Source organism: Stenotrophomonas sp. ZAC14A_NAIMI4_1 (assembly GCF_003086915.1).
Lineage (GTDB): Bacteria > Pseudomonadota > Gammaproteobacteria > Xanthomonadales > Xanthomonadaceae > Stenotrophomonas.
In genome coordinates this window covers 172,436-227,404 of record NZ_CP026002.1, presented here as the reverse complement: position 1 = coordinate 227,404, position 54,969 = coordinate 172,436, and the positions used below count along the sequence as shown (strand labels likewise).

60 protein-coding genes and 1 riboswitch (1 of these 61 running past the window's edge) are annotated in these 54,969 nt (G+C 67.4%); of the genes, 27 read left to right on the top strand and 33 right to left on the bottom strand.

The window, feature by feature from the left end:
- Window positions 1–66 carry the 3' end of a c-type cytochrome gene (locus C1926_RS00985; protein ID WP_108757974.1) on the top strand. It extends 348 nt beyond the left edge of the window, so 66 of the gene's 414 nt are visible here — the last part of the coding sequence; its start codon lies off the left edge, out of view; its stop codon occupies window positions 64–66.
- Between the two features lie 8 nt (window positions 67–74).
- Here the strand turns inward: C1926_RS00985 and C1926_RS00980 are convergent, their stop codons facing one another.
- Window positions 75–3,683 carry a transporter substrate-binding domain-containing protein gene (locus tag C1926_RS00980; protein WP_108757973.1) on the bottom strand — a complete coding sequence of 1,203 codons (3,609 nt, stop codon included), beginning with the start codon at window positions 3,681–3,683 and terminating at the stop codon, window positions 75–77.
- Window positions 3,684–3,759: 76 nt separating this feature from the next.
- On the opposite strand from C1926_RS00980, the gene C1926_RS00975 reads away from it, so the two are divergent.
- From C1926_RS00975 to pnuC, 5 genes are all read left to right on the top strand, one after another.
- A complete protein-coding gene (locus C1926_RS00975) occupies window positions 3,760–4,398 on the top strand; it encodes a response regulator (protein ID WP_108757972.1) in 639 nt (212 codons plus the stop codon).
- Window positions 4,399–4,587: 189 nt separating this feature from the next.
- A complete protein-coding gene (locus C1926_RS00970; protein WP_079224772.1) occupies window positions 4,588–4,959 on the top strand; it encodes a glycine zipper 2TM domain-containing protein in 372 nt (123 codons plus the stop codon).
- 140 nt (window positions 4,960–5,099) lie between these two features.
- Window positions 5,100–6,227: a phosphotransferase gene (locus tag C1926_RS00965; RefSeq protein ID WP_108760600.1), complete on the top strand. Its 1,128-nt coding sequence runs from the start codon at window positions 5,100–5,102 to the stop codon at window positions 6,225–6,227.
- A gap of 146 nt (window positions 6,228–6,373) precedes the next feature.
- Window positions 6,374–6,468: riboswitch (TPP riboswitch) on the top strand.
- Window positions 6,469–6,538: 70 nt separating this feature from the next.
- On the top strand, window positions 6,539–8,728 hold the full coding sequence (locus C1926_RS00960; RefSeq protein WP_108757971.1) for a TonB-dependent siderophore receptor: 2,190 nt from the start codon (window positions 6,539–6,541) through the stop codon (window positions 8,726–8,728).
- An 8-nt stretch (window positions 8,729–8,736) separates the two neighbouring features.
- The gene (gene pnuC / locus C1926_RS00955; protein ID WP_108760599.1) at window positions 8,737–9,300 is read left to right on the top strand and encodes a nicotinamide riboside transporter PnuC; all 564 of its coding nucleotides are present in this window, start codon (window positions 8,737–8,739) and stop codon (window positions 9,298–9,300) included.
- A gap of 60 nt (window positions 9,301–9,360) precedes the next feature.
- Here the strand turns inward: pnuC and C1926_RS00950 are convergent, their stop codons facing one another.
- From C1926_RS00950 to C1926_RS00940, 3 genes are all read right to left on the bottom strand, one after another.
- A complete protein-coding gene (locus C1926_RS00950; RefSeq protein WP_108757970.1) occupies window positions 9,361–9,783 on the bottom strand; it encodes a hypothetical protein in 423 nt (140 codons plus the stop codon).
- A gap of 73 nt (window positions 9,784–9,856) precedes the next feature.
- Window positions 9,857–10,831, bottom strand: a complete 975-nt coding sequence (locus C1926_RS00945) for a Dyp-type peroxidase (protein ID WP_108757969.1) — start codon at window positions 10,829–10,831, stop codon at window positions 9,857–9,859.
- A 141-nt stretch (window positions 10,832–10,972) separates the two neighbouring features.
- Window positions 10,973–11,296 carry a hypothetical protein gene (locus C1926_RS00940; protein WP_108757968.1) on the bottom strand — a complete coding sequence of 108 codons (324 nt, stop codon included), beginning with the start codon at window positions 11,294–11,296 and terminating at the stop codon, window positions 10,973–10,975.
- 161 nt (window positions 11,297–11,457) lie between these two features.
- On the opposite strand from C1926_RS00940, the gene C1926_RS00935 reads away from it, so the two are divergent.
- From C1926_RS00935 to C1926_RS00920, 4 genes are all read left to right on the top strand, one after another.
- The gene (locus C1926_RS00935) at window positions 11,458–12,189 is read left to right on the top strand and encodes a hypothetical protein (RefSeq protein WP_108757967.1); all 732 of its coding nucleotides are present in this window, start codon (window positions 11,458–11,460) and stop codon (window positions 12,187–12,189) included.
- Between the two features lie 12 nt (window positions 12,190–12,201).
- A complete protein-coding gene (locus tag C1926_RS00930) occupies window positions 12,202–12,705 on the top strand; it encodes a sigma-70 family RNA polymerase sigma factor (protein ID WP_254057355.1) in 504 nt (167 codons plus the stop codon).
- On the top strand, window positions 12,702–13,304 hold the full coding sequence (locus tag C1926_RS00925; protein ID WP_108757966.1) for a hypothetical protein: 603 nt from the start codon (window positions 12,702–12,704) through the stop codon (window positions 13,302–13,304). Before C1926_RS00930 ends, C1926_RS00925 begins: the two co-directional genes overlap by 4 nt.
- Window positions 13,305–13,438: 134 nt before the next feature.
- A complete protein-coding gene (locus tag C1926_RS00920; protein ID WP_254057354.1) occupies window positions 13,439–14,356 on the top strand; it encodes a DUF6624 domain-containing protein in 918 nt (305 codons plus the stop codon).
- A gap of 209 nt (window positions 14,357–14,565) precedes the next feature.
- On the opposite strand, the gene C1926_RS00915 is transcribed toward C1926_RS00920, so the two are convergent.
- A complete protein-coding gene (locus tag C1926_RS00915) occupies window positions 14,566–15,141 on the bottom strand; it encodes an Ax21 family protein (protein ID WP_079224758.1) in 576 nt (191 codons plus the stop codon).
- A 261-nt stretch (window positions 15,142–15,402) separates the two neighbouring features.
- Between C1926_RS00915 and C1926_RS00910 the strand changes: the two genes are divergently transcribed.
- Complete coding sequence (locus C1926_RS00910; RefSeq protein WP_159095020.1) at window positions 15,403–15,831, top strand: hypothetical protein; 429 nt, start codon at window positions 15,403–15,405, stop codon at window positions 15,829–15,831.
- A gap of 10 nt (window positions 15,832–15,841) precedes the next feature.
- On the opposite strand, the gene C1926_RS00905 is transcribed toward C1926_RS00910, so the two are convergent.
- From C1926_RS00905 to C1926_RS00895, 3 genes are all read right to left on the bottom strand, one after another.
- Complete coding sequence (locus tag C1926_RS00905) at window positions 15,842–16,411, bottom strand: DUF4291 domain-containing protein (protein WP_108757963.1); 570 nt, start codon at window positions 16,409–16,411, stop codon at window positions 15,842–15,844.
- A gap of 57 nt (window positions 16,412–16,468) precedes the next feature.
- Window positions 16,469–17,665 carry an MFS transporter gene (locus C1926_RS00900; protein WP_108757962.1) on the bottom strand — a complete coding sequence of 399 codons (1,197 nt, stop codon included), beginning with the start codon at window positions 17,663–17,665 and terminating at the stop codon, window positions 16,469–16,471.
- Between the two features lie 255 nt (window positions 17,666–17,920).
- Entirely contained in the window at window positions 17,921–18,622 is a 702-nt protein-coding gene (locus C1926_RS00895; protein ID WP_159095018.1) for a pentapeptide repeat-containing protein, read from the bottom strand.
- Window positions 18,623–18,947: 325 nt separating this feature from the next.
- Here C1926_RS00895 and C1926_RS00890 point away from each other — a divergent pair, with 325 nt between their 5' ends.
- The 3 genes from C1926_RS00890 to C1926_RS00880 all read left to right on the top strand — a co-directional run bounded on the left by C1926_RS00890 (window position 18,948) and on the right by C1926_RS00880 (window position 20,700).
- Complete coding sequence (locus C1926_RS00890; RefSeq protein ID WP_108757960.1) at window positions 18,948–19,304, top strand: hypothetical protein; 357 nt, start codon at window positions 18,948–18,950, stop codon at window positions 19,302–19,304.
- A gap of 313 nt (window positions 19,305–19,617) precedes the next feature.
- Window positions 19,618–19,884 carry a hypothetical protein gene (locus C1926_RS00885; protein ID WP_079224744.1) on the top strand — a complete coding sequence of 89 codons (267 nt, stop codon included), beginning with the start codon at window positions 19,618–19,620 and terminating at the stop codon, window positions 19,882–19,884.
- Between the two features lie 120 nt (window positions 19,885–20,004).
- A complete protein-coding gene (locus C1926_RS00880) occupies window positions 20,005–20,700 on the top strand; it encodes a L,D-transpeptidase (RefSeq protein WP_108760597.1) in 696 nt (231 codons plus the stop codon).
- 79 nt (window positions 20,701–20,779) lie between these two features.
- Here C1926_RS00880 and C1926_RS00875 read toward each other — a convergent pair whose 3' ends face one another.
- The 3 genes from C1926_RS00875 to C1926_RS00865 form a co-directional block, all read right to left on the bottom strand.
- Complete coding sequence (locus tag C1926_RS00875) at window positions 20,780–21,559, bottom strand: SDR family oxidoreductase (RefSeq protein WP_108757959.1); 780 nt, start codon at window positions 21,557–21,559, stop codon at window positions 20,780–20,782.
- 103 nt (window positions 21,560–21,662) lie between these two features.
- A complete protein-coding gene (locus tag C1926_RS00870) occupies window positions 21,663–22,532 on the bottom strand; it encodes a methylenetetrahydrofolate reductase (protein WP_108757958.1) in 870 nt (289 codons plus the stop codon).
- Window positions 22,532–23,443, bottom strand: coding sequence for a LysR family transcriptional regulator (locus C1926_RS00865; protein ID WP_108757957.1), 912 nt, complete (start codon window positions 23,441–23,443; stop codon window positions 22,532–22,534). The genes C1926_RS00870 and C1926_RS00865 overlap by 1 nt, the downstream gene beginning before the upstream one ends.
- Window positions 23,444–23,518: 75 nt before the next feature.
- Here C1926_RS00865 and msuE point away from each other — a divergent pair, with 75 nt between their 5' ends.
- The 3 genes from msuE to C1926_RS00850 are packed head-to-tail and all read left to right on the top strand — an operon-like array spanning window position 23,519 to window position 26,180.
- The gene (gene msuE, locus C1926_RS00860) at window positions 23,519–24,109 is read left to right on the top strand and encodes an FMN reductase (protein WP_108757956.1); all 591 of its coding nucleotides are present in this window, start codon (window positions 23,519–23,521) and stop codon (window positions 24,107–24,109) included.
- Between the two features lie 18 nt (window positions 24,110–24,127).
- Entirely contained in the window at window positions 24,128–25,105 is a 978-nt protein-coding gene (locus tag C1926_RS00855; protein ID WP_108757955.1) for a DUF1852 domain-containing protein, read from the top strand.
- 43 nt (window positions 25,106–25,148) lie between these two features.
- Window positions 25,149–26,180, top strand: coding sequence for a methionine synthase (locus C1926_RS00850; RefSeq protein ID WP_079224733.1), 1,032 nt, complete (start codon window positions 25,149–25,151; stop codon window positions 26,178–26,180).
- Between the two features lie 59 nt (window positions 26,181–26,239).
- On the opposite strand, the gene C1926_RS00845 is transcribed toward C1926_RS00850, so the two are convergent.
- The 8 genes from C1926_RS00845 to C1926_RS00810 form a co-directional block, all read right to left on the bottom strand.
- The gene (locus C1926_RS00845) at window positions 26,240–26,917 is read right to left on the bottom strand and encodes a hypothetical protein (protein ID WP_159095017.1); all 678 of its coding nucleotides are present in this window, start codon (window positions 26,915–26,917) and stop codon (window positions 26,240–26,242) included.
- Window positions 26,889–27,218 (bottom strand): hypothetical protein, encoded by a 330-nt coding sequence (locus C1926_RS00840; RefSeq protein ID WP_108757953.1) that lies wholly within the window; start codon window positions 27,216–27,218, stop codon window positions 26,889–26,891. Before C1926_RS00840 ends, C1926_RS00845 begins: the two co-directional genes overlap by 29 nt.
- Window positions 27,219–27,388: 170 nt before the next feature.
- A complete protein-coding gene (locus tag C1926_RS00835; protein ID WP_108757952.1) occupies window positions 27,389–30,382 on the bottom strand; it encodes a TonB-dependent receptor in 2,994 nt (997 codons plus the stop codon).
- A 163-nt stretch (window positions 30,383–30,545) separates the two neighbouring features.
- The gene (locus C1926_RS00830) at window positions 30,546–30,995 is read right to left on the bottom strand and encodes an SMI1/KNR4 family protein (RefSeq protein ID WP_159095016.1); all 450 of its coding nucleotides are present in this window, start codon (window positions 30,993–30,995) and stop codon (window positions 30,546–30,548) included.
- Window positions 30,996–31,056: 61 nt separating this feature from the next.
- Window positions 31,057–33,639, bottom strand: a complete 2,583-nt coding sequence (locus C1926_RS00825; protein ID WP_108757950.1) for an excinuclease ABC subunit UvrA — start codon at window positions 33,637–33,639, stop codon at window positions 31,057–31,059.
- A 106-nt stretch (window positions 33,640–33,745) separates the two neighbouring features.
- A complete protein-coding gene (locus C1926_RS00820; protein WP_108757949.1) occupies window positions 33,746–34,114 on the bottom strand; it encodes a hypothetical protein in 369 nt (122 codons plus the stop codon).
- Window positions 34,115–34,117: 3 nt separating this feature from the next.
- The gene (locus C1926_RS00815) at window positions 34,118–34,600 is read right to left on the bottom strand and encodes a hypothetical protein (protein WP_254057353.1); all 483 of its coding nucleotides are present in this window, start codon (window positions 34,598–34,600) and stop codon (window positions 34,118–34,120) included.
- A gap of 123 nt (window positions 34,601–34,723) precedes the next feature.
- Window positions 34,724–35,641: a LysR substrate-binding domain-containing protein gene (locus tag C1926_RS00810; protein ID WP_108760596.1), complete on the bottom strand. Its 918-nt coding sequence runs from the start codon at window positions 35,639–35,641 to the stop codon at window positions 34,724–34,726.
- Window positions 35,642–35,886: 245 nt separating this feature from the next.
- Here C1926_RS00810 and C1926_RS00805 point away from each other — a divergent pair, with 245 nt between their 5' ends.
- Window positions 35,887–36,522: a glutathione S-transferase family protein gene (locus tag C1926_RS00805; RefSeq protein WP_108757947.1), complete on the top strand. Its 636-nt coding sequence runs from the start codon at window positions 35,887–35,889 to the stop codon at window positions 36,520–36,522.
- 10 nt (window positions 36,523–36,532) lie between these two features.
- Window positions 36,533–37,558, top strand: coding sequence for an LLM class oxidoreductase (locus tag C1926_RS00800; RefSeq protein ID WP_108757946.1), 1,026 nt, complete (start codon window positions 36,533–36,535; stop codon window positions 37,556–37,558).
- Window positions 37,559–37,599: 41 nt separating this feature from the next.
- On the opposite strand, the gene C1926_RS00795 is transcribed toward C1926_RS00800, so the two are convergent.
- Window positions 37,600–38,058 (bottom strand): hypothetical protein, encoded by a 459-nt coding sequence (locus tag C1926_RS00795; protein ID WP_159095015.1) that lies wholly within the window; start codon window positions 38,056–38,058, stop codon window positions 37,600–37,602.
- 128 nt (window positions 38,059–38,186) lie between these two features.
- Between C1926_RS00795 and C1926_RS21690 the strand changes: the two genes are divergently transcribed.
- Window positions 38,187–38,636 carry a hypothetical protein gene (locus C1926_RS21690; RefSeq protein WP_216822040.1) on the top strand — a complete coding sequence of 150 codons (450 nt, stop codon included), beginning with the start codon at window positions 38,187–38,189 and terminating at the stop codon, window positions 38,634–38,636.
- Between the two features lie 80 nt (window positions 38,637–38,716).
- On the opposite strand, the gene C1926_RS00785 is transcribed toward C1926_RS21690, so the two are convergent.
- Window positions 38,717–39,436 carry a GNAT family N-acetyltransferase gene (locus C1926_RS00785; protein WP_108757944.1) on the bottom strand — a complete coding sequence of 240 codons (720 nt, stop codon included), beginning with the start codon at window positions 39,434–39,436 and terminating at the stop codon, window positions 38,717–38,719.
- 39 nt (window positions 39,437–39,475) lie between these two features.
- Complete coding sequence (locus tag C1926_RS21395; RefSeq protein ID WP_159095014.1) at window positions 39,476–39,733, bottom strand: hypothetical protein; 258 nt, start codon at window positions 39,731–39,733, stop codon at window positions 39,476–39,478.
- Between the two features lie 22 nt (window positions 39,734–39,755).
- Here C1926_RS21395 and C1926_RS00780 point away from each other — a divergent pair, with 22 nt between their 5' ends.
- Genes C1926_RS00780 through C1926_RS00770 form a run of 3 tightly spaced genes read left to right on the top strand, consistent with a single transcriptional unit; the run spans window position 39,756 to window position 41,220 of the window.
- On the top strand, window positions 39,756–40,394 hold the full coding sequence (locus C1926_RS00780) for a hypothetical protein (protein ID WP_216822039.1): 639 nt from the start codon (window positions 39,756–39,758) through the stop codon (window positions 40,392–40,394).
- Window positions 40,395–40,414: 20 nt separating this feature from the next.
- A complete protein-coding gene (locus tag C1926_RS00775; RefSeq protein WP_108757942.1) occupies window positions 40,415–40,915 on the top strand; it encodes a hypothetical protein in 501 nt (166 codons plus the stop codon).
- A 26-nt stretch (window positions 40,916–40,941) separates the two neighbouring features.
- Complete coding sequence (locus C1926_RS00770; RefSeq protein WP_079224706.1) at window positions 40,942–41,220, top strand: hypothetical protein; 279 nt, start codon at window positions 40,942–40,944, stop codon at window positions 41,218–41,220.
- Window positions 41,221–41,263: 43 nt separating this feature from the next.
- Here the strand turns inward: C1926_RS00770 and C1926_RS00765 are convergent, their stop codons facing one another.
- From C1926_RS00765 to C1926_RS00740, 6 genes are all read right to left on the bottom strand, one after another.
- Window positions 41,264–41,938 carry an Ivy family c-type lysozyme inhibitor gene (locus C1926_RS00765; protein ID WP_108757941.1) on the bottom strand — a complete coding sequence of 225 codons (675 nt, stop codon included), beginning with the start codon at window positions 41,936–41,938 and terminating at the stop codon, window positions 41,264–41,266.
- A gap of 111 nt (window positions 41,939–42,049) precedes the next feature.
- The gene (locus C1926_RS00760; RefSeq protein ID WP_108757940.1) at window positions 42,050–43,075 is read right to left on the bottom strand and encodes an NAD(P)H-dependent glycerol-3-phosphate dehydrogenase; all 1,026 of its coding nucleotides are present in this window, start codon (window positions 43,073–43,075) and stop codon (window positions 42,050–42,052) included.
- Window positions 43,076–43,095: 20 nt separating this feature from the next.
- Window positions 43,096–43,614 carry a protein-export chaperone SecB gene (gene secB, locus C1926_RS00755; protein ID WP_108757939.1) on the bottom strand — a complete coding sequence of 173 codons (519 nt, stop codon included), beginning with the start codon at window positions 43,612–43,614 and terminating at the stop codon, window positions 43,096–43,098.
- 99 nt (window positions 43,615–43,713) lie between these two features.
- Window positions 43,714–44,151 (bottom strand): rhodanese-like domain-containing protein, encoded by a 438-nt coding sequence (locus tag C1926_RS00750; protein ID WP_108757938.1) that lies wholly within the window; start codon window positions 44,149–44,151, stop codon window positions 43,714–43,716.
- Between the two features lie 57 nt (window positions 44,152–44,208).
- Entirely contained in the window at window positions 44,209–44,640 is a 432-nt protein-coding gene (locus C1926_RS00745) for a hypothetical protein (RefSeq protein WP_079224697.1), read from the bottom strand.
- Window positions 44,641–44,672: 32 nt separating this feature from the next.
- A complete protein-coding gene (locus C1926_RS00740; protein ID WP_079224696.1) occupies window positions 44,673–45,140 on the bottom strand; it encodes a YiiD C-terminal domain-containing protein in 468 nt (155 codons plus the stop codon).
- A 34-nt stretch (window positions 45,141–45,174) separates the two neighbouring features.
- Between C1926_RS00740 and C1926_RS00735 the strand changes: the two genes are divergently transcribed.
- From C1926_RS00735 to C1926_RS00725, 3 genes are all read left to right on the top strand, one after another.
- Window positions 45,175–45,963 carry a uroporphyrinogen-III synthase gene (locus tag C1926_RS00735; RefSeq protein ID WP_108757937.1) on the top strand — a complete coding sequence of 263 codons (789 nt, stop codon included), beginning with the start codon at window positions 45,175–45,177 and terminating at the stop codon, window positions 45,961–45,963.
- Window positions 45,964–46,067: 104 nt separating this feature from the next.
- Window positions 46,068–47,045 carry a uroporphyrinogen-III C-methyltransferase gene (locus C1926_RS00730; protein ID WP_108757936.1) on the top strand — a complete coding sequence of 326 codons (978 nt, stop codon included), beginning with the start codon at window positions 46,068–46,070 and terminating at the stop codon, window positions 47,043–47,045.
- Between the two features lie 6 nt (window positions 47,046–47,051).
- Entirely contained in the window at window positions 47,052–48,347 is a 1,296-nt protein-coding gene (locus tag C1926_RS00725) for a heme biosynthesis HemY N-terminal domain-containing protein (protein WP_108757935.1), read from the top strand.
- Between the two features lie 286 nt (window positions 48,348–48,633).
- On the opposite strand, the gene C1926_RS00720 is transcribed toward C1926_RS00725, so the two are convergent.
- A complete protein-coding gene (locus C1926_RS00720) occupies window positions 48,634–49,929 on the bottom strand; it encodes an acetyl-CoA C-acetyltransferase (protein ID WP_108757934.1) in 1,296 nt (431 codons plus the stop codon).
- Window positions 49,930–50,022: 93 nt separating this feature from the next.
- On the opposite strand from C1926_RS00720, the gene C1926_RS00715 reads away from it, so the two are divergent.
- A complete protein-coding gene (locus C1926_RS00715) occupies window positions 50,023–50,910 on the top strand; it encodes a hypothetical protein (RefSeq protein WP_079224687.1) in 888 nt (295 codons plus the stop codon).
- Window positions 50,911–51,015: 105 nt separating this feature from the next.
- On the opposite strand, the gene C1926_RS00710 is transcribed toward C1926_RS00715, so the two are convergent.
- The 4 genes from C1926_RS00710 to C1926_RS00695 all read right to left on the bottom strand — a co-directional run bounded on the left by C1926_RS00710 (window position 51,016) and on the right by C1926_RS00695 (window position 54,845).
- Entirely contained in the window at window positions 51,016–51,648 is a 633-nt protein-coding gene (locus C1926_RS00710; protein ID WP_108757933.1) for a superoxide dismutase family protein, read from the bottom strand.
- Window positions 51,649–51,679: 31 nt separating this feature from the next.
- Window positions 51,680–52,249 carry a superoxide dismutase family protein gene (locus C1926_RS00705; protein WP_108757932.1) on the bottom strand — a complete coding sequence of 190 codons (570 nt, stop codon included), beginning with the start codon at window positions 52,247–52,249 and terminating at the stop codon, window positions 51,680–51,682.
- A 93-nt stretch (window positions 52,250–52,342) separates the two neighbouring features.
- Entirely contained in the window at window positions 52,343–53,791 is a 1,449-nt protein-coding gene (ntrC, locus tag C1926_RS00700) for a nitrogen regulation protein NR(I) (RefSeq protein WP_108757931.1), read from the bottom strand.
- Window positions 53,784–54,845, bottom strand: coding sequence for an ATP-binding protein (locus tag C1926_RS00695; RefSeq protein WP_108757930.1), 1,062 nt, complete (start codon window positions 54,843–54,845; stop codon window positions 53,784–53,786). Before C1926_RS00695 ends, ntrC begins: the two co-directional genes overlap by 8 nt.
- Window positions 54,846–54,969: the final 124 nt, after the last annotated feature.

Below are 54,969 nucleotides of genomic sequence, written 5' to 3'. Positions count from 1 at the left end.
GAACGCCGCGCGCTGGTGATTGCCTTCCTGCAGGAGCAGGCCGCGCAGCCACCGGCCCCGCGGTAACCGGCGGCTCAGGGGGCCAGGCGCTGCAGCTGCTGCTGCAGGTGCTGCACGAACGCACCGACCTGCTGCAGCGCCGGTGCCGCGTCGGCATCGCTGGCCTGCTGCAGCTGCTGTTCCAGCGCCGCCGCGCGCTCGGCCAGGCCACGTGCGCCCACTGCACCCAGCGCGCCGGCCATGCGGTGCAGCTGCTGGATCGCACCGGCACGGTCCGCTTCGCCCAGCGCGCGCTGCAGCTGTGCGATGTCGGCCGTACTGGCCTGCAGCAGGCTGTCGCGCAGCTGGGTGGCTACCTGCAGTGAGCCGAAGCGCTGCTGCAGGGCGGCCAGGTCAGGCAGTTCCGCTGCCTCCGGCACTTCTGCAGCGGGCGCCGGCGCGGCGTCCGCCACCTCCACCTGCAGTGCCACCGCCTGTGGCAGCCAGCGCAGCAGCGCCTGCCGCAGCGTGGCCAGCGACAGCGGCTTGGCCAGCACGTCGTCCATGCCGGACTCACGGCAGCGCCGTGCATCATCGCTGACCACACTGGCGGTCAATGCCAGGATCGGCAGGCGCGGCTGGCCGTTGCGGCTTTCGCGCTCGCGCAGCAGGCGGGCGAAGGCAAAGCCATCCAGCACCGGCATGCGGCAATCGGTGATGACCAGGTCGAAGGGCTCGGCCGACAGGCGGTCCAGCGCCTGCTGGCCGTCGTCCACCAGCGCATGCGGTACGCCCAGCTGCTGCAGGCGCCAGGCCATCATCGCCTGGTTGGTGGGGTGGTCCTCCACCACCAGCACGCGCGCCTCGCGCAGCGCCGGTGGCAGCAGCGCGGTCTGTTCCTGTTCGGACAGCAGCGCCTGCACGTCATCGGCACGCGCCTCCACCAGCGACAGCAGCACGTCCACCCGCGTGCCCTGGCCCAGCACGCTCTGCAGGGAAATGTCACCGCCCATCTTCTGCACCAGCCGGTGGCAGATGCTCAGGCCCAGGCCGGTACCGCCGTGTTCGCGCTGGATGTGCGCGCCGGCCTGGGCAAACGGCGCGAACAGGTGCGGGATCTGAACCTCGGCGATGCCGATGCCGGTGTCCGACACGCTCAGCCGCAGCGGCTGGCCGCCCTCTGCGGTGGTGGCCCCGAGGACATCCACCTGCAGGCGCACGCTGCCCTGCGCGGTGAACTTGATGGCGTTGCTGAGCAGGTTGAAGATGATCTGCCGCAGGCGCACGCCATCGACCTCGTGCGCCTGTGCGAGCCGCGGATCGATCTCCACCTGCAGGTCCAGGCCGCGCGCGGTGGCCTGCGCCGACAGCAGGCTGCACACGCTTTCCAGCAGCGGCCGCAGCGGCGTCGGTACCGGCGCCAGCGGCAGCGCATCGGCCTCCATGCGCGAGTAGTCGAGGATGTCATCGAGGATCTGCCGCAGCATCTGCGCCGAATCCTCGATCACCCCGATGATGCGCTTCTGTTCCTGGTCCAGCGGCGAGTGCGAGAGCACTTCCAGCATGCCCAGCACGCCGCTCATCGGCGTGCGGATCTCGTGGCTCATGGTGGCCAGGAAGCGCGACTTGGCTTCCACCGCCTGTTCCGCCTCGCGTGTGGCTGCGGCCAGCGCATCGGCCTGCGCACGTGCCTCGCTCACATCCACCCAGTAGCCGCTCCAGGTCACCGCGCCGGCATCGGCCGAATAGGGGTGGGCTTCGGTGCGCACCCAGCAGGGGGGCAGGCCAACGGGTTGCACGCGGAATTCCAGCGCGAGCGGGGCGAAGTTGCGCTTGGCGACCTCGATCGTCCGCATCAGGTGCTCGCGGTCCGCTTCATCGATACAGGCCAGCAATGCGCCGGCATCGGCCATCGCCGTATCGCCGGTGATGCCGAACAGGGGCTGCATGTCGCCCGCGATGAACGGAAAACTGAGCCGGCCCTGGGCGTCATGGCGGGCCTGGTAGACAACCGCCGGCAGGTTGTCACTCACCTCCGCCAGGCGCTGCTCGACGTCACGGCGGACGGCTACTTCGCGGCGCAGGCGCACATAGCCGATCGCATGCACCAGTGCGCCGGTCAGCAGCACCAGCAGGATGGGCAGGCTCCAGCCCATGCCACCATGCAGCGCGAAGCCGTGACGGGCATCGGCGGTGAGCAGCTGATCGCGCAGCGCCTGCTTCTCGCCCTCCCCCATCTGCAGCAGCAGGCGGTCGAAGACCGTGGCCAGGGCGGCATGGTCGCGATCCACCGCCAGCGCCATCTGGTCGTTGAAGCCGGCCGGCGCCGCAATCTGCAGGTGCCCGCTGAAGCGGCTGCGCAGCAGGTGATCGACCAGCGAAAGATTGCCGACATAGACGTCAGCATCGCCGGCCTCCAGGCGCTGCAGGGCCTGTTCGGCGCTGCGCGCAGCGATGATCCTGGCATCGGGGGCTTCCTGCAGCACCCGCGCCCGCAGCCTGTCCGGGTCGGACAACAGCACGCGCTTGCCGCGCAGATCCCCCAGGCCCAGCACCGGCGGCCCGTTGACGGCTGACACGATCACGTTGGGAACCGTGAGATAGGGCTGGCTGAAGATCCAGTCCGGCCCCAGGTAATGCGAGTCGTTGGGAATGCCCATCACTGCATTGAGCTCGCCGCGGCGGGCCTTCTCCCGGGCGTCGTACCAATCGTGGCTGTCCTCGATGTCCAGCGTGGCACCCGCCGCCTGAAGGCGCTGCAGGAACTGGCCTGCCAGCCCGCCCGGCTGCCGGTACCGGTCGGCGAACGACAGCGGCGGCGCATTGGGCGGGTAGGCGATCTTCACCCGCTGCTGGAGGACCTGCTTCTCGGCCTGGCTCAGGGCCAGCTGTGCCGGCGCGGACCATTGCGGCGTGGGCAGCCAGTGCCGTGCGAAGGCATCGCGCTGTGCCTGGCTGGTACCGGCCAGGGCCACATCCAGTGCGTCGGCCAAGGGCTGCTTCACCGCAGGGACGGCGAAGTGCAGCCGCTCCGGCGGCAGATCGCTGGGGCGCAGCAGCACCACGCCGTGCAGCGACGAGCGCGCAATCAGCGCGGTCGCGACGTAGGCATTGCCGATGAAGACATCGGCCTTGTCGTCTTTGACCATCTGGAGGGCCGCAGATGTATCGTCCGCGACGATCTGCCGCGCCCGCGGGTACCGGGCGCGGATCTGCGGCCCGGTGAGGAAATCGCGCTCGATCACCACGCGCAGATCGTCCAGGTCGGGATTGCTCGACGAACGCAGATCCCCCGCGCGGCCTACCAGCGCCAAGGGCGCTTCGGCGTAGGCGGCGGTCGAGACCAGGCAGTTCGCGCGGTCGGCGTTGAGGGCGACGTTCATCACCACGTCGATTTCGCCGCGACAGGCCGCGTCCAGCACGGCACTCCAGTCCGGGTACTGGCGCGCTTCAACCTTCACGCCTAGTTGACGTGCGAAAAGCGACAGATAATCTGGGCCCAGTCCTACCTGTTGACCGTCCTTGAGTGATTCGAACGGGGGCCAGCCACTGTCATACTGGCCGACGACGATGACCGGATGTGCGGCAAGGTAGGCGCGATCCTGCGGACTGAGCAGCAATGCCCCGGGTGCCGCCTGCGCCAGCGCGCACAGGCCCAGCAGCCCCAGCAGGAAGGCCCATCCACGTACTGCCCGGTTCCGCATCTGCGATGTTCTCCCAGAAACCCGCCGGGTACCGTGCAGCTCGCGGCCGGCACCGCCTGAAAGGCCATACTAGAGCATGACCTTGCGCATCATCATCGCAGACGACCACCCGGTAGTACGCATCGGCACCCGTGCCGTGATCGAATCCAGCGGCGTGGGCCGGGTCGTCGGCGAGGCGGAAAGCGTGCAGGCCCTGATGGCCGTGCTGGCCAGCCAGCCCTGCGACATGCTGGTGACCGACTACTCGATGCCCGGCAGCGCGCAGGCCGATGGCTTCGCGATGATCGGCATGATCCGCCGGCGCTACCCCGACCTGCCGGTGCTGATGCTCAGCGTGTCCAACAACCTGGCCATCCTGCGCATGGTGCTGGACAGCGGCGTGCTCGGCCTGGTCGACAAGGGCTCGTCGATGGACGAACTGCCGCAGGCCATCCAGACGGTGTATCGCGGCCAGCCCTACATCAGCCGCAGCCTGCGCGAGCGGGTGGAGGAAGCGGGCAGCTGGCGCATGCGCGAGGGCGATGGCAAGCCGCTGTCGCCACGTGAAGTGGAAGTGCTGCGCCTGCTGGGCACTGGAATGACGGTGAAGGAAATTTCCGTGCAGCTGCACAAGAGCGTCAGCACCATCAGCCGGCAGAAGGGCGATGCGATGCTCAAGCTGGGGCTGAAGGGCGACGCCGAGCTGTTCGACTACCTGCGTGACGGCAAAATCTGAATCCTTCCCCTCTGGCGATTGAACTTTCAGGCAGGCTTCATGCCGTTTGACGCTAGATGAATGCGCACGCCGCACGGTGTACACGCGCAATGTTCCGACAATGTTGGAAGCCCAGCGTGGACATCACGGCAGCCGGGGCGCCCCCGCCCTCCCTGCCCACCGTGGCATGCCCAGACAGGAGAACCGAACATGATCAGTACGTCCGCAATCAGCTTCCGTGGCCTGGCGATGGCGCTTGCCCTGCTGGCCGGCGTGGCCGTGGTCAGCGATGCCAGCGCGATGTCGAGGAAGGACAAGCGCACCGTGGTCGGTGCGGTGGTGGGCGGCGTGGCCGGCCATCTGATCTCCAACGGCGACCCGACCGCGACCGTCGGCGGCGCCGTGGCCGGTGGTGCGATCGGCAACCTGACCACCAAGGACCACCACGACCGCCGCTACGACCGTCGCTATGACAACCGTCGTTACGACCGCGGCTACAACCGTGGTTACAGCCGCGGCTACCACGACCGTGGCCATGACCGCCGCCATTACCATGACCGTGGCCGTCATCGCGGCTGGTAAGCGCAGCATTCCCTGGTGATCCAGGCAACGGGCAGGTCGCTGACCTGCCCGTTTTCGTTCCCGCCTGCCGGTTGCGTCCGCCGCGCCCATGGCGTTGAATGCGCAGCCTTGGTGATTCCTTTCCGGGCAGCGGCTGCGGCATGACTTCTTCCCCCCATCGCGTGCAGGGCCTCAACAACGACGAGGTCGCTGCCGACTGGCCGGCGATCAGCGCCGACGAAGTCGCGTGGCTGCGCACCCGGTACCCGGCGCTGGCAGCGGACAGCACGCTGCACTGGCACAGCCCGCGCCCGCTGTCGGCAGCGGCGATCATCGAAGGCGCGATGGGCCGGGTGTTCATCAAGCGCCACCACCACAGCGTGCGCAGCGCCGCCTGCCTGCAGGAAGAACACCATTTCATCGCCCACTTGGCCGCACACGGCGTGCCGGTGGTGCAGGTCCTGGCCGCCGCTGACGGTGCTACGGCGGTCGAGCACGGACCGTGGACCTATGAACTGCATGCGGCCGGTGCCGGCGCGGACCTGTACCGCGACGCGGTGTCGTGGTCGCTGCTGACCGACAGCGCGCAGGCGCGGCAGGCCGGGCGCATGCTGGCACGCCTGCACCAGGCGTCGGCCAGCTACGCGGCGCCCCAGCGCAGCACCCACATCCTGGTGGCGCGCGATGACCTGATCCGCGCCGATGACCCCATTGCCGCGCTGCAGGCCGACCTGCCAAACCGGCCTGGGCTGGCCCGCTACCTGGCGCGCATTCCCTGGCAGGCGCAGCTGCGCGCCGACGTGCTGCCCTGGCATGCGGGCCTGGCGGCGCGCCTGCGTGATGAGCCACGGCTGTGGGCCCACAACGACTGGCACGTCTCCAACCTGCTGTGGGATGCCGACGGCGCGGTGGCCACCGTGCTGGATTTCGGCCTGGCCTCGCCCACCAGCGCGCTGTTCGACCTGGCTACGGCCATCGAGCGCAATGCGGTGGCCTGGCTGGAACTGGAGCGTGGTGCCGACGCCGTGCGCATCGACATCGCCCTGGCCCTGCTGCAGGGCTACCGCGAGGTGCTGCCACTGTCGGCCGGGCGCGTGCAGCTGCTGGCCGACCTGCTGCCGATGGTCCATTTCGACTTCGCACTGTCCGAAGTGGAGTACTTCGAAGGCATCACCGGCTCCACCGCCAATGCCGACGTGGCGTGGCAGCCGTTCATGCTGGGGCATCCGGCATGGTTCCACAGCGAGGCAGGACAAGGGCTGCTACGGGCACTGCGCGCGGCGGCGTGAGGGCAGGTGCCGGGGTCAGAGCCCTTTCCGTTGGAAAGGGCTCTGACCCCATTCCGGGCGGGCGCTGCGTCGGGGTCGGAGCCCTTTCCTGCGGAAAGGGATCCGACCCCTCGCTCGCAAATCGCCGGCATTTGTAGTGAAATGGTCACCTGAAGCGGGGGTGCCTGGATTGCCAGGCTGAGAGAGTCCCTTGGAACCTGATCCGGTTTGCACCGGCGTAGGGAGCTTTGAGCAGCAGTCGCACCCCCGGTCCGGGCAGGTGCGTCCGTGCGCCGTCGCTTCGTCTCCCTTGCTGTCAGAAGACGAACCGAATGAACCGCTGCCTGCGCCCCACCCTGCTCGCCCTTGCCCTCTGCGCCGCCCTGCCGCTGCACGCCAGCGCAGCCGAGGCGTCGCCCGACGTGGCCGCCCCCGGCGCCGAACGCACGCCGACCGAACTGGCCGCCGTGCGCGTGCAGGCCGGCAAACCCGCCGGCGATACGTCGCGCGCCAATGCCTTCGGTGGCGGCAGCTGGCAGGACACGCCGGCCTCGGTGAACGTGCTGGACCGCGACTACCTCGACCGCCGCCAGGTGCGCTCGCTGTCCGAGCTGGCCAGCAACGATGCGTCGCTGGGCGATGCCTACGCGCCGGTCGGCTACTACCAGAACATCGCCATCCGCGGCTTCGCCCTGGATGCCGCCACCGGCTACCGCTTCAACGGCCTGGCCATCGCCGGCGAACAGCGCCTGGCGCTGGAGAACGTGCAGGAAGTGCAGATCCTCAAGGGTGAAGCGGGCCTCGCCGCCGGCGTGATGGCTCCGGGCGGCATCATCAACTACGTGGGCAAGCGCCCGGCCGAAGTGCGCACCGTCACCCTGGGCACCGATTCGGAAGGCTCGCGCTATGTCGCCGCCGATATCGGCCACTGGATCACGCCGCGGTTTGGCGTGCGTCTCAATGCCGCCTGGGATGCCAGCGATTCCTACGTCGAGCACGCCGATGGCAACCGCAATTTCTACTCACTGGCGGCAGACTGGCTGATCGGCGAACGCGGCAAGCTGGAAGTGGATGCCAACTACCAGACCAGCACGCAGCGCTCGGTGTCCGGCTACCAGCTGCTGGGCGCCAGCGAGCTGCCGCGCGGCGTCGACCGCAAGCACCTGCTCGGCTACCAGCCGTGGCAGCGCCCGGTGGATATCGCCAGCACCAACATCACCGCACTGCACACCTACGATTTCAACGAGCGCTGGCAGTCGCGCGTGTCGGTGGGCTACAGCCGCTCGGTCATCGATGACAACGTGGCCTTCGCCTATGGCTGCTACTACACCGCGCAGTGCGCCGATGGCAGCACGCCGGGCAACTACTTCGCGCCCAATGGCGACTACGACATCTACGACTACCGCAGCCCGGACGACACCCGCCGCAACCAGCAGGCGCGCGCCGAACTGCGCGGCCGCTTCGACACCGGCAGCATCAGCCACGAACTGACCGTCGGCGCCGACCATTTCCGCCGCACCGTCGACCGCCGCCCCAGCGTCAACGAGTACGTGGGCAGCGCCAACATCCACGACGCACAGGTGCCGGTGTACACGCCCTCGCCGCTGCAGCCAGGCCCGTCCGCGCGCCGCCTCGACAGCCGCCAGACGTCCGTGTTCGCGCTGGACCGCATCAGCCTCGGTGATGACTGGCAGTGGCTGGCCGGTGGCCGCTTCGTGCGCCTGGACGAGCGTGCCTATGACAAGCGCGGCACCCCGCAGCGGCAGAGCCGCCTGTCGCGCTTCCTGCCGCAGACCGCGCTGGTGTGGAAGGCCAACGACCAGCTCAACGTCTACGGCAGCTACGTGCGCGGCATCTCGCTGGGCCAGGAGGCCCCGTTCTGGACCTCCAATGCCGATGAGTTCCTGCCGTCGGTGCAGTCGCGGCAGCTGGAAGTGGGCGTGAAGTACGTGCCGGCCGACACACTGACCGTGGGCGCGGCACTGTTCCGCATCGCCCAGCCGTACCAGTTCGCCCAGCCGGACGACAGCGAGGCCGGTTACACCTTCGTGCAGCAGGGTACGCAGACCCACACCGGCCTGGAGCTGACCGCCAACGGCCAGCTGACCGATGCCCTGCAGATCGTGGCCAGTGCCAGCGTGCTGCAGGCGCGTGCGCGCGATGCCGGTACGCCGGCCTATGAAGGCCATCAGCTGGTGAACGTACCCAAGGTGCGTGCCAGCGTGCACCTGGCCTATGCGCTGCCCTTCGTGCAGGGCCTGGACGTGACCGGCGGCTGGCGCTATGCCTCCTCCAACGTCGCCCGTGCCGATGGTGGCGTGCGCGCGCCGGACTACTCGGTGTTCGACGCCGGCCTGCGCTTCCAGCACCGCCTGCACGAACGTGCGGTGACCTGGAACCTGTCGGTGGACAACGTGTTCAACCGCTTCTACTGGCGCGATACCGGCAGCAGCGGTGGTGATTACTACCTGTTCCCCGGCGCACCGCGGCAGGCCCGCCTGTCGGTGACGTTCGCGCTGTGAGCGGCGTCCTGCTCGAGTGGACTGCAGCGCTGTGCAGCGTGCTCGGCGTCTGGCTGATGGCCCGGCGGCGGCTGGTGGCGTGGCCGGTGGGCCTGCTGTCGGTGGCGCTGTATGGCCTGGTGTTCGCCGAGGCCAAGCTGTACTCGGACACGCTGCTGCAGGTCGCCTTCGGTGGCTTCCTGGTCTATGGCTGGATCAACTGGCGCCAGCATGCCGCCGACGAGGGCAGCATCCGCATCGTGCCGCTGGCGCGCGGCAAGGCGCTGCGCGACCTGGCCCTCGGCCTGTGCGGTGGCATCGCCCTGGGCACCGCCATGCACACCTTCACCGATGCGGCGCTGCCGTGGCTGGATGCGATGCTGACCGCGCTCAGCCTGGTCGGCCAATGGTGGCAGGCGCGCCGCCACGTGGCGTGCTGGTGGGTGTGGATCGCGGTGGACGTGGTCTACGTGGGCACGTACCTGTTCAAGTCGCTGCACGTGACCGCGGCGCTGTACGTGTTCTTCCTGGGCCTGGCGGTGTTCGGCCTGCGCGCGTGGAGCGCTGCGGCGCGCGAGCAGGAGCTTCGGTAGTCGCCAACCTTGGTTGGCGCATCCGTGCTGATCAGAAGATCATCCACGCGTGGCGTGGATCTACTGGGTCAGGGCCAGGCCCAGGCGCAGCGGTTGGCGCATGTCTGCCGGGGGTGCCTCGGCCAGCGGCGTGGCCTGCAGGGTGGTGCGCAGGTCCGCATCAACACCGGCATCGCCCAGGCTGTCGAACTCCAGCTTCGAGATGCGGCCATCGCCCGCGATCCACACACTGACCACCAGCGGCGCGGGGGTGGCCGACGCCGGCTGCGCCTGCATCCATTCCAGTACCCGCTGCACGTGCGGGTCCCCGGGCTGCTGCAGGCGCTGCTGCAACTGCCCGCCCACCGCGGCGGCATAGGCCATCCAGTGTGCCGGCGCTTCCTGTGCGGCCACCGGGCCGCTGCCCAGCGCCAGCAGCCCCAGCAGGGATGCCAGTGGTCGCCACCAGCGCCGTGCACCCGGTCGTTTGCCTGCAGAAGCCATGCCTGCCCGTCCTTGTCGTCCAGCCGCCCATGGTCGTCGCGGCAGATGACAGGTCGATGGCGGCGGTGGTGGGTTACTCGCCCAGGTCGGCCAGCACCCTGCGCGAGGGCGCGAAGAAGGTGACGCCGGTGGTGGCGGTGGAGAAATCCAGGATGCGGTCGTGCAGCGGCGCGGGGTTGCCGATGAACATGCGCTCGAGCATCTGCTCGATCACCCACAGGCGGCGCGTGTAACCGATGAAGTAGGTGCCGTACTCGCCGCGGCCCGGGTTGGCGAAGGGCATGTTGTCGCGCAGGATCTCGTGTTCGCCGTCGGCATCCTCGATGGTGCAGAGCGTCTTGTGCGATTTCTGCGCGTCGGCCGGGGCATCGTCCAGTTCGATGTTGTCGTGCTTGGTGCGGCCGATGATGGCCTCCTGCGCCTCGGTCTTCTGGGCGCGCCAGGCATCGAGGTTGTGCAGATACTTCTGCACCACCACGTAACTGCCGCCGGCATGCTCGGGGTCTTCGTCGCCGACGATGGTGGCTTCGGGCAGCGACAGCCCTTCCGGGTTGGCCGTGCCATCGACGAAGTCCAGCAGGTCACGGCCATCGAAGTAGCGGAAGCCGGCCACATCGTCGACCGTTTCCACCGCATCACCGAAGGCCATCAGCAGGTTGCGCTCGAAGGCCACGATCAGGTCCATCGTGCGCGCACGCACGTGGTACAGCAGGTCACCCGGGGTGGACACGGCAGTATGCGCAGCGCCCTTGATCTCACGGAACGGCTTCAGCTCGCGCGGCGGCGCGGTGCCCACCAACGGCGCCCACACGCGGTGGCCGATGGCCACGTTGCAGGTGAAGGTGCGCTCGATATCGCGGATGGCGGTGTTCTTGATCAGGTCATCGCTGCTGCCCAGCACCTCGCGCACCCTGGCGATGGAACCGGCATCGTCCTTCACCTTCAGCACCAGGAACGCGGCCGAGTGGGTCAACGGCGCGGTGATCTGCTGCGGCTCGTTGTCGAGGGTGTGGTTGAGGGCGGTGATCGGTGCGGGCTGGGAATTCACGGTACATCCTGCTGGCGTGGGGCGGGCGCATCGCGCGCGGCGAAGTGCGGGCGATTCTAGCGGAACACCCCTGCAAACGACGGAGCGGTTCTCAGTTCGCCACTGCACAGATGCGGCCTCGCGCGCGCAGGTGCCGCGCGATTATCCGCGGGTGATCTCGAACCGGTCCGGCCCTTGCCACGCGATACGCAGGAAGGGGCCGGCCAACAGGCCGCGCTCGCGCAGCCAGGCAAAGACTTCGGCCGGGCACCATTCGCGGCCGTCCGAAAAAGCGATGCCGCAGTCACGCAGTTCGGTGAACAGCCGTGCCTTCTCGTCATCGTCGCCGACCCCGCGCTGCAGCGTCCCGCCCTGCCCACTGAAGCCCAGTGCCAGCAGCGCGGCGCGCAGGGCTTCGTCCAGCAGGCAGACCTGCACGGCGTTGCCATCGGCGCGTTGCACATAAGCGGATACAGGCGGTTCCATGTGGGGCGTCTCCCTGGCTCCGCGCCAGTATGCCGTCGCCGGGGCCTCAGCGGAGCAGTTTCCAGCGCCACCAAGGCCGCAGGACAGCACCCGGCGGATGGATGTCAGGTTTTTCTCGCCTGTGGCGTCTTCACTCTTCAACACACCTGCCTGGAGAGCACATGCACAGCACGGACATCACTGCCGCCCCTGCCCAGCCGAACCGCACATGGCCAAGCCGGCGCCTGCTGCACTGGCTCCTGCTCAGCGCGCGCATGCTGCGACGGGCACCGCTGCGCCTGTTCCTGCTGGCACTCCTGCCGATGCTGGTGGAGATGGCGCTGCAGTTCGGCGTACCGGTGGCGGGCGTCGTACTGTCGAAACTGCTCGTGCCACTGTCGTCGATGTGGTCCTTGCTGATGCTGGACTCATTCGTCCGCAGCGGTCGCTTCGCGGCCCTACAGGCAGGCCGCCACCTGCGCGCACATGCGTCGACCGCCATCACGCTGGCGCTGCTCTCCGCACTGGTCTTCACCGGTCAGGTCGCGATGGCCGGTGTGCTGGCAGGTCCCACGGCAGCCACTGCCTTCGCCCTCGGCGATAGTGCAGTGGTGGCTGCTACGGTCAGCCGCCTGCAGATCGCCGTGGTGCTGGCCAGCGGCTTGCCACTGGCCATGTTGCTGCTGACCACCGTTCCGCGTGCACTGCTGGATGGCATGCCAGTGCTGATGGCGTTGCGCGATAACCTGCGGCTCCTGCGTGAAGCCTGGCGCCCGCTGTGTGCCTACCTGCTGCTCAACGCGGTCCTGCTGTTCGCCCTGCCGTACCAGCCGTATCTGTTGCTGCCCCTGCTGCTGCTTGGCTACGTATCCTATTGGGTCTACCGCGACGCTTTCGCGGATGACATCGGCTGAGGAGCGGCACGGTTGGGTAACACGCAGTCCCTCGATATTGCCGTCGTGCTGCAGACGCACTGGCCGATGCTTGCGCGCATGGCAGGCAGCTACACGCGCGAGCCCGCACGCCGCGACGATCTGCTGCAGGAGATCAGCATCGCGCTGTGGCAGGCACTGCCACGCTGGCGTGGCGAAGGAGGCACGTTGCGCGCATTCATTGCGCGGGTGGCACACAACCGTGCGATGGATGCGCTGGCCAACGAGCGGCGGCACCGCGTCAGCAGCCTGGACGAACAGTTGCCGGACCCCGACGCCGATCCGCTGCAGCAGGCCGCACGTGCGCAGCAGCATGACGGTCTGCTGCAGGCAGTGCGTCAGCTTCCACTGGGCCTGCGCCAGGTGGTGCTGCTGGCACTGGAAGGCTTTTCACAGCGTGAGATCGGGCAGGTGCTGGGGGTGGAAGAGAACACCGTTGCTCAGCGCCTTAGCCGTGCACGCCGGCAACTGCGCGAACGTATGGGAGAGACGCGATGAAACCGGCAACCGACAGAGACGATTGGAGTGACCTGCAGGCGCTGTGGCAGCAGCAGCCCGACGTGCCTGCGGTGGATGTCGGCGCGCTGCAGCGCGAGGCCGAGCGTCGCAGCCGCTGGATACGCCTGCGGTCTGCGCTGGAACTGCTGGTTACCGTCGCGGCCGTGGGCAACTGCATCCGCGCCCTGCTCGACCCGCGCAAGCTGATCGCCCATGGGGTGCTCTGGGGCCTGATCGTGTTCATACTGGCCTTCGCTGGCTGGATTTTCGTGCAGCGCCGCCGGCAATGGCGTAGCCGCGGTCTTGCGCCGGCCGCACTGCTGGCTTTCGAGCGCCAGCGCGCGCGCATCTCGATGCGGATCTGGCGGCTCAACATCTGGCTGTCACTGGCCGTCTGGATCGGACTCGTGTGGATCTCGCACACCGCAATGCAGGCCGGCCCCGGCGTTCCAGGTGCACTGCCACCCCAGACCTTGGCGCTGAACCTGTGGTTGAACGGCGCGGTCGTCGTGGTGGCAGCACTGGCCGGCGCCTGGGCTGGTCGACGCCGGCAGCGGCGGCTGTGTCGCCTGGCCGAGCTGGAAGCACAGCTTCAGTAGAGCCGGGCCTTGCCTGGCTGAGGGCAGCATCCACGCAAGGCGCGGCGCTACGTCCAAAGCGGCGAACACTGGCACACTGCAGGCTACGGCAGCATGGCCTTGCCCATGCAACGCCCTTCATGGAGGAAGACCCGATGGCATCCATCCACGCATTCCGCCTGGCACCGGCACTGCTTGCACTGCTGGCTGCGGCCGGCAGCGCCCACGCGGCCGAAGCCGGTTCGTTCTTCGAGGCCCTGCAGCGCTATCAGGACGACGACGCCAAAGGCTGTGCCGATACGCTCGGCGCGATGTACCACAAGGGCGAGCGCTTCCCGGACGGCGGCGAGTTGTTGCTGGTCGAATGCACCGCCGCCGCCGGCGACCACGCCGCAGCGATAGACTACGTCGTCGCGCTGCTGGGCCAGGACCGCCTGCCCCTCGACGACCTGCTGCACAAGGATCGCCCCGGCCTGAATGCCCTGCGTGCCGAACCGGCGTGGCCACAGATGCTGGCGCGGGCCGAAGCGATACAGAAGCAGCGTGCCGCACAGATGGACGAACCGTTGCGCAAGGAACTGCTCGACCGTGAAGCGCGTGACCAGGCCGCGCAGCATGCGGCGATTGCGGCTGGCGGCGGCGAGGCCTTCAAGAGCACCCTGCCCGTGGCCAAGGCCAATGCGGAGTGGCTGAAGACCGTGATCGCCGAGAAGGGCTGGCCAACCCGTTCGAAGGTCGGCCGCGATGGCGCCAAGGCGGCCTGGCTGCTGGTGCAGCACGCCGACCAGGACCCTGGATTCCAGGCCCAGGTGCTGCCCTTGATCGAACACGCCGCCAAGGCAGATGAGGCCGACCGTGCCGACGTGGCCCTGCTCACCGACCGCGTGCTGGTGGCGCAGGGCAAGCCGCAGCGCTACGGCAGCCAGTTCGTGCAGGGCGACGACGGCGCGATGCAGTTGCGCCCTACCGAGGACATGCCCGGCCTGGACGCGCGGCGCAGCGCCATGGGCCTGCCGTCACTGGCCGAGTACAAGGCCATCCTCGCCGAAAGTTACGGCAAGCCCGTGAACTGACCCTATGGTCCGGCGGCGGGCCATCATTGGCCAGCGCCTGCTGGGCTGGGCACTGCGCCAGCGGTGTGAGGACCAGCCACGCATGGCGTGGCTCTACTGGAGCGCGGTCTGCGCACAAAAAAGAAGCCCGGCGCAAGGCCGGGCTTCGGTGGCGTGTGGGAGAGAGAGAGAGCACACGCCGGTAACACGCTTTTACTGCATTGCTGTTCTTACCAGGTGAAGCGCGGGCCCACGAACCACTCGCGGTCGCCGGCCTTGGCCAGCTTCACTTCGCCGCTCAGGCCCCAGTTCGGGGTGAACTTGGCGGTGGCGCCGACGCGGCCGTAGAACTCGCCTTCCGGGTTGATGCCGTGCTTCTTGCTGTAATCCTCGTAGCCGGCCAGCGCGTAGCCTTCCAGGTTCGGGGTAAATGCAGTGCGCAGGCCCACTTCGGTGGAGTAGCCGTTGAAGTCCAGGCCGTGCTTCATGTCGAACTTCTGGTACGCAACACGAGCCACCAGGTCGGTGTTCGGTGCGATGCCGTAGTTGTAGCCGGCGCCGATGCGCCACTGGTCAACGTCGTTCTTGAAGGTGTCGGTTTCCTGCTTGCTGTAATCAGCGAAGACCGAGAAGTTCGGGTGCACGGCAACCGAGCCCTTGACGCCCCAGCCATCGGCGTCGCCGCCCTTGGCATCGGTGTTCACGTAACCGCCTTCAACGTAGTTGTACGACAGGCCATCGGCAGCCGATGCAGCGAACGGCAGGGCAGCCAGCAGACCCAGGGCAAGCAGCGAATTCTTGTTCATCGGGACACACCTTTAATTATTTTTGGTTTCGCCGGCCGCCTCCCCGGGAGAGGGAGAGAGAAGAGGCGGTCGACAGGTGTGAATTATCCGTTTGCTGATGAAATCGACCCTGAATATTGAACTGACCAGTACATGAATGAAGTTGCTGTTCAGGGAACTCTGTAGAGGCCGTGGCGACGCCATGTCCCCATGCCCTCGGGGAAAAGCACCGGTCGCGCTGCTAGCATCCACCGCTGGCCCGTCTCCCGCCCGGTTCTATCCATGACAGAAGCTGATATCGACTCCCCTTCTTCACGGGAACAGGCACTTCGCAACATCCTCCCGGAGGATGCGAAGCAGCATCAGCCGCTTCTGCAGGAGATCTTTCGCCGGGAGATGGAGTACAGGAAAAGCGAAGGCGACCAGGAGTACTTCGAGAACCTCTACTGGTGCGCCTATCTGCTGTTCCATGTTGCAGACCTGCGCGACGTCGAGTCGATGTGGGTCGCCAAGCATCTGAACATGGATACCGGCTGCGGCTTCGATGTCGAGAACATGGTGGGCGCCGGTGCCGGGCAGACCATCGAGTACCTGCGACAGCAAGGCGCCGACGAAGCCGCTGACTACATCGAAGAGTGCCTGCCCGAGGATTCACAGGCGGAGATCGAGCAGTGGTCGCGTGATCGCCGCCGTTACTTCTACGAAGGTTGACCGGCTTCGCCTAACCCCAAGGATAGGCCCGCTCGCGGGGCAACGCGGACTGTGCTTCCTTCATCCTTCCCGCTTTCACCAACGCATGGATGGCATGTGCCTGCGCCGTCACATCGGTGATGCCTTGAATCCATTCATCGACATAGGCACGCACCGCCTCCCTGCCGAGACCCATCTGGATCGCGCGGTGGGGCAGCGGCCGCAGCAGCAGATCGCGTTCGGGATCCCATTGGATGCGCACCGGGGAGCGGGCCTTGAGCTGCTCCCACGCCGCCGCATCCATTCCGGGCTCGGCACGGCTGTCGCAGCCATGGCTCAGCGCCCACTCGAAGCCTTCGCGACGGATGTCGATTGCCAGGATCCGCTTCTGGCCTTCCTCCTTCTCGCCCCATCCGGCGCGATACATCATCCAGAGGAAGGACGGCTTTATCCACGTCATCCGCTCCATCTTGAACGGCGGAGAGACAAAGGTCTGCCGCTCCAGCGCACTGTCGGCGATGGCATCGGAGTAGGCCTGGTACACGCGGATCACGCGCGCGTCGTACTGCGCACGGATCTGCCGCGCCGGCAACCCATCCATTGATTCACCTTCCCTGGCAGCGGGTGGCCAGACGCCACGCCGCTGCATCATGCACGATCAACGCGCGTCAAAGCGCTCCGCACTGGCCGGGGTTGCCCGCGCGGCCAGCACCAGCGCCGCGGCCGTCACGCAGGCCATCGCCACCCACGCCACGCTGAGGTCGCCCACGGTGTCGCGGATCGAACCGGCCACGAAGGGCAGCACGCCACCCACCAGATAGCCCACGCCCTGCACGAAGGACACCAGGATGCCTGCCTTGGCCGGCTGGCTGCAGTGGTCCATCACCAGGATCAGGGTCATCGGGAACAGGCCGCCGATCGACAGGCCGAGCAGGCACATCATCAGCCACGGGGCATATATCGGCGCCACGCCGATCAGCACATAGGTCAGTGCGGTGGCCGCCAGGAACAGCGCCAGCAGCACGCGGCGGTCGCGGAAGCGCGGCGCCAGCCAGGAGACGAGGAAGCCACCGGCCACCTCGGACAGGCTCAACGCCGCCAGCATGAAACCGGCCTCGTTCGCGCGCACGCCCGCTTCCATCATGTACGGCGCGATCCACGCCAGGCACAGCGTGTAGCAGCTGCTGGACACGCAGAACAGGGCGACCAGCAACCACGTGCGTCCATGCTGCCAGGGCCGGAAGGCCACTGGCTTGCCGGCGGTGGCGGACGCGCTGGCAGCCGGTGCGTCGGCATGCCTGCTGTTGGGCAGCCACAGCGCGATGCCGGCGATGGCCAGCACCGCCCAGAACGCCATCGTGCCCTGCCAGTCCAGCCAGTGCAGCAGGGCCGACGCGCTGGCGGCGGCCAGTGCCGCGCCGCCCATGATCATGCTCACGTACAGGCCCATCAGCAGGTCGACGCGGTGCGGGAAGCGGGTCTTGATGTAGCCGGGAATGAGCGACTGCACGATGCCGATGCCCAGGCCTGCGGCCACGCTGGAGCCCATCAGCCACAGCGGTTCATGCGAGGCCAGCTTGGCCAGTGCCGAAGCCGCCGTGAGCGCCAGGCCGATGGCCACGCCGCGCCGATAACCCAGGCGATAGACCAGGCTGCCGGCCATGGCGATCAGGCCCATGGCCATCATCGGCAGGCTGGTGAGCCAGCCGATCTGTTCGAAACTCATGCCGTTGCTGGCACGGATGGAATCGGTGAGCAGGCTGACCACGGCCAGCACCGGGCGCAGGTTGAGGCCGACCAGCAGAAGGGCCAGCACCGGGATCAACCCGGGACGCGAAGTTGCAGGTGATTTCATGTATTACGGCCGCAGGCATGCGGCCGGCCTTCCTTATTCGATCAGTACGGGGGCCCGGGTGGCAGGCGGCGCCTGGCCGGGCAAGGTTTCGCTGCGAATGGCCGCAGATGCGTCCCCTTTCGAGGAAGGAGGATGCGCAGGCGCACGATCAGCATCGGGCGGGCGGCCATTGGCGCGCATGATAGCAAACGTGGGCCGGGGCCCTGGAACGCCCGCGCGCCAAGGGCGCGGGCAGCGATGTCCAAGAGGCGATGCCTAGGAACGGTCCGCCAGCCGCTGCGCAAGCCGGTCCCACGCCTCGATCACCGGATCTTCCGCTGCCGGTGGCGTCTCCACGCTTACCTGCTGGCCAGTGTCATCCTCGAAGCGGATGCCCCCGTTCTCGTAGCAGGCGGCCAGCTGCTCCTCGCTGGGCCGGCACCCGACGAACACCGCCTTGTGCAGATCGCACCCCTTGAAGCTGGCGCCATCGAAGATGCAGCGCACGAAGCGCGCTCGCGAGAAATCCGTGCCTGACAGGTTGGCATCGCGGAAATCGCAATGAGTGAAGGTGGCCGTTGACCCACACTTGCGCAGCTTTGCCTGCACGAAGCTGCACCCATCAAACGTGCCGCCGAGTGTGACGTGGATGAACTCGCACAGATTGAAGCAGCAACGGATGAGCGTTTCCGAAACGTTCCCCAGCGATGCACCGGTGAAATCGCAGTCCTGCATGACGGCGTAGGTCAGGAAGGTCGCCCCGCCGCCCTCCTGGGCATGGGAAAGATCCACGGACTGCAGGTTCTGGTAATGCGGAACCGGATAAGGAAACCCGCGATAGTCCAGCCGGCCATCGGCCGTTGTGCCGAACGGCGACGGTTCCCAGTGGCGGTTGCTGATGGTCTTGTCGCGCCAGTCATGCTTGCGTCGTGGATGGGACAGGTTCGGCACGAGGTCCGGGGTCCAGCGCGCGCGCAACGCTGCAATGTCCTTCTTCGGCAGAGGCTTGAGGCGCTGGACAGCCATGCATCCATCCATGAGGCAGGGGGTGGACAGTCTAGCAGGCGAGTGGAAACGGGCCGCCTGCTGTACCGCCACCACCGGCCACGCTACGCTGCGCCTCGTGCGGGTCCATCAAGGATGAGTGGCAACGTGGCGTTCCCATCAGCAAGGCTGGCACTCCTGTCGATCATCGACGTGAACGATGACTTCACCGACAACGGTGGCGCGGGTGAAACAGGCGCGGTCGCCTGCCCCGTCGCACCGCCACCCCGCTGATCGGTCACACCACCTGGGAGCAGGCATGCCGCACATCCTCGCCTTTGCCGGTGTGCTGCTGCTCTGGGCAGCACTCGCTTCACCGTTTGCGCTTGCGCTCCATATCGCGCTTCGCGCCCTGCGTCGCAAGGGCATCCGCTCGGCCGCTGTCGTCGTGCTGCTCGCCTTCGTGTTCGCCCTGCTGGCAGCGCCGGTGCCTACGCCGATCATCACCGTGTTCCTGCCGCATGGGTTCGTGCTGCTCGACGCCTCGTACTACGATCGCATCCTGCACGGACCGGCACTGTTCTGGCAGCTGTCAACCTGGATTGCGTGGTCGCTGCCGATGACATTCCTGACCGCACTGGCAGTGTGCTGGCGATACGTTCGACGCGTTGATTGATGCAGCAACATCATTGCAGTTGATCAGGCTATCAGCGGCCTCTGTTCGCCACAAATGCACAACGGCTGTGCAGCACGCACGTAGTGATGCATCTGCACCGTGCGATCGCATCGCGCAGCGAACACTCCACTCATTCATGCGTCATCGGCGTTAGCACATGTGCATCGCAGACAGCTGAATTCGCGGCGAATCGAACATGACTGCGCGCTCTTCACAGCGTCTGCACGTCCGCGAACTGCAGCTGAAAAGGCATTCATGGAACTAACAAAAAGCCCGCTATATTCCAGACTCCCCAGACGAAGGAGGGAATGCAATGACCCTTTCCACGCAGCACCTGAAGATCGCTCGTCCCCTCGGCGTGGCAATCCTTGCCCTCAGCCTCGGCGCGTGCGCCAGCTACAAAGAAGACTTCGCGAAGGTCAACACGCGCCTCGACGCGCTTGACGTGAAGGTCCAGGGCGCGGCGCAGAGCGCCGAGTCCGCCAATCAGTCCGCACAGCAGGCCAACCAGCGCCTGGACCAGATCGAAGGTCGCGTGCAGCAGCTCGAATCCGCTCCCCGCCGCACCCCGCGCGGCTAAGCTGAACCGGGAACCAGTGGTCTCCCCCGGCCACTGGTTCCCTTGAATCACCGTATTCATCCGAGGAATCGCGCCATCCGTACGTACACATCCCCCGCAATCCGCACCGCCTGCGTCGCGCTGACCCTTGCGCTGGCACTGGCCGGTACCGGCGTGGCCAGCGCCAAGGGCGCCAAGGATGCCGCTACGCAACCCACGGCTGCCGTCGATGAGCTGCCGGAAGGACAGGAGGTGTCCGAGACGGTGATCGAACTCGCCGGCTGGGTGGTCGCCAGCAAGGACAGCCAGGGCTATCCGTTCGCGATCATGGACAAGGCCGCCGCACAGGTGCTGGTCTTCGGCAGCGACGGCAAGCTGCGCGGCGCTGCACCCGCACTGTTTGGTTCGGCCAAGGGCGATCACTCCGCCCCGAACGTGGCCAAGGTCGCGCTGAGCGCGATTCCAGGACACGACCGCACGACGCCCGCGGGCCGCTTCATTGGTGGCTACGGCCCGTCCGACGACGCCGGCCGCGTGCTGTGGGTGGACTACGATTCCGCCGTCTCGATGCACCCGCTGCCGCCGGGCACCCCAAAGGAGAAGCGCGCCCAGCGGCTGGCAACGCCGACGCCGGACGACAACCGCGTGACCCATGGCTGCATCAATGTCAGCCCCGGTTTCTACGAGCAGGTGGTGCAGTCGACGTTCGAGAAGGGCGGCGTGTTCTACGTGCTGCCGGACAAGGATTCGATCGAGAAGACCTTCCCTGCGTTTGCGCAGAGCCGTGCCGATGCCGCGCACAGCGACGAGAAGGGTTCGCGCTCGGCCAGCAAGTAAGTCCCTGCCCGCTCCGCATTGCAGCGTTGCCATGGCGAACCGCAGTCCGCCATGGCAACTTCGTTCAGACCTCGCTGATTCAGACCTGACTGAAGCCGCCGTCGATCACCAGCTCGTCGCAGGTCATGAAGCTGGCCGCCGAGGAGGCGAGGAACACCACGCCACCGGCGATTTCTTCCGGCTTGCCGAGGCGGCCGATCGGGTGTGCCTTGTTCTGTGCCTGGATGGCCGCTTCGCGCGATTCCACGCCACCCAGTTCCACGTAGCGGTCCATGATCGCCCCCAGCATCGGCGTATCGATGCCACCGGGGTGCACGGAATTGACCCGGATGTTGTAGCCCAGCGCAGAGAACTCGGCGCCCATGCACTTGCTGAGCATGCGGATGGCCGCCTTGCTGGTGCAGTACGCCGCGTTGAAGGCCGCACCGCGCAGGCCACCGACACTGGAAATATTGATGACCGATGCGCCGGTGGCGTGCGCCTTCCCACCGAACTTCAGCAACTCCAGCAGCACCTGCGTGCCGATGATGGCCGAATCCACGTTGATGGCGTTGACCTTGTGGAACAGGCTGAGGGTCGTGTCCTCGAAGCGCTCGACGATGGAATAGCCGGCGTTGTTGACCAGCACATCCAGGCGCCCGTAGCGCTCGCGCAGCAGCACTTCGACCGCGCGCCAGTCGGCTTCGCTGGTGACATCGTGCTTGAGGTAGGCCGCCGCGCCTTCAATCTCCGCGCTGTCGCGCAGGTCGGTGGCAATGACCGTTGCGCCGGCCGCGTGCAGGGCCTTGACGATTTCGCGGCCGATGCCGCCTGCCGCACCGGTGACCACGGCGATGGTTTCGGAAAGGGTGATGCTCATCTGCGCTGTGTTCCTTGCAATGAAAACGTCCGCCCACGATCAGGCGGATTCGCCTTCACTTATAGCGCTTCGACTGCGTAAGCTCGATGAACCCTGCGCGGTGTCAATGCCGCCCAGCACCCACGCGCACACGGTACTGCGCCACCCAGTCCAGCGACGGCGCGATGCCACCGAACGGGAACAGGTGCGGGCTGACCTGCCCATGCGCTTCGGTCAGGCCTCCTACCAGGCGATCCACGAACACATCCGGCCCGGCGGTACCCAGCAACCGGCCGATCGAGATGCCATACCGCGCCAGCATCGATGCGCTGGCACCCACGCCGCACATCGCGGCATAGCGCAGCAAGCGGCTGACGCTGGCCGGCCCGGGCACACCCACCAGCACCGGGTGGCCGATGCCACGCGCGCGCAGCGTATCCAGCCAGGCCAGCACGATGTCGGCATCGAAGGCGAACTGGGTGATGATCTTCGGCGCCATGCCACGCGCCTGGATGGCCTGGCACTTGCGCTCCAGCACCTGCCAGCGCTCGTCAGCGCCCATCACCGGATGGCCTTCCGGGTGCCCGCCGACGGCAACCACCTTGATGCCTGCGCGTTCCAGCAGGCCGGTGTCGATGAGGGACGCGCTATCGGCAAACGGGCCGGCGGGCGTGGCCAGATCACCGGCAACCAGCAGGCACTGCTCGACACCGGCCTCGCTCACCGCGCGCGCGATGAACCGCTCGAGCGCTGCCAGCGACCCGATGCGGCGCGCCGACAGGTGCGGCATCGGCTGCAGCCCCAGTTCGCGCACGCGGCGCGCGGCAGCAATCCGCGCGTCGTCGTCCTCGCTGGCCAGGTAAGGAATGGAAATGGTCGTGCCGGGTGCGATGCGGGCTGCTTCGGCGTGCAACGCGGGCATGGCCTTCGCACTCACCTCCAGCGAACAGGCATCGATGAAGGCGCGTGCAGCCTGCGTGGTGGCTGCAGGCATCACTTGGCCCCGCGCAGCGGGCCGGCGATCGAGCTGCCCCGTGCCAGTTCAACGAAGGCCTGCAGGTAGTCGATGCCGGTGTCCGCCTCGCGCGCGCCCAGGTAGATCTGCTTGGGGATGCCCTTGGCACCCAGGCGCACCGGCACCACGTCCATGCGCGCCGCGTACTCCTCCACCAGCCAGCGCGGCATGGCGGCCACGCCGCGGCCGCTGGCCACCATCTGCATCATGATGTCGGTGGTTTCGATGGCCTTGTGGCGGCGCGGGGTGACCCCGGCCGGCAGCAGGAACTGGTTGTAGATGTCCAGGCGTTCGAACGGCACCGGGTAGCTGATCAGCACTTCCTGGGTCAGCTGCCGTGGCTTCACGTACTCCGCCTTGGCCAGCGCGTGGTCCTTGGCCACCACCAGCACCTGCTCGTAATCGAACACGGGAACGAACTTCAGGCCCGGCTTCAACAGCGGGTCGGGCGTCACCAGCAGGTCGATCTCGTAGCCGAACAGGGCACCGATGCCACCGAACTGGAACTTCTGCTTCACGTCCACATCCACGTCAGGCCACGACGCCAGGTAGGGCGAGACGATCTTCAGCAGCCACTGGTAGCAGGGGTGGCATTCCATGCCGATGCGCAGCGAACCGCGTTCGCCCTGTGCGAACTGGCCCAGCCGTTCCTCGGCCAGGTCCAGCTGCGGCAGCACCCGGTTGGCCACCGCCAGCAGGTACTGGCCGGCCTGGGTCAGGCGCAGGCTGCGGCCCTCGCGCAGCCAGACATCGGTGCCCAGCTGCTGCTCCAGCTTCTTCATGCTGTGGCTCAGCGCCGACTGGGTCAGGTTCAGCACGCCGGCGGCGGCGGTCAGCGAGCCCTGCAGTTCGACCTGCTGGACGATGCTCAGGTGGATTCGTTCCAGCATGTCGATGAATCCCACTCATGGATGTGTGAAGTAAAACCATTTTACGTCATGGGAAGGGCTGACTAGCATCGGGTCATGCTTTCTCCCCACCGCCCCCTCCGTATCGTCGCCGTCTCCGGTGGCCTGCAGCGCCCCTCGCGCGCCGCCACCCTGTGCGAGCACCTGCTGGACCTGATCGGCGAGCACGTGCCCAGCGAACCGCACCTGGTCGAACTGGGTGACTTGGCCCCGCAGCTGGCCGGTGCCCTGTGGCGCTCGCAGCTGCCCGCCGCCGCCGAGCAGGCCCTGGCCACGGTCGAGCAGGCCGACGTGCTGGTGGTCGCCACCCCGGTCTACCGCGGTTCGTACACCGGCCTGTTCAAGCACTTCTTCGATTTCATCCACCAGGACGCGCTGGTCGACACCCCCACCCTGCTGGCTGCCACCGGCGGCAGCGAGCGCCACGCGCTGATGATCGACCACCAGCTGCGGCCGCTCTTCAGCTTCTTCCAGGCACGCACCCTGCCGCTGGGCGTCTACGCCACCGACAAGGATTTCGCCGACGGCCGCGTGCACGACGAGGCCCTGCTGCAGCGGGCGCGCCTGGCGGTCCAGCGGGCCCTGCCCCTGCTGGCGCTGTCCCACCGCCCAGCGCCCGTGCCCGCCGAAACCGCCGACGCCCTTTAAGTAACCGGAACGCCGCCCATGACCACCGACGCCTTCACCTTCCGCATCACCCGCATCCCCTTCAACGAGGATTACCAGCCGGCCGACGGCACGCGCATCACCACCAACTTCGCCAACCTGGCCCGCGGCGCCTCGCGCCAGGAGAACCTGCGCAACACGATCGGCATGATCAACAACCGCTTCAACGATCTGGCGCACTGGGACAACCCCAGCGCGGATCGCTACGCGGTCGAGCTGGACATCATCTCGGTGGAGATGCACGTCGATGGCGATGAAGGCAGCGACCCGTTCCCGCTGATCGAAGTGCTGCGCCCGACCATCGTCGACACGCACACCGGCACGCGCACCGACGGCATCGTCGGCAACAATTTCTCGTCCTACGTGCGCGACTACGACTTCAGCGTCGTGCTGCCGGCCAGCAACGAGGGCAAGGCGACGTTCGGCATTCCCGAAGGCTTCGGCGACCTGCACGGCAAGCTGTTCAAGCACTTCCTGGAATCGGATGCCTACCGCGCCAACTTCAGCAAGGCACCGGTGATCTGCATCAGCGTGTCCAGCAGCAAGACCTACCACCGCACCGAGAACCACCATCCCATCCTGGGCGTGGAGTACCGCCAGGGCGAGTTCTCGCCCACCGACCAGTACTTCGACAAGATGGGCCTGCAGGTGCGCTACTTCATGCCGCCGGGCAGCGTTGCGCCGCTGGCGTTCTATTTCCAGGGCGACCTGCTGGGCGATTACTCGAACCTGGAACTGATCGGCACCATCAGCACCATGGAAGCGTTCCAGAAGATCTACCGCCCGGAGATCTACAACGCCAATTCGGTGGCCGGCAAGGTCTACCAGCCCAGCCTGAAGCACCAGGACTACTCGTCCACCCGCATCGTCTACGACCGCGAAGAGCGCAGCCAGCTGGCGGTCAAGCAGGGCAGGTTCACCGAAGAGCACTTCATCAAGCCCTACCGCGCCGTGCTCGAGCAGTGGGCTGCCCGCTGATCCATCGCATCTCCCTCCCCCAGGACACAAGACCCCACACACGATGAAGAAACTACTGCCCACCTCCACCGCCGGCAGCCTGCCCAAGCCCTCCTGGCTCGCCGAGCCCGAAAAGCTCTGGTCGCCCTGGAAGCTGCAGGATGAAGCACTGACCGAAGGCAAGCACGACGCGCTGCGCCTGTCCCTGCAGGAACAGCAGCACGCCGGCATCGACATCGTCAGCGACGGCGAGCAGACACGGCAGCATTTCGTCACCACCTTCATCGAACACCTCGACGGCGTCGACTTCGACAAGCGCGAGACCGTGCGCATCCGCAACCGCTACGACGCCAGCGTGCCGACCGTGGTCGGTGCGGTCAGCCGTCCGAAATCCGTATTCGTCGAGGATGCGAAGTTCCTGCGCCGGCAGACCGCACAGCCGATCAAGTGGGCGCTGCCTGGCCCGATGACCATGATCGACACGCTGTACGACGCGCACTACAAGAGCCGCGAAAAGCTGGCCTGGGAGTTCGCGAAGATCCTCAACGAGGAAGCGAAGGAGCTGGAAGCCGCAGGCGTGGACATCATCCAGTTCGACGAACCCGCCTTCAACGTGTTCTTCGACGAGGTGAACGACTGGGGCGTGGCGACCCTGGAGCGCGCGATCGAAGGGCTGAAGTGCGAAACCGCCGTGCACATCTGCTACGGCTATGGCATCAAGGCCAACACCGACTGGAAGCAGACGCTGGGCTCGGAGTGGCGCCAGTACGAAGAGTCCTTCCCCAAGCTGCAGCAGTCCAGCATCGACCTCATCTCGCTGGAATGCCACAACTCGCACGTGCCCATCGACCTGATCGAGCTGGTGCGCGGCAAGAAGGTAATGGTGGGCGCCATCGACGTGGCGTCCAGCACGGTGGAGACGCCGGAAGAAGTGGCCAACACCCTGCGCAAGGCGCTGCAGTTCGTCGATGCCGACAAGCTCTACCCCTGCACCAACTGCGGCATGGCGCCGCTGTCGCGTGAGGTGGCACGCGGCAAGCTGCGTGCGCTCAGTGCCGGCGCACAGATCGTGCGCGAGGAGCTGGCCGGGCGGTGATGCATCGCTTCCAACCACGGTAGCGCCGGGCCACGCCCGGCGGCAGCATCACCGCTGGGCTACTCGACAACCTGCCACTGCGTGCCATTTCGCTGCAGCCTCGCCACCCACGTGTTTCCACTTCGATCACAGTAGGTCGGCACCACAAGCGCCAATGCCACCCCCTGTGAGGCCTGCACGGCCGCCCTGCTGATCCTCACCAGCATCGGACCCCTCGGCCCGTCGCAGGCGTGGGGCGTGCCCAGCGGCGGCAGGAGTGCGGGGTCGCTGACATATACGATGCCCGGCAATGCCGGGTCTGCGTTCACTGCTGAGCGCTGCACCAGCCGCTGCAGCAGTTCCCGCAGGGGTGGCGGCAGTGATGCATCCCCGGCATCGACCAGGGCCCTCATCGGTAGCGCAGATCGCACCTCGTACGCCGTCCATGGCCCGGTGCCGCTGAGCGGGCGAAGCGTTGCCGCATTCCGGTCGAAGTGGATGACCGGCGCAGGACAGGCCACTGACGGTGCACAGGGCACCACCATGGCAAGCTCCCGGATCAGCAGCGCCCTCACGATGGCCTGCTGGTCGAGGTCATCCGCAGCGACGAATTCGCGCTCTTGGAGACGTCGAGACTGCAGATCCTGCCAGCTGTTCCGGGCGAACGGATACGCGACCACGCCGGCCAGAAGGACGGCGCCTGCAACGCTCAGGCGAAGTACGGTCGATTTATGGATGCTGGGCATCGGCGACGTCATCCGAAGCGTCCACCGCCCGATCCAGGGCACTCCGCAGCGCCGCTCCCAGTTCGGGAGCCTGCTCACAGGCTGCGACGATCTGCTCAAGCAGGACAGCCAGCTTTCCCTCGCCAGGGCAGGAATAGGCACCCCAGACGCGGTGCTGGATCTCATTCACCCATTTCAGGCCGTTGAGCTGCGTTGCCGGGGAGAGGTCTGGGTCCGACCAGAGACTTCGACCTGCCACGGTCAGCTCAAGCCACAACCGGGTACAGAATCGCTGTGCCTGGGCTTCATTGAAGCGGATGACTCTCTCGCGCACCGGGGTTCCTTCCACTCGAAGATGGGCAGATGGCGGCGTTCACCACGCACCAGGATCGTAGCTGCCGTTCTTCGGATACTGCCATGCCCGCACAGGGCCTGCACCCGATCTCTCCGTTCGCGTTCGCGTTCGGGCAGGGGTTCCCTCCCCTACCCGCACGCATTTCTCCCTCAGTAGTCGTAGCTCACGCTCACCCGCAGCGAGCGCGGCGCCTGCCGCACTGTCGCCGCCCCGTACAGCGGGTCAGGCTGCCCCGGGTCCAGCTCGGAGTACGGCGATTTCCACAGCGCCACCTGGCTGTTGAACACGTTGAATACATCCAGGTTGAAGCCCAGCCGGCCATCGGCCGCGGCCGGGCGATAGGACACGCCCAGGTCCAGCTGCTTCAGCCACGGCAGCCGCCCCTGGCTGCCCGGAGGCGCCGGCTGGCCGTTGTAGAAGTGGTAGGCGATGCCGTAGCCGGAGGGATCTTCGAAGTCCGGGCCATAGGAACCCAGCGCGCTGAACGGCGCACCCGAAATCACCCGCACGTTGGCCGAGAGCAGCCATTCCGGCGTCAGCTGGTAGTAGCCATGCAGCTTGAACTGGTGGGTGTGGTCGTTGCTCTGCGGTCCGTTGGTGTGCTCCATCAGCTGGGCATAATCCCAGGCCTGCGTGGTCGACACCGCGGTCTGGCCGATGCCCGACAGCAGCTGGCCTTCGGTGGTGCCGTAGCTGCGCGACCAGGTGTAGTCGGCGCGGCCATACCAGCGGCCATCGAACGGGTGTTCCAGCGACAGGTTCACCGCGTAGTAGTTGCGCTTGAACTTCGGGAAGCCCATCTCGGCATTGGTCAGCGGCACGCTCACGTAATTGCCGCTGGTGTCGACCAGGTTGAAGGTGTTGGCGCGGCCCGGGTTGATCAGCCAGCAGCTGACCGGATTGCTGTCCTTGGTGACGTTGTAACCAAGGCTGCTGGCCTTGCCGAGTACCGCATCGATATCGCAGTAGTCGTCCACGCCACTGCGCAGCACACGGTACGTCGCCTTCGCGCCGTACACCCAGTCCTGCCCCAGTGCCTTCGTGAAGCCGAGGATGAACTCATCCTGGAAGGAAGGCTTGATGCCGGAGGTGGCCACCGTCTTCGCGTCCGGCAGCAGGCCGTAGTTGTTGTTGGACGACACCGCATCGGAGAACGCGGTGAGGTCGGTCGGGTAGCCGTTGCTGTCGATGCCGCCGTAGGTGTAGTAGGTGGACGTCGCCAGCGTTGCGCCGGCTGCGTTGAACGCAGGGTTCAGCGGCAATGCGAGGTAGTAGCGGCCCACGTTGCCGAACACCTTGAAGCGGCCGTCGCCGCCGACATCCCAGCTGAAGCCCAGCCGCGGCGCCCACTGCCCGCTGGTCTGCTTGATGTACGCATCGCCGTCGCGGTTGTAGTTGGTGAACTGGTCCAGGCGCAGGCCCAGGTTCAGCAGCAGGCGGTCGCTCACCTGCCAGTTGTCCTCGATGTACTGCGCCCGCTGCGAAGCACGTACCGAGGCCAGCGCACTGTAGATGTACTGGCGCACGTAGTAGCCGTCTGCACCATTGCGGATGCCACCGGTGGCCGGCACACCCAGGCCGGTGTTGATCGGCACGTTCGGGTTGGACTGGCCGTAGATCCAGTAGTAGCCATCGGCCGAGGCCACCGAGCCACGGTTGAGCGCGCGGGCGTTCTGGTTGTCGATGCCCACCGTGATGCTGTGATCACCCAGCACATAGTTCGCATCCAGGCGCAGGTTGTTGCTGCGGTTGCCACGCGCGGGATCGACCAGCAGCGAGGTGGTCTGCGCGTTGGTGATGGGCGTGCCACCGTTGAGTGCCGGATTCTGCAGGTTGGCGCTGTTGATGTAGGTCAGGCCGCCGTCGTAGGCCGGGTTGCCGATGTAGTCATCGGTCTTCATCTCGCCGTACTGCGCACTCACCGTCAGCCGGTCGGTCAGGTAGCCGGTGTACTTGGCCGTCCACAGGTCGCCGCCGGTCTTGGTGGTGTCTTCCTTGCCGCGCTGCGCGCCACGGGTGAGCGTGTCGTAGTCGTAGGCGAAGATGTCGCCACGGAAGACATTGCGGCTGGACGCACCGGTCAGTTCCAGCAGGTGGTTGTCGGTGATGTTCCAGTCCAGCTTGGCGTACCAGCGTGGACGGTTGTACTCATACTTCGAGTAGGAATTGGTCGCCTCGACGTTCTTGACGTCGGTGCCTTCGCGGCGCTCCAGCTCGTAGGAGCCGAAGAAGAACAGCTTGTCTTCGATCAGCGGGCCGCCGGCGTAGATGCTCTGGGTGGTCACCCACTCGCGGTCCTTGCTCTCCGGCGAGTACAGCGCGCCGTCGCCCGGGTAGCGCACATCATCCTTGTCCGAGCGCGTGGACGCCGGCTCCCAGGTGAACTGCCCGCCGAAGTGCCAGTCGTTCGTGCCGCGCTTGCCCACGGCATTGATGACGCCGCCATCGGAGCGGCCGTACTTGGCGCTGTAGCCGCCGGTGTAGATTTCCTGCTGGTCGATGCTGCCATAGGGCAGCGTCAGGCCGCCCAGGCCACGCAGCGGATCGGTGCTGTTGAAGCCGTTGATGTAGTACGCGTTCTCGGCCGCCGATGAACCGCCGAAGCTGACCAGCTGCGCGCCAGTCGGGCCGGCGTAACTGCCGTTGCCACCGTTGCCGACCACGCCCGGCGCAAGCTGGGCGATGGCCTCGGCCGAGCGGCCCAGCGGCAGGCGCTGCAGCTGCTCGGCGGTGATCACCGTGCGCGAATCCACGCTGCTGACGTCGATTGCGGCGGCCGCGCGATCGGCGCTGACCTGCACGCCATCCAGGCGGGTCACCTCGCCGAACGACACTTCAGTGCTGGTGCCCACCGTCAGCGCAACGCCCTCGCGGGTCTGCAGCACCTTGCCGTCGGCGTCGCGCGCCTCCACGGAATAGCGGCCCAGCGGCAGCTGGCTGATGGTGTAGCGGCCGCGCGCATCCACCGTCACCTCACGGGTGAGGCCGGTATCGCTGCGGACGAAGATGCGCTGTGCGGAGGGAGGGGCCAGGCCGGCGATCGCACCGGTGGTGGACTGCGCATGAAGTGCGGGGGACGCGGTGGCAAGCAACACCGCCAACGCCAGCAATCGCGGGCGCAGTGAGGAACGAGCTGTCGTCATCGTGGGGCGTACGGGTAGTGGGGGAAGCGCTGCCTGCGCGCCACGACGGGCGCGCCAGACATTGCACATTCATTAACCCCGCTCGCGCCCCAATGCAGAAATGCCCAGTGGTTATGTACTGTTGGCCGATGGCCATACCGGAAGCGCCTTCATGCCCGCCCCGCTACGTGGCAGCAGCCGGAGCCTGCCTTCCTGCTGCGTCCTGGCGCATCTCGAGCCCGCGCATCAGCTCCTCGAAGGAGTCTTCGATCAGCATCAGCTCCTCTTCGTCGAGAAGGTGCAGGTAGATGCTGCCGTAATCCTCGTCACGCAGTGAAAGCAGGTAGCAGTTGCCAAAGCTGTCGTCAGCGAACGGTATGTACCGGGCCAGATGCGGGAATCCCTGGATGTAGCCCTGGTACAGGCCTTCGATGCACATCGGGTCATCGCCCAACGGAATCAGGCAGGCAACGCCGGTCGGGTCGGCATCCTCGCCCTCTTCGCGCAGATAACCGCCGTTGGCGCTGCGGTAGAACGCCAGCATCGCCGGCGGAACCCTGCCATCGAACAGCGCGTTGAAGCGCTGGAGGGTCGCCTCATCCACCCGCGGCGACATGCCGATCAGTTTGATCACGGGCGTTCCCTCAACGATGCGTGTCCGACCACGATCATCCCACGCACTGAGGGGCATCGGATCATGCGGAACCACCCGCACGCTTCAGCTCGCTCGCAAGAAAGGGTGCGGTCCTGCTGCCCTTGGCCCGAGCGACCTGGTGCGGCGTACCCTTCGCCACAATGGTGCCGCCCGCCCCGCCCGCACCCGGGCCGACGTCGATCACCCAGTCCGCCTGCGCGACCGCGCGCATGTCGTGCTCGATCATCACCACCGTGTTTCCCGCATCCACCAGGCGCTGCAGCTGGACCATCAGCCGGTCCGCGTCCGATGCGTGCAGGCCCGTGGTGGGCTCATCCAGCACGTACAGGCTGCGGCCGCGCTGGCTGCGCTGCAGTTCGGTGGCCAGCTTGATGCGTTGTGCTTCGCCACCCGAGAGCTCGGTGGCGGGCTGGCCCAGCCGCAGGTAGCCCAGGCCGATGTCCCGCAGCAGGTGCAGCGGGCGCGCAATGGCCTCTTCCTCGCTGAAGAACGCATGCGCCTCGTCCACCGTCATCTGCAGCACCTCGGCGATGTTGCGGTCCTTCCACAGCACCTTCAGCGTGGCCTCGTTGTAGCGCGCTCCGTGGCAGGTAGGGCACGGCGCGTAGACGCTGGGCATGAACAGCAGTTCGACGCTGACGAAACCCTCGCCTTCGCAGGTTTCGCAGCGGCCCTTGGCCACGTTGAACGAGAAGCGCCCGGCGTCGAAGCGGCGGCGGCGCGCGGTGAGCGTCGCGGCGAACAGCTTGCGCACGTGGTCGAACAACCCGGTGTAGGTAGCCAGGTTGGATCGCGGCGTGCGGCCGATGGGCTTCTGGTCCACCTGCACGACGCGTTGCAGGGCATCCACATCACCGGCCAGCCGGCCGCGTGTTGCTTCGATCACCGTGGGGCCATCTGTCGGCGGCGCATCTGCAGTGTCTTCTGCAGGCTCGTGGCCCAGGTGCAGCAGCACCAGCTCGGGCAACGCCTGCGCCATCAGGCTCGACTTGCCCGAACCGGAGATCCCGGTCACTGCGGTCAGCACGCCCAACGGCACCTGCGCGTCCACGCCCTTCAGGTTGTGCCGGTGGATGTCCTTCAGCTCCAGCCAGCTCGAGGCACTGCGCTGCCGGCTGGCAGGCGCCGCCACCCGGTCGAACAGATACAGCGCCGTCCGGGAATCCTCGATCTGGCGCAACCCTTCCGGCTCACCGCTGTAGAGGACGCGCCCGCCGTGCTCGCCCGCCTCCGGCCCCACATCCACCAGCCATTGCGCGCGGCGCATCAGCTCCAGATCGTGTTCGACCACGAACACCGAGTTGCCACCGTCACGCAGTCGCTCCAGCGCGTCGTACAGCGCCTGGCTGTCGGCCGGGTGCAGGCCCGCCGATGGCTCATCGAGCACGTACAGCACACCAAACAGCAGCGAGCTCAACTGCGTGGCCAGCCGCAGACGCTGCAGTTCGCCGGCCGACAGCGTCGGCGTCGCGCGATCCAGTGACAGGTAGCCCAGGCCCAGGCCACGCAGCTGGCGCACGCGCGCCATCACCCCGCCTGCGAGGCGCTGCGCCGCAAGCTGCTTCTCTTCCGACAGTGCTGCCTTCCGGCCGGCGCGGGCACGCGTGCCGTAGGCGCTGAAATCACCTTCGGCAACCGGCTGCAGCAGGTCCGCCAGTTGGTCCAATGGCATCCGCACGAACTCGCCGATATCCACGCCTGCGAAGGTGACCGAGAGTGCCTCGGGCTTCAGCCGCTTGCCCTCGCAGGCCGGGCACAGCCTGCCCTCCATGTAGCGGGACACGCGCTTGCGCATCAGTGCGCTCTGGGTATTGGCAAACGTGTGCAGCACGTAGCGGCGCGCCCCGGTGTAGGTGCCCATGTAGCTGGGCTCCTGCTTGCGCTTGAGCGCGGCACGGGTCTCGGCGGGGGTGAAGCCCGCATAGACCGGCACGCTCGGCGCCTCCTCGGTGAACAGGATCCAGTCGCGGGCCTTCTTCGGCAGTGTCTTCCACGGCACGTCGATGTCGTAGCCCAGCGTGACCAGGATGTCGCGCAGGTTCTGGCCGTGCCAGGCTGGTGGCCAGGAGGCGATGGCGCGCTCACGGATGCTGAGGGAAGGATCGGGCACCATCAGCGCCTCGGTCACCTCATACACGTGGCCAAGGCCGTGGCAGGTGCTGCAGGCGCCCTGCGGCGTATTGGGTGAAAAGTCCTCGGCGTACAGCATGGGCTGGTTGGCCGGGTAGGACCCGGCGCGTGAATACATCATGCGCACCAGGCTGGACAGCGTGGTCACGCTGCCCACCGATGAGCGCGCATTGCTGGCACCGCGCTGCTGCTGCAGCGCCACCGCCGGCGGCAGGCCGTCGATGGCATCCACGTCGGGCACGCCCGCCTGGTCGATCAGGCGCCGCGCATAAGGTGCGACGGACTCGAAATAGCGTCGCTGCGCTTCCGCATACACGGTTCCGAAGGCCAGCGATGACTTGCCGGAGCCCGAGACGCCGGAGAACACCACCAGCGCGTTTCGCGGAATGGAGACATCAATGTTCTTGAGGTTGTGCTCGCGCGCACCGCGAACTTCGACGCAGCCACTGGCGGCGGCAGCGCATGACGATTCGCCAAAGGGAGTGTTGGACATCTTCGCGATCCTGCGGGCAGTGAATGGCACGCATCAACGCGTGCCCGGTGATGCATTCTCGCCGCTGCGGGGTGAATGTGGGTGAGCGCGCGCCCGGTTGCGTGGATCACCGCTTGAAAATGGACAATAGATCCTTGTCTTCATGCGGCGCTTCCCACGTGGAGAGCCAGCAGAAGCCCACCCCGCTGCGCACGGCAGCGAGCTGGAACGCTGCAAGTTCCTGCTTGGTCACCGGGTACGCGATGGGGTCAAAGTGCAGCAGCGCCCACGGCTTGAGAAGTGAGAATCCGGACTTCATCTCCGAGAACGCTGCCTTGAGCTGACGTCGGATGGCGGAAAAGTCTCTCGTCGCACCCTCGCGACTACCCAGTGCATGGCACTGCCGGCGAATGGTTCTGCCTTCACCCACAACGCGAAGCAGGAAGTGGTCCTGGTGTACTTGAACGTAGATCAGCCGACGGCGAAAAATGCCCATGCCCTACCTGGCGTCCATGCCAGGCCGGACCTGCCTGGCGCACTCTGCTGCAACAGGTGCAAGCGAAGCGCCCTTCACCGTGGCGAGCGCTTTGAGCGTTTCCCGCTCATACGCTTCGGCAACGCCCGGTTCCGGCTCGATGAACGGCGATGTGCAGATGTCATCGATCTTGAAGCCCTGCTGGGTCAAGGCCAACACGTTCTCCGGCGCTTTAGGCAGCGCGCGCGCCACCGCGTAGGTGAGGGACAGCGAGGCGCCGGCATCCGAGTATGGCCTGAGCGCAGCCGCAACCTTGAGCCACGAAGGATCACCTGACTCGATGCCGGACATGACCTGGTCGAATTGCCGCGGGTGGTCCCAGAGATCCCACAGCACCTTGTGCCCGCCTTCGCTGGCGATGCGCTTGAGAAGCACCGGTGCCGAAGGGCCTCCAGCAGCGGCAGCCACCGGCGCCACAAGCGCCAGAGCGAGCAGCATCACGGACATTCTTCTCATGGCATTCGGCTACCTGGTATCCGGCCCTTGGCGCCGGCGATGCGACGTGCCCACGAAGCACCGCTTGGCGGGCTTCCCCTTGATACGGCGTGATCTTAGGGTGGCCCGGCCCGGCTAACAAGCTGCCGCATGACCGGTGCCAGCCGTCCGCAGTTCGCCGCGCATCCAGTCCATGAACGCCGTTACCCCTTCCACCCGCTCCGCAGGCACGTCCTCGCGGGTCACCGCGTAGTAGGCAAACGCCTGCGGCCACGGCGCCTGTACGACCACCTGCAGGCGCCCGTCCGCCAGCTCATCCGCCGCGTGGATGTCACGCACCAGGGCAACGCCCTGGCCTGCCACGGCGGCGCGTACCAGCAGCAGATCATCGTCGAAGGCAGGGCCGCGTTCCAGCTGATCGTTGGACGGCAGGCCCAGCGCCTGGAACCACAGCCGCCAGTCACTGCGCTCGCTGTCCTGCAGCAGGGGCAGGCGCAGGCAGTCCTGCGGCGTGGTGGCCGGTGCCACCCTCGCCAGCAACGCAGGGCTGGCCACCGGCAGCAGCACCGGTGCCAGCAGGTGCTCGCTCTGCAGCCCGGGGTAGGCGCCCAGCCCATGCCGGATGGCGACGTCCACGCCATCAGCGCGCAGATCCATCAGCCGCGGGCTGGCATCCAGCCGTACATCGATGGAAGGATGGGCGGCACTGAAACCGGCCAGGCGCGGCGCCAGCCACTGCGCGGCAAAACTGGGTGCCGCGCTGATGCGCAGCGTCGTGCGTGCGCGGCTGCTTTCCAGCACCTGCAGGCTGCTGCTGATCTGGTCGAAGGCCTGCAGCAGCTGTGGATGCACGCGCGCGCCTGCGGCGCTCAACACCACGCCATGGCGCGTGCGATCGAACAAGGAGACGCCCAGTCGATCCTGCAGTTGCTTGAGCTGCAGGCTCACTGCTCCCGGGGTTACGCCCATGGCTTTGGCGGCCGCGGTCAAGCTGCCATGCCTGCCGGTTTCCACGAAGGCCCGCAGGGCCAGCAAGGGCAGGACTGCACCCACGAACATTCTCCTCGATCTGGCCATGCATGGGCCACGCGCCGGCAGCATAGCGAGCGCAGCGCGAGTTGTCGTGGCGCGCCCGCAGAGTTCAGCGCAGCTCACTTCCACGCGCAGTACAACTCGTTTCCGTAGCCCGCACAGGCTTCCTAGACTGTTGGTCCGGTTGCTGCAGCACCGTTCCCACGCGCCACCTCAGCAACGGTGGCGCACCTGCATCGTGCCTGCGCCCATCACCGGAAACCAACGTGTCCGCACCTTCCCTGCATCTGTACACCGACAGCTCGCCGAACGGCTTCAAGGCCAGCATCGCGCTTGAAGAACTTGGCCTGCCCTACCAGGTGAGCCATGTCCGCATCGACCAGGGCGAGCATCGCAGCCCCGGGTTCCTTGCCCTCAACCCGCACGGCCGCATTCCGGTCCTGGTGGATCACGCACGCGGCCAGGTGGTGTTCGAGTCGGCAGCCATCCTGCTGTACCTGGCCGAACACGGTCAGGGCCTGCTGCCGCGTGCGCCCACCGCACGCTGGGATGCCATCACCTGGCTGATGTTCCATGCCGCCAGCGTCGGGCCCATCCTGGGCCAGCGCGTGCACTTCGAGCACTTCGCCGAAGAACGCTACCTGCCCGCCGTGCAACGCTACCAGCGGCTTTGCGAGGATGCGTTCAGCGTGCTGGACGCTCGCCTTGCCGACCACGTCTATCTTGCCGGCGCGGAGTACTCGATCGCCGATATCGCCCACTTCGCCTGGCTGCATATCGCCGAGCTCATCGACATCGACTTCCGTCGCCATCGCAACCTGTGGCGCTGGTACCAGCAGGTAGGCAAGCGGCCGGCCGTGCAACGCGGCGTGCGCATTCCCGAACCTGCAACCGGCCCCTGAAGGACACGCCATGACATCGACGCTCTCTACCACGGGCGCATCCGCGCCTGCGTTCACCAACCACGCTGGCTACCAGCGCATGTTCCGCGCGGGTGAACTGACCCTGGGCATGTTCCTGCCACTGCGCTTCTACGAAGGCGACATGCGCGCCCTGGAAGGGCAAGGCCGCCTGGTCGAGGCCATCGACCGCCACGGCTTTGCTGCCGTGTGGGTGCGAGACGTGCCCCTGTTCGATCCGATGTTCGGCGATGCCGGCCAGGTCTTCGATCCCTTCACCTATCTGGCGTGGCTCGCCGCGCGTACACAGCGGGTGGCACTGGCCACCGGCAGTGTCGTGCTGCCGCTGCGCAACCCTGTTGACCTGGCCAAAGCGGCGGCATCGCTGGACGTGCTGTCGGGCGGGCGGCTGGTGCTGGGCACGGCGTCAGGCGACCGCGCGGTGGAGTTCCCCGCGTACGGCATCGAGCACGCCACCCGCGGTGAGCGCTTTGCCGAGGCATTGCCGGCGATGCGCCGATGGTGGCAACCCGCCGACGGCAGCCGCGCCGGCCATGCGTGGACGGACCAGGGCCTGCAGCTGCTGCCCCCGCCCACCGCGCGCATTCCCCTGATCGTGACCGGCGGCGCTCGCCAGCCATTGCCGTGGATTGCCGAGCACGCCGATGGATGGCTGACATACCCGGATAGCACGCATGACGCGCACGGGCCCGCACGGTTGGCGGCGAAGATCCGGGCGTGGCGATCGCTGATTCCCGACGGCGGCTTCCGGCCACACATCACCAACGAATGGCTGGATCTGGTGGACGATGCCAACCACCCGCGCGTTCCGCTGCAGGGCGGCCACACGCTGCGTACCGGCCGGAAGGGCTTGATTGCCCTGCTGGACGCCTGGCGTGCGGCAGGCGTGAATCACGCCGCGCTCGGCATCCAGTACTCACGCCGGCCTGCCGCCGAGGTCATCCAGGAGATTGCCGAAGAGGTGCTGCCCTTGTTCCCGGCGTTTGCCGGAATGCCGGGCCGGTCGCCGGACTGGTAGGACGCGGCTCGGGACCGTCCTGATCCTGGGGTGTCATATCGTCAGCTGTCATGTTGAACGTCCACCGCCACCCCATCCTGGAAGTAGACAGTGAACAACGCATAGCGACCGCTGACGGTTTCGAACTGGAGCATCCATGGACGGGCTGGGTTGCCATCCAACGGGACCTCGATGCCAGACAACTGGAACTTCTCGCGCAGGGACGTCGTCAGCGGCCCATGGATTTCCTCGTACGCAGGCGCCAGGACGCTGGCAGCCTTTTGAAACGCCGCCTCCACATCGCGTGTCGTGTCCTGCAGGAACCGGATCTGGGCGTCCGAGGGCAACTGAGAACCGGAGGTGCTGAAGTACACGGCGACTGTGTGGTTTCCAACGGGAACGGACTCGGCCTCCCAAGTTTCCTCGCCACGAATCCTGGTGAGTTCCATGGGGCCAAAGAGGGGATGTTCCGCTGTTGCGACAACGGGACCTTCCCAGATTTGCTTGAGCCAATCGAGCATGACATCCGACTCCCTGTCAGACGGACCCATGGGCCCCGGTTGCGCGCATTATCCACGAACCACAGTGCGGGGGCTTTGCCCATGGCGACCCGTTTCGCTATAACCGGACTTTTCCAAGGCCATGTCCCATGACGCTGAAGGATCTTCTCGCCTCTGCTGTCTATCGCGACTACGTGCTCGCGCTGGACGCGCATCTCGAGCACCAGCGCTTCGACCACGACGCTGCAGTGGAGCCGGTGATCGTAGCCCTGCATGAAGGCTGGCTGGAGCACGCCGGTATCACGCCCATCGCATTGCGTGAGCTGATCACAACCGAACGCCTCCAGACGTTCAACTACATCGCGCAGAAGCTCGTTGCCTTCTCAGAAGCAGATGGCGGTGCGGACAATATCGTCAATGAAGCGGCCAACCTGCATATGCCCATTGGCCACCTGGTCGAATACCTTGTCCTGCGTGACGAATCGTCTGACATCACCGCCTACCTGAGGAAGATTCGAATGCCCAGTGCACGTGCTTACGCGGCGCGCGTTTCGAAGATGTTCCGCGCGGCCAGCATTGACCTGCCCGGGCCTGGTTGAAGCCGGGCAGTTCGCTCGCGCCTGCAGTGCGCCGTTCCCGCGACGAACGGACAGTTGGCCGCGCTGTGATCGCGGCAGCCCTATGGCGAGCGGGCGACTTCCCACATCCCATACGCCGTCAGCCCGAGGGACTCTGCAAGGCCATTCGAAGCCACGTTGTCGAACTGGCAGCGGTACTGCGCTTCATGTCCGCGCTCGCTGGCGTACTCAATCATGGCGTGCACCAGCGACCTTGCCAGGCCCTTGCCGCGCGCTCTCGGCATGGTCAGCACGCCCATATCGGCGATTGCCACGCCGCCCCAGGGGTAGAGGCTGGAGACCGCCAGCAACTCCGATTCGACGAACGCGCCAAAGGTCGCCCAGTGCCCCAGTTCCACGGACGCATCGTCCTGGTCGTCTGCAGGCACCTGTGCCATGAAGCCGTCGAACAGCGCTGCATCGTCAGGCCTCAGCACGCGCACCTCGGGCAACGTGCCGGCTTGCGTCGTGGATGCGCCCGCAGCTGCCACGTAGTAGATGACATCGGGCGCGTGCATCTCGACGCCGGCAGCACCGAGGGCCTCGCGCAGCCCCTGCAGTGAGACCGGCAGACTGTCCGGTGCGATTCCCAGGGCCGAAGCAATGGAGGGAGACAGTGCCGCACGCGTGCTGCCATGCGGATTCACTATCACCATTGCGCGGCGCTCGGCGGTGAGATGCGGGTTGATCACCAGGCTGAAGTCGCCTGCAGTCGGCACGCGGATGCCGGCGTCGAACAGCCCATCCCAATGGGAGACAACGGCAGGATTCCACTGACACATCGTTGCGCTCCTTCTTTGCGGTCGTCCGAAACGCTGGAATCAAGCTGCGCCGCAAAGCAACATCGGCTTGAGTGAAATGCCGACAGTCGGGCGCAGGTATCCGCCGAGTATGCCGGACTCCAGATGGCGCGGTGCGCTGCACAGCGGGCAGACCTCACGGTGGAAGCCGGTCTTGCCGTGGCCGCGAGCCTGACATGCTAGATTCAATAAGACAGCCAAAGCATTTGCGACGAAGCTCACAAATCCCTGGTCGCCTGCGGCGGGAAAATGGAATTTCGCAAGGAGAGACTGCGCCATGAGGCACCCTGTTCGCCGCACCATGATGCGCACTGCGTGCGCTGCGATGTTGCCGCTCGTACTGGCCGCGTGCGGTACCCGCGATGACGCGGCATCCATCACCGCTGACCTGCGCGCCCAGATGGACGGCTCGAAGGTATGCGCGGTGCTGGTGGCACCCGAGTGGCCGATCGAGCAAAGCGCGGAACATCTCGCCAGCCCCGGCATTGAGGCCCTGATCGCCGCCGACCTCATTCGACGCGAACCGGTGGTGAACCGTGCCAACGTGACGCCGCAGGCACGCATTTCCATTACCGAAACCGGCAAGCCCTATCTGCAGCTGGAAGCGATCGGTCCTGGCAGCCCGCCGTCGCCCTACCTCTGTTTTGGCCGGAAGCAGATCACCCGCATCAGCCGCGGCGAAGACGGCGTGGTGCGCTACCGCTATCGCATCGTGGATCCTCCCGCGTGGGCCCTGCGCAGTGACATGCGCGCGGTATTTCCCTTCCTTGCCCGGCTGATCGACCACGAACAGCACGCCGAACTTGGCGCGGTCAAGGAAGATGGCCGATGGCAGGTGCCCGGCGGCCCCATGCAGACCAATCTTGCCGAGCTGGGCAACATCGGCTTCCTTCCCTGCCCTTACCCCAACGCTTCGCCCGATGAAGACCCCTGCCGCTGAATGTCGAAAGGAGATCTGACATGAAACCTGCCCTCCTCAGCGCCCTGTTTGCGCTGGCCTTTACCTCTTCGGTCGCCAGCCAGGAAATGCCGGACGCGGGCTGGGCAAAGGACCCCGCGAGCGGATGCAGCTTCAAGGCGCCCCGCTCCCTGCCCTCGGGGCCGACCTATTGGATCGGCGACTGTACCGGCGGCAAAGCGACCGGCCTGGGCGTATTGCGCCGTCGCGATGGAACGGTCGCGGGCGAGGCGTTCTACGGCGAACTTAAAAACGGGGTGCCGGTCATCGGCGTCATCGATACCCGCCGGGACGATCAGGGCGGCTTTGTGCTGGGCCGCTGGAAAGACGGCGATCTGGTATCCAACGATGACAACCCCTGGCAGGACCGCGCCGATGCCTTCACCACCGCTGCCAGCGCCGCTCGCGCAGCGAGTGCGGTGTTCAGAGCGCAGAAGAACGAAGTATCAGCCCGCTTCTACGCGCAGCAGGCTGAAATGCTTGCTGAGCAGCTTGACGGTTGAGCGATATACACGTGGAAAACGCGACGATGGAATGGACATTCGATCAGGCCCCGAACGTAGCGTGCATCACCTGCCAGGCCGTGCTGGACGGCAGTCCCGTCCTGGTCGTGACGCACTATGCCGATGATCACTCCTGGGCGTTCCTCGATGGCACCGAAGCCGATCCATCCCAGGCGCGCGTCGTTTCCATGCAAAGGGTCGTGCACCAGCATCCTGAACTTTCCGGGATCTCGGACCTGTTGCCGGGCATGACCGCCCTGCGGCCTGCACCCGGCATGGCGTGGCGCACGGAACCGCACGACTGAACCACCCGCGATGCGCCGGGCGTGACCCGGCGCCAACGCTGCGTCACTCGCAGAGCGCGCTGTCTTCCGTCAACGCAGCATCGTCCAGCGGCCGCCGCTGCTCGATCAGCTCACGCTGTGCGGCGGTGGGCTCGCCCAGCCACCACACGCGGCAGCGCGCGGTCAGGCGGCCAACCATCTTCGACTGCCCGGGCGAGTACAGCATCGCCAGCGCGGTCCCCGGGCAATCGTGGGCTTGGCAGGCGCTGTAGAACCACCACGGCTCACCCTGCAGCGTCTCCAGCTCACCGGGGCCGCTGGGGCCGCTCAGCAGGCGTTCGCGCAGCGAGGGAATCTCCTTGTTGCTGGCCTCGGCGGCTGCCGTGTTCTGCATCAGCGCGTTGAATGCGGCCAGCACCTTCGGGTCCTTGCGCCCACAGTCATCCACGGTGTTGCCGCCTACCAGGGTGAAGAACTGGGTGGCCAGCGGATTGTCCTTGCAGGTGAGTTCCGCGCCGGGACTTTCCTGTTCCGGCTCGCCCTCGTTGTCCCACACCGACGGGTCGACGCCGTCTTCAACGGAGGGTTCGGGTTCGACCGCCGTGGCGGTGGCGGCGGCTGCATCGGTTGCGGCTTCAGCGGCGGGCGTGGGCTCGCTACCGGCCTGCGGTGCCGGCGCCTGCGAACACGCGGCGAGCAGCGCGATCATCCATGAGAGGCCAATATTGCGGGATTGCATTCCCTGTCCTTGGGTGTGTGGGCTGCGACGGAGGGATTCTACGCGGCGCCGGCATTCCGCCGGGTTGAACCCGCAAAAAAAAACCCCGGCGCGTGGCCGGGGCTTTTCGATTCACTTGAACAGCGTGTCCGGGTATTCCGGCTTCTGTTCCCGCGCCAGCAGTGCGCGCAGGCCTTCTGCAGGCGTCTGTTCGCCGTGCAGCACGGCACGCACGCGGTCGGAGATCGGCAGGTCGATGCCATGGCGGTGCGCCTGTCGCATCACTTCGTCGGCGGTCTGCACCGATTCCACCACCTGGCCGATTTCGCGCACGGCATCCTGCAGCGTCTGCCCACGGCCCAGGGCCAGGCCCAGGCGACGGTTGCGCGACAGGTCGCCGGTGCAGGTCAGCACCAGGTCGCCCAGGCCAGCCAGGCCCATCAGGGTTTCCGGCTTGGCACCGATCGCCGCGGCAAGCCGCAGCATCTCGTTCAGGCCACGGGTGATGAGGCCGGCGCGGGCGTTCAGGCCCAGCTGCATGCCATCGGCCACGCCGGTGGCCACGGCCAGCACGTTCTTCATCGCGCCGCCGAGCTCGGCACCGACCATGTCATCGCCCGTGTAGGCGCGGAACGCCGGGCCATGCATGGCTTCGGCCACGGTCTGCGCGAACTCCGGCACGTCGCCGTGCACGGTGATGGCGGTGGGCAGGCCCAGGGTCACTTCCTTGGCGAACGAGGGCCCGGTGACCACGGCCAGCGGCACGTCGTCACCCAGGATCTCGCGCGCCACTTCATGCAGGAAGCGGCCCGAACCGGGTTCAAAGCCCTTGGTGGCCCACGCCACGCCGGCACCGGCCGGACGCAGCGGTGCCAGCGCACGCACGGTCTCGTTGAACGCGTGCGACGGCGTCACCACCAGCACCCAGGCAGCATCCTGCAGGGCGGCCGCCATGTCGGTGGTCGCACGCAGGCTGTCCGGCAACGGGATGCCCGGCAGGTAGCGCGGGTTCTCGTGGCGCTGGTCGATGGCTTCGACCACGGCGGCATCGCGCCCCCACAGCACGGTCGGATGACCGTGCCGGGCAAGCAGGGTGGCCAGCGCGGTTCCCCAGGAACCAGCGCCCAGCACGGCGATCTTGTCAGCGGTAGTGCTCATCCGTGACGTCGCGGCGGTGATCAGGCGTTGCCGACCGGCTCGGAGTCAGCCAGCGACGGTGCGTCGCCCTGCTCCTGGCGCTGGCGCAGGGTTTCTGCGTACAGGCCTTCGAAGTTGATGGGCTGCAGGAAGAACGGCGGGAAGCCGCCGGCCTGGATCAGGTCGCTGACCAGCTGGCGCACGTACGGGAACAGGATGTTCGGGCACTGGGTGCCGAGCAGCACGTCGATCGACTGCGGGTCCAGGCCGACCAGGCCGAACACGCCAGCCTGCTTCACTTCGGCCACGTAGGCGGTGCGCTCACCGGCCTGGCAGGTCAGGGTGACGGCCAGCACGACTTCGAAGGCGTTCTCACCCAGGCGCTGCACCTGCTGGTTCAGGTTGAGCTGCAGTTCCGGCTGGACCTGGTCATTGAAGATGGTCGGAGCATTCGGCGATTCGAAGGAAACGTCCTTGACGTAGATCTTCTCGACGGTGAACGCGGGGCCGGCGGCGGCATCGACCGGCGCAACGGCGCCGTTGGTGGTCTCTTCGGACATTTCCAGTAACTCCAATGAATGCGATTAAAACGATGGTCGAACTACAGCGATGGGGGCGGCGGCGGGCCCATACAAGGCCAGTTCCGCCATCCCCTGCAATCAGTTGCGGCCCTTGACCAGCGGCAAGTCGGCCTGCTGCCAGGCGGGAATGCCACCTTCCAGCACGAAGACCTTTTCGAAGCCGGCCTTCTTCAGCGCCTTGGCGGCGGTTTCCGAAGCGTTGCCGCTGCGGCACACCAGGACCACCGGGCTCTGCTTGGCGTTTGCCACCAGCTTGTGCTCGGCGCCGAAGGCGCTGGCCTGGGCGTTGCGGCTGCCGGCGATGTGGCCCTTTTCGAAGTCACCGCTGGGCGACAGATCAACCACGACCGCGCCACCGGCATTCATCAGGTGGGTCAGCTCGGCCGGCTTGATGCCCTTGTAGCCCCGGAACAGGCGGCGGATTTCGGTGACGATGAGGGCCACGGTCAGGCCGACCAGGGCCGCGGACAGCATCGGGTTTCGGCCAGCGAAGGCCAGCAACTCTTCGTAATTCACTCAGGTCACGGGTCGATTAAGCGGGCGCCGATTGTCGCACAAGCCACAGCGGGCCGGTCACTGCCCCTGCCACAGGTCCGGCAGGCCGGCGGCCTGCCACCAGCGCTTGGCGTCCGGATCCCAGCGCCAGCGCTCGACCACCACCACGGTGCGCTCGGCCTGGGTGTTCTGGTTGATCACCCCGATTTCGACCCGGCGCTCGACCTGGCCGCCGTCCAGCGAGGCGCTGCTGCGCTCGCGGTAGGAGGACACGCGCAGCTGGGCGTAGCGGTTGAGCTCGAACTCGGTGGGCGGCTTTTCCTTGCGCAGCTCCGGGTCCAGGTAGGCAATGGCATCGTCCATGCTGCCCCAGCGGATGGTCGCGCCGTAGGCGATCTGGGTCTCTTCCAGCAGCTTGCGCTGCTTGCGTGTGAGGTCGTCGGCAGCGGCACTGGCCACGGCGCTGACCAGCAGCAGGGAGCACAACAGGATCTGGATCAGGCGGCGCATCGGTGGTTTCCCCAGGACGTCAGCCTGCCATCCTACCCTTTGGCGAAGGCAACGAAGCGACCGCTCAGCTCGGCGGCAGAGCGGCCATCGGCCCCCGGCTGGCGGGCGACGATGCTGATGCGGGCCTTGCCGCGCTGGCGGAAGGTGGCCAGGAAGGTGTCCCAGCTGCTGGCTTCGGCGGTTTCGGCGTGGGCGTGCAGGTCTTCGTAGACCGGCGCCAGGTAGCGCAGGTTGCTGTCGGCCACGTAGACCTCGGCGTCGTGCCCGGCCAGGCGCAGGCGCAGGCTGACCAGCGCCCAGCCGGACAGGGTGAGCACCGAGGCCAGGCTGCCACCGAAGGCGTTGCCCTTGTCGTTGACGTTGGCCACCAGCGGCGCGGTGATGCGCAGCACGCCGTCGGCATAGCCGTCCAGGCGGATCTGCATCGCACGGACCGCCGGCATGCAGTCAAGCACGTCCTGCAGGGCGGCCAGCGAGGAGGTCAGGGCATCAGCGGACATCGAGCAGCAACCACGACAACGAAGGGCCCGCATAATGACGTCAATGGCCGACCATACGATACCCACTGGCTGGACCCTGATCTCGCTGCGTCCGCAGGGGCAGCATGCCGGGCTGAGGCGGGCTGCGGCCAAGCTGGGCGGGGCGACCGTGGCGTTGTCGCCGTGGCGGCTGCAGCGGTTGCAGGGCCCGGCGGTCGAACAGCGGCTGAACCGCGCACTGGCCTGCGCGCGGGTGGTATTCACCAGCCCGGCGGCGGTCGAAGCCGCTGCGGCGCTGCAGCACCTGCCTGCGGCCCAGCGCAGCCCCTGGCTGACCGTGGGCGAAGGCACCGCGCGCGCGCTGCACGCACAGGGCATCGACGAAGTGCACGCACCCCAGCGGATGGACAGCGAAGGCCTGCTGGGCCTGCCGGTGCTGGCCGAGGTGCGCGGCATGGACATCGGCCTGGTGACCGCACCGGGCGGCCGTGGCCTGATTGCCGCGCAGCTGGAGGCGGCCGGCGCGCGGATCCTTCGCGCCGACGTCTACCGACGGCTGCCGCTGGCGGTACCGCGGCGAACACTGGCACGGCTGGCGCACTCGGCCACGCCGTGGCTGCTGGCCGTCAGCAGCGGCGAGGCGCTGCAGCGCTTCTGGCAGCAGTTGTCCCCCGGTTGGCAGCAGCGCCTGCGCACCGAGGCCATCGTGCTGGCCGCCAGCGCGCGCCTGGCCGAGCAGGCACAGGCGCTGGGACTGGCCCGCGTGGTGCGCAGCGAAGGGCCCACCGTGGCCCAGATGGCAGCGGCCGCACACGCCGCGCTCACTGCCCCGGCAGCGACCTGAACAGGCACCCGGCGCACGCTTGCCGGGGTCATCGCCAACAGTGATGCTGTGTGCAACGCTGCCTGCCGGTTCCCCACCGGCGACGCCGCCGACAAGGAAGCCCGATGAACGACACCCCGCCACCTGCCCCCTCCCGCCGCACCCTGCGCTGGCTGCTGCCGCTTGCCGGGTTGGTGGTGCTGGGCGCCGGTGGCTATGCCGGCTGGCACTACTGGCAGCAACAGCAGAGTGACCAGGCAGCGCAGGCGCAGACCACGGCCGTGCAGCTGACCGGGCTGCAGGCCACCGTCGAGGCACTGCGCCGCGACCAGCGCGCGACCAGCCAGCGGCTGCAGGATGCGGCGGCCACCAACCGCGTGCTGCGCGATGAGATGCTGGGCCTGTCCCAGCGCAGCGCACTGCTGGAAGAGAACCTGGGCCGGCTGGCCGAGAGCGCCAACCAGGGCCGCCAGGCCGTGCAGCGCGACGAGGCCGAGCTGCTGCTGACCCAGGCCGCGCAACGGCTGGCCTTTGCCGATGATGTGGAAGGCGCGCGCCGCCTGTATGCGCAGGCCGCCACCGCGCTGGCCGACCTGCCCGACAACGAAGGCCTGAACCTGCGCCAGGCGCTGGTGCAGGAACGCGACGCGCTGGATGCGCTGGGCCGTGGCCCGCGCGTGCAGGCGCTGCACCGGCTGGATGCGGTCGCACAGGCGCTGCAGGGGCTGCCCTCCGAACTGCCGCCCTCGCCGGCCGAGGCGGCGGCCAAGCCGTGGTGGCAATCCGCGCTGGCACCCTTCGTGGACATCACCCCCAGCCGCCTGAACGGCCCGCTGACCCAGGCCGAACGCGCCGCTGCCGATGACGCGCTGCAGTTGGAACTGACCCTGGCCCGTGCGGCCATCGAGCGTGGCGACCGCAGCGGCCGTGATGCCGCGCTGAACCGCGTGGCCCACTGGGCGCAGCGCCGCTGGCCGGATTCACCGGGCCTGCGCGCGCAACATGCTGAACTTCAGGCCTTGCGCAAGGCCCCGCTGCAGGCCGAAAGCAGCGTGCTTGGCAGCACCCTGCAACAACTGCGCTCCCAGACCGACCGGAGGTAACGCCCGATGAAACCCCTGCAATCCCTGGTCGTACTGCTGCTGGCCGTGGCCATCGGCGTGGTGGCCGCGCAATGGCTTGGCACCGATGACCTGAACCGCTACGGCGAAGTGACCCTGCGCTACGGCGGCTACGACTACCACAGCAACCTGCCCAAGGTGGCCCTGCTGTCGGTGATCGGCGTGCTGGTGCTGTGGCTGCTGTGGAGCCTGGTGGCGGCACCGTTCCGCGCCTGGGGCCGCTACCGCCGCAAGCAGGGCCGGGTGCGCCTGATCGACGGCCTGCAGGCTTACGAACACGGCCAGTGGCAGCGTGCGGAAAAGCTGCTGGATGGCGCGGCCGCCGACCCGGAAGTGAGTGCGGTGGCGCTGGCCAATGCGGTGCGCAGCGCGCAGTCGCGAGCCGATGCCGCATCCGGCGAGGCGCTGCTGCAGCGCCTGGGTGAAAGCGATGCCACGCTGCATGCGCTGCTGCGCGCCGAACAGCTGTTGGCCCGCGACCTGCCGGTGGATGCGATCAACGTGCTGGACGTGGCGGCGATCCAGCCGCTGCCGCCGCGTGGCCTGTGGCTGCGCACCGAAGCGCTGGCGCAGGCCGGGCGCGCGCACGAGGCCTACGGCCAGCTGGGCGCGCTGCGGCAGAGCAAGGTGCTGCCGGCCGATGCCAGCAGCGAACTGGAAGCCCGCTTGGCCGCGCAGGCCCTGCTGGAGGCCAGCGATGTGAACGCGCTGGCCGCGCAGTGGGAAGCCACGCCGAAGGCGCTGCGGCCGACCCCGGACGTGGTGGCGGCCTATGCCACCCGCGCGGTGGCGCTGGATTGGGATGAGCCGGCGCTGCTGGCGCTGGAACAGGCGCTGGACCATCGCTGGGACGACGAACTGGTGGCGCTGTATGGCCGCCTGCCTGCCGAGCGGCTGGCCACCCGCCAGTCCAACCTGGCGCGCTGGCGCAACGTGCATGACGATTCAGCCGCGCTGCGCCTGGCGCAGGGCCGCATCGCCCTGGCCCAGCAGCAATGGGATGCAGCGGATGCGTTCCTGCACGAAGCCATTGCCGCCGGTGCCGGTGCGCCGGCGTGGGAGGCCCTCGGTGAAGCGTTCGCGCAGCGCGGCGAACACGCGCTGGCCGCGCAGTGCCTGGCCAATGCGCTGCGCCTGCAGCGTGGCGAGGACAGCGTGGCGCTGGTGCACGGCACCGACGCACCGCTGCGCGCCACGGTGGAAGAGCAGCCGCTCACGGTGCAGCCGCCGGTGTACGACGCCAACGAGGTCCGCGACGAGTTCGGCAACCCGCGGGTGCCGTGACCATGGCTGAGGTGTGCCGACCAACGGTCGGCACCCACCGGAGCAGCAACAAAAACGCCGCCCGATGGGCGGCGTTTTTTGTTGATCTGGTAGTCGCCAACCTTGGTTGGCGCTCGGCACTCATCCGAGCGGTGACACTGCACGGCCGACCAAGGTCGGCATCTACCAAAGCACTCCCCGGCGATGACGCTGCACGGCCGAACCGAAGCATTTCCGGTAGTCGCCAACCTTGGTTGGCGCTCGAAACGTGCCGACCAACGGTCGGCACCCGCCAGAGCAGCGGTAATCAGCGTTCGACGATCGCCACCACGCCCATGCCGCCGGCGGTGCAGATCGACACCAGCGCGCGGCCACCGCCGCGTTCGGCCAGCTGCTTGGCCGCCGTCGCGATCACGCGTGCGCCGGTGGCGGCGAACGGGTGGCCGGTGGCCAGCGACGAACCCAGCAGGTTGATCTTGTCCGGGTCGATGCGGCCCATCGGTGCATCCAGGCCCAGGCGGTTGCGGCAGTAATCCTCGCTCTCCCACGCACGCAGGGTGCACAGCACCTGCGCAGCGAAGGCTTCGTGGATCTCGTAGATGTCGAAGTCCTGCAGGGTCAGGCCGTTGCGCTTGAGCATCTCCGGCACGGCCACGGTCGGCGCCATCAGCAGGCCTTCGCCGTGCACGAAATCCACTGCCGATACATGGGAATCGCGCAGGTAGGCCTGCGGTTCGTGGCCGTGCGCGCGGGCCCATTCCTCGCTGGCCAGCAGCACCGCCGCGGCACCATCGGTGAGCGGGGTGGAGTTGGCGGCGGTGAGGGTGCCACGGCCGGAGACCTTGTCAAAGGCCGGCTTCAGCGTGGCCAGCTTTTCCAGCGAGGTATCCGCGCGCAGGATGTTGTCACGCTCGACGCCACGGAACGGGGCGATCAGGTCGTTGAAGAAGCCGCGCTCGTAGGCGGCGGCCAGCTTCTTGTGCGAGGACACCGCCCATTCGTCCTGCGAATCTCGCGAGATGTTCCATTCCTTGGCCATGTCCTCGCAATGGTCGCCCATGCTCTTGCCGGTGCGCGGCTCGGCCACGCCGGGGAACTCGGGCTTGAGCTCGGAGAACTTGAAGCCGGCGGTCAGTGCGCGGATCTTGTCACCGGTGCTCTTCGCACGGTTGGCGGCCAGCAGGCGCGCGCGCAGCTTCTTGCCGTAGACGATCGGCACGTCGGACGTGGTGTCCGAACCACCACCGATGCCCGATTCGATCTGCCCCAGGGCGATCTTGTTGGCCACGGTGATGATGCTGTCCAGCGAGGTGCCGCAGGCGCGCTGCAGGGTGATGCCGGGGGTCAACGGCGACAGGCCGGAGGACAGCGTGGCTTCGCGGCCCAGGTTCCAGTCGCTGGAATGCTTGATGACCGCACCCATTGCCACTTCACCCAGCTGCTGGCCGTGCAGGCCGAAGCGTTCGACCAACGCACCCAGTGTCCGCACCGACATGCCGAGGTTGCCGACATCCGAATACGCGGTGTTCTGGCGGCAGAACGGAATGCGGACGCCACCGAGGATGGCGACGGGACGAGCGTTGGGCATGGAGATACCTGGCATGGATGAGGGTGTCTGCAACATGGCCTGCACGGCAGAGCAGGCATAATGGAGCCAAGTGTAGCTGCCGCCCTGTGATGGGCCAACCGTGGAACCATGAGCAAACCCGACCCCGCGATGAATGCCCTTGGCGTGCTGGCCCTGGAACTGGCCAACGGCGAAATCCCCCGCCAGGCGGTGCTCAGCGCCGACCAGGCCGGTGAACTGGCCGACCGTATCGGCCGTGACCTGGCCAAGCTGGTGCCGCAGGTGGCCGAGCTGGACCTGGTGTTCGCCGCCGCCCATTTCGACCCCGCTGAAATCCTGCGCCCGGGCTGGCCGATCCACCGCCGCCTGGAAGAACTGCAGATGCGTGCCCCGGGCCGCAGCCAAGGCCCGCGCCTGCTGGCCTTCGGTGCCGGCGCCGATGGTGAAGTGCCGCTGCCGTTCCAGGCTGATGCGACGCTGGTGGGCGGTGGCCTGCGCGTGGTGCCCTTCCTGCTGACCGGCAGCGACGTGGCGACCACCGCGGCCGTGGCCGATGCGCTGGAAGACGTGCTGCTGGCCAACGGCATGGCCCATGCTGATACGGCGTTGATGGCACAGAACAGCTTCGGTGCCCGCATCGAGCACGCGCGCTACTTCACCGTGAACGACCTGGCCGCGATGATGTCGATGCAGTACGACAACCAGGGCCTGGCCGCGCTGTGGCCGCTGATCGAGACCGCGATCCTGGCCCCGGGCCAGGACGAGTGGCTGGAAAACGCACCCGAGCCGCTGCTGCGCTATACGCAGGGCGAGGCACGCATGGCGCTGTTCGATCCGGCCGGCTGGTGCGCGTACTACAACCACAGCAAGAACGACTGCGACCGCCTGCAGGGCATCTACGAACAGTTCCTGATGCGCCAGCGGCAGATGGCCGCGGTGCTGGAAGCGCACGGCGTGCCAGTGCTGTTCGTGCACTGCGAGGCCGGGCAGGACGCGCGCGAGCTGCTGGCGCGCTGATCCACAACGCCCGTGCGGGTAGTTGTAGAGCCGAGCCCATGCTCGGCTCAGGCCGCCTGCAGAGCAGCCGAGCATGGGCTCGGCTCTACAGGAAGCGATTGCGCCTTACGGGGCCTTCTGGATGACCGCGCAGGCCAGGCGCGCGCCGGCGTTGCCGGTCGGCTGGGTCTTGTAGTCGTCCGCGTCGGCGTGGACGATCAGGCCGCGGCCGATGATGTCGAAGTCATCACCCTTGCCGATGTTGACGTTGCTCGAGACCGGGCCGTCGATGGTGGCCACGCCCTTGTCGTCGGCCTTGATGTTGGGCATGTCGCCGCCGTGGTGCGGATCGGCCGAGACGTTGCCGTGATCCTGCTTGCCCGGGTTGAAGTGGCCGCCGGCGCTCATGCCGTCCGGCGCGCTGCAGTCGCCCTTCTCGTGGATGTGGAAGCCGTGCTCGCTGCCCGGCTTCAGGCCGGTGATCTGGCCGGTCACGTGCACCTTGCCGTCGACGACCTTGAAGGTGACGCTGCCCTTGGTCTCGTTGCCCTGGGTCGGTGCGAGTTCGGCGCTGGCCGTGGCATCGGTGGCCGGAGCGGCGTCGGTGGCCGGTGCAGCGGCCGGATCAGCCGGTGCTGCCGAACTTTCGGCCGGGGTGGTGGCCGGGGCTTCGGCTTCCGGGGCTGCCGGCTGCTGGTTGCAGGCCGCCAGGCCCAGGGCGGCGATGGCCGCGAACAGCGAGGTATGGATCAGACGCATGGAACTCTCCTTGGAATGATGCCCGTGGCGATCAGCGGGTAACCCGGATCACACCGCAGGCGATGCGGACGCCGGCATTGCCGGCGGGCTGGCTGCGATAGTCATCGGCGTTGGCATGCACGACCAGTGCACGTCCGGCGATATCGGTGGCGGCGCCTCCCCCAAGGGTAACGCCCTTCAGGTGCACATCGATATTCGCGCGGCCCTGGGCATCGGCCTGCAGGTTGTCGATGTCGCCCAGGTGGTGCTTGCCGCTGCCGGCGCGGCCGTGCGCGCTGCCAGCGGGATTGAAGTGGTTGCCGGCGCTGCTGGCATCCACCGCGCTGCAATCACCCCGTTCGTGGATGTGGAAGCCGGCCTGCTGCATCGGCTGCAGGCCACCGACCAGGCCGGTCAGGTGCACGCCACCGCTTTCGGTCTTCAGCACCAGGCGGCCACTGACGATGCTGGCCGAGGCCGGCGCCAGGTTGGCTTCGGCCAGCTGGGCCACGGGCGTGGTGACCACCGGCGGCGGGGTGGGCTGCGACTTCTGCGGCGCGCTGCCACAGGCAGACAGCAGAACGACGGCGGACAGCGGCAGGATGGCAGGTGAAAGGCGCATCAGGAACTCCTTGCAGGGAACACTACGGACGGCATCGTCCATGGCGGATCAACAGTTCGGCAAGCCGGCGCGAGGACCGTGTGCACGGGCCGTTCAATGGCTCCCGCGGCGGCGGCCCGCGCCGAGCTTGCGGGTGAGCGTATTGCGGCCCAGTCCGAGCCGCGCGGCGGCTTCGGCGCGGCGGCCATGGGTAATCTGCAGCGCTGCCTCCAGCAGGGCGTGGTCCACCCGCTCGCGCACCTGCGCGTGCAGGCCTTCAGCGCCCTCGGCCAGTTGCCGACGCGCCCATTCGGACAGCAGCGCTTCCCACTGCCCCGGGTCGGCGCCTGCGGCACTGCCACGGCGGCTGCGCGTGCGGTTCAGCGCGGTATCGACGTCGGCCACGCCGATGGTGTCGGCGGCGGCAAGTGCCGCCATGCGCCAGCAGACGTTCTCGAGTTCGCGCACGTTGCCCGGCCAGTCGTGCTCGCGCAGCGCCTGCAGGGCGGCAGCAGTGAGCCGCTTGGGCGGCGTGTCGAGCTTGTGCGCGGCGGCCGCCAGGAAGGTGGTGGCCAGCTGCGCGATATCCTCGCGGCGCTCGCGCAGCGGCGGCAACTGCAGGCGCACCACGTCCAGGCGGTGCAGCAGGTCGGCGCGGAACCGGCCCTGCGCGACCAGCCCTTCCAGGTCCTGGTGGGTCGCAGCCACCACGCGCACATCCACATGGATCAGCTCGCGGCCACCAACGCGGAAGAATTCGCCCTGGGCCAGCACGCGCAGCAGGCGCGTCTGCAGCGGCAGCGGCATGTCGCCGATTTCATCGAGGAACAGCGTGCCGCCGTTGGCCTGCTCGAAGCGGCCGATGTGGCGGCGCTGCGCACCGGTGAACGCACCGGCCTCGTGGCCGAACAGTTCGCTTTCCAGCAGTTCGGCCGGAATGGCGGCGGTATTGAGCGCAACGAATGGTCCCTGTGCGCGCGGCGATTCGCGGTGCAGGGCGTTGGCCACCAGTTCCTTGCCGGTGCCGGTTTCGCCGGTGATGAGCACGGCCAGCGGCGCCTGCGCCAGGCGGCCGATGGCACGGAACAGCGCGCGCATCGGCGGCGTATCGCCCACCAGCTGCGGCGGCTGGTCGCTGGGCGCATCGGCCACCGGCGTGGGCGCGGCCAGTGCCGGTGCCACGGCAGGCAGCACGCGCTGGGCCAGGGCCACCGCATCATCCAGATCGAAGGGCTTGGACAGGAATTCGTGGGCGCCGCCGCGGAACGCGCCGGCCGTGCTGGCCACATCGGTGTAGGCCGACATCACCACCACCGGCAGCTGCGGCAGCGCGGCCTTCAGCTTGTCCAGCAGTACCAGGCCATCGTCGCCAGGCATGCGTACGTCGGTGAACAGCAGCGCTGGCGCCGGGCCTTCGTTGAGGGCCTTCAGCGCAGGGGCGGCGCTGTCGAAATCGACGACCTGGTAGCCCGCCTCGCGCAGCGCGGTGCACAGCACGAAGCGCACGGCGCGGTCATCGTCGACCACCCAGATGCGCTGCGCGGTGGTGGGGGAATCAGACATCGCGCGGGGCCTCCTCGGCCTGGGCGGCGCCGTTGCCGATCGGCAGCAGCAGGGTGAACACGGTATGGCCCGGGCGCGAGCGGTAGGTGAGCGTGCCGCGGTGCTCGCGCGCGACCTGCTGGGCCAGCGCCAGGCCGAGGCCGGTGCCTTCGGCGCGGCCACTGACCAGCGGCAGGAACAGGTGCTCGGCCAGTTCCTCGGGCACGCCACGGCCGTCATCGGCGATTTCCAGGCGCAGGGCCAGCGTGTGCAGCTGTTCGGCGATGCGCACGCCGTGCTCGACGCGCGTGCGCAGGGTGATGACCCCGGCGCCGGCCTGGATGGCGTTGCGCACCAGGTTCCACACCGCCTGGGTGAGGCGGTCGGCATCGCCATCGAACTCGGGAATGCTGGGGTCGTAGTCGCGCTGCAGGCGCACGGCCCAGCCAGCCTCGCTTTCGGCCAGGCGCAGCACGCGTTCCAGCGAGGCGTGGATGTTCAGCGGTGCATGCGGCGCGGCCGGTGCTGGCGACAGCAGCTGGTCGAGCAGGCCGTTGAGGCGCTCGATTTCCGAACCGATCAGCTCGATCAGTTCGCGCTCGCTGGCATCACGCTGGGCAGCACGGCGGGCCAGCAGCTGCGCCGCGCCCTTCAAACCGGCCAGCGGGTTGCGCAGCTCGTGGGCCAGGCCCTTCAGCGCGGCACTGAGCGCGCTGGGCAGGGCCTGGGTCGGGTCGAGCCCGGGAAACTCGTCGACTGGATGGGCTTCGAGCAGCCAGCCACCATCGTCGCGGCGGCTCATCCAGCCTTCGGCGAAGCGCGCGCCCTCGCCCGGCAGGGCCAGCGCCAGGCGGTTCAGCCGCAGGCTGTCGCGCTCGTCGCGGGCCAGGAAATGGGCCAGCGCCTCGCCCTGCACTTCCAGCGCGGCCAGCGGCTGGCCGATCAGGCGGCGGACGCTGACGCCCAGCCAGCGGGCGAAGGCGGGATTGCAGCCGATGATGCGGCCATCGGCCCCGGCCCAGGCCAGCGGCGTGCCGAGGGCATCAAGGGACGGCGGGGGTGCGGGGTCGGACATTGCACCAATGTAGTGCAAAACCGGCGGCGGGCATCAGATCACTTCGAACGCGTCACCGGACGTCGTGCGTGGGAATTACCTGTCAGGCTTGCTGAGCAGATACTAACGGATTACGATACTATCG

Coding starts and splice junctions, on each gene's coding strand:
- C1926_RS00935 (WP_108757967.1), top strand. CDS start 11,458: ATGCACAGCACGGACATCACTGCCGCCCCTGCCCAGCCGAACCGCACA.
- C1926_RS00760 (WP_108757940.1), bottom strand. CDS start 43,075: ATGAGCACTACCGCTGACAAGATCGCCGTGCTGGGCGCTGGTTCCTGG.
- msuE (WP_108757956.1), top strand. CDS start 23,519: ATGCTTTCTCCCCACCGCCCCCTCCGTATCGTCGCCGTCTCCGGTGGC.
- C1926_RS00890 (WP_108757960.1), top strand. CDS start 18,948: ATGCCGCACATCCTCGCCTTTGCCGGTGTGCTGCTGCTCTGGGCAGCA.
- C1926_RS00745 (WP_079224697.1), bottom strand. CDS start 44,640: ATGCGCCGCCTGATCCAGATCCTGTTGTGCTCCCTGCTGCTGGTCAGC.
- ntrC (WP_108757931.1), bottom strand. CDS start 53,791: ATGTCTGATTCCCCCACCACCGCGCAGCGCATCTGGGTGGTCGACGAT.
- C1926_RS00900 (WP_108757962.1), bottom strand. CDS start 17,665: ATGAAATCACCTGCAACTTCGCGTCCCGGGTTGATCCCGGTGCTGGCC.
- C1926_RS00875 (WP_108757959.1), bottom strand. CDS start 21,559: ATGAGCATCACCCTTTCCGAAACCATCGCCGTGGTCACCGGTGCGGCA.
- C1926_RS00845 (WP_159095017.1), bottom strand. CDS start 26,917: ATGACGTCGCCGATGCCCAGCATCCATAAATCGACCGTACTTCGCCTG.
- C1926_RS00730 (WP_108757936.1), top strand. CDS start 46,068: ATGAACGACACCCCGCCACCTGCCCCCTCCCGCCGCACCCTGCGCTGG.
- C1926_RS00735 (WP_108757937.1), top strand. CDS start 45,175: ATGACGTCAATGGCCGACCATACGATACCCACTGGCTGGACCCTGATC.
- C1926_RS00870 (WP_108757958.1), bottom strand. CDS start 22,532: ATGCCTGCAGCCACCACGCAGGCTGCACGCGCCTTCATCGATGCCTGT.
- C1926_RS00960 (WP_108757971.1), top strand. CDS start 6,539: ATGAACCGCTGCCTGCGCCCCACCCTGCTCGCCCTTGCCCTCTGCGCC.
- C1926_RS00905 (WP_108757963.1), bottom strand. CDS start 16,411: ATGGATGGGTTGCCGGCGCGGCAGATCCGTGCGCAGTACGACGCGCGC.
- C1926_RS00800 (WP_108757946.1), top strand. CDS start 36,533: ATGACATCGACGCTCTCTACCACGGGCGCATCCGCGCCTGCGTTCACC.
- C1926_RS00775 (WP_108757942.1), top strand. CDS start 40,415: ATGAAACCTGCCCTCCTCAGCGCCCTGTTTGCGCTGGCCTTTACCTCT.
- C1926_RS00785 (WP_108757944.1), bottom strand. CDS start 39,436: ATGTGTCAGTGGAATCCTGCCGTTGTCTCCCATTGGGATGGGCTGTTC.
- C1926_RS00915 (WP_079224758.1), bottom strand. CDS start 15,141: ATGAACAAGAATTCGCTGCTTGCCCTGGGTCTGCTGGCTGCCCTGCCG.
- C1926_RS00815 (WP_254057353.1), bottom strand. CDS start 34,600: ATGTCCGTGATGCTGCTCGCTCTGGCGCTTGTGGCGCCGGTGGCTGCC.
- C1926_RS00780 (WP_216822039.1), top strand. CDS start 39,756: ATGATGCGCACTGCGTGCGCTGCGATGTTGCCGCTCGTACTGGCCGCG.
- C1926_RS00970 (WP_079224772.1), top strand. CDS start 4,588: ATGATCAGTACGTCCGCAATCAGCTTCCGTGGCCTGGCGATGGCGCTT.
- secB (WP_108757939.1), bottom strand. CDS start 43,614: ATGTCCGAAGAGACCACCAACGGCGCCGTTGCGCCGGTCGATGCCGCC.
- C1926_RS00835 (WP_108757952.1), bottom strand. CDS start 30,382: ATGACGACAGCTCGTTCCTCACTGCGCCCGCGATTGCTGGCGTTGGCG.
- C1926_RS00940 (WP_108757968.1), bottom strand. CDS start 11,296: ATGGAACCGCCTGTATCCGCTTATGTGCAACGCGCCGATGGCAACGCC.
- C1926_RS00975 (WP_108757972.1), top strand. CDS start 3,760: ATGACCTTGCGCATCATCATCGCAGACGACCACCCGGTAGTACGCATC.
- C1926_RS21690 (WP_216822040.1), top strand. CDS start 38,187: ATGACGCTGAAGGATCTTCTCGCCTCTGCTGTCTATCGCGACTACGTG.
- C1926_RS00910 (WP_159095020.1), top strand. CDS start 15,403: ATGACAGAAGCTGATATCGACTCCCCTTCTTCACGGGAACAGGCACTT.
- C1926_RS00920 (WP_254057354.1), top strand. CDS start 13,439: ATGGCATCCATCCACGCATTCCGCCTGGCACCGGCACTGCTTGCACTG.
- C1926_RS00795 (WP_159095015.1), bottom strand. CDS start 38,058: ATGCTCGATTGGCTCAAGCAAATCTGGGAAGGTCCCGTTGTCGCAACA.
- C1926_RS00850 (WP_079224733.1), top strand. CDS start 25,149: ATGAAGAAACTACTGCCCACCTCCACCGCCGGCAGCCTGCCCAAGCCC.
- C1926_RS00855 (WP_108757955.1), top strand. CDS start 24,128: ATGACCACCGACGCCTTCACCTTCCGCATCACCCGCATCCCCTTCAAC.
- C1926_RS00765 (WP_108757941.1), bottom strand. CDS start 41,938: ATGCAATCCCGCAATATTGGCCTCTCATGGATGATCGCGCTGCTCGCC.
- C1926_RS00740 (WP_079224696.1), bottom strand. CDS start 45,140: ATGTCCGCTGATGCCCTGACCTCCTCGCTGGCCGCCCTGCAGGACGTG.
- C1926_RS21395 (WP_159095014.1), bottom strand. CDS start 39,733: ATGGCGCAGTCTCTCCTTGCGAAATTCCATTTTCCCGCCGCAGGCGAC.
- C1926_RS00980 (WP_108757973.1), bottom strand. CDS start 3,683: ATGCGGAACCGGGCAGTACGTGGATGGGCCTTCCTGCTGGGGCTGCTG.
- C1926_RS00825 (WP_108757950.1), bottom strand. CDS start 33,639: ATGTCCAACACTCCCTTTGGCGAATCGTCATGCGCTGCCGCCGCCAGT.
- C1926_RS00925 (WP_108757966.1), top strand. CDS start 12,702: ATGAAACCGGCAACCGACAGAGACGATTGGAGTGACCTGCAGGCGCTG.
- C1926_RS00770 (WP_079224706.1), top strand. CDS start 40,942: ATGGAATGGACATTCGATCAGGCCCCGAACGTAGCGTGCATCACCTGC.
- C1926_RS00695 (WP_108757930.1), bottom strand. CDS start 54,845: ATGTCCGACCCCGCACCCCCGCCGTCCCTTGATGCCCTCGGCACGCCG.
- C1926_RS00710 (WP_108757933.1), bottom strand. CDS start 51,648: ATGCGTCTGATCCATACCTCGCTGTTCGCGGCCATCGCCGCCCTGGGC.
- C1926_RS00865 (WP_108757957.1), bottom strand. CDS start 23,443: ATGCTGGAACGAATCCACCTGAGCATCGTCCAGCAGGTCGAACTGCAG.
- C1926_RS00720 (WP_108757934.1), bottom strand. CDS start 49,929: ATGCCAGGTATCTCCATGCCCAACGCTCGTCCCGTCGCCATCCTCGGT.
- C1926_RS00715 (WP_079224687.1), top strand. CDS start 50,023: ATGAGCAAACCCGACCCCGCGATGAATGCCCTTGGCGTGCTGGCCCTG.
- C1926_RS00950 (WP_108757970.1), bottom strand. CDS start 9,783: ATGGCTTCTGCAGGCAAACGACCGGGTGCACGGCGCTGGTGGCGACCA.
- C1926_RS00820 (WP_108757949.1), bottom strand. CDS start 34,114: ATGGGCATTTTTCGCCGTCGGCTGATCTACGTTCAAGTACACCAGGAC.
- C1926_RS00965 (WP_108760600.1), top strand. CDS start 5,100: ATGACTTCTTCCCCCCATCGCGTGCAGGGCCTCAACAACGACGAGGTC.
- C1926_RS00705 (WP_108757932.1), bottom strand. CDS start 52,249: ATGCGCCTTTCACCTGCCATCCTGCCGCTGTCCGCCGTCGTTCTGCTG.
- C1926_RS00725 (WP_108757935.1), top strand. CDS start 47,052: ATGAAACCCCTGCAATCCCTGGTCGTACTGCTGCTGGCCGTGGCCATC.
- C1926_RS00885 (WP_079224744.1), top strand. CDS start 19,618: ATGACCCTTTCCACGCAGCACCTGAAGATCGCTCGTCCCCTCGGCGTG.